Here is a 54,446-nt window from a genome sequence, read left to right on the forward strand (position 1 = left end):
GACATGGCGCCCACCAGGTCGGCCACCACGGGAACTTCGCGCCAGCCCAGGACAGTGAGGCCCTCCGACTCGGCCATGGCTTCCACGCCGGCGCGGGCGGTGTCCTGCTCCCGGCCCTCGGTGGGCAGGAACGCGGTGCCGACGGCGTAGGCGCCGGCCGCGGGAAGATCAAAGGAAGTCACGGCCCGGAAGAATTCATCCGGCACCTGGGTGAGCAGCCCGGCGCCGTCGCCGGTGCCTTCATCAGCACCCACGGCACCGCGGTGCTCAAGGTTGCGCAGGGCGGTCAGGGCGGCGTCGACGATGTCGTGCCCGGGCTCTCCGCGCAGGGTGGCAATAACGGCCAGCCCGCAGGCGTCCTTTTCATTCTCGGCCCGGTACAGCCCGGAATCCGCCGGGAAGTTGGCGAATCGGGTGAAGGGTGAGAGCACAGATGAAGCGTCTGCTTCGCCGGGCGGAAACGGTTCAGTCATGAGAGGTAAGTCCTTCCCCCTGATTGAGAGCTGGGAGGGGACAGCGCTGGCCCCACGGCGGCAGGCCTAAGCGCTCCGCGGTGTTTCGGTTCGCCGCGGAAGAGAGATGCGGGGTGGTTCCCCTGTTCCCTCCCGGGCGGCCACATCAACGTGGCAGAAGCACCCGCCGGGAGGGTAATCCGGGCCGGGTGCTACTTGGCAGTGCCCGGGTTTCCGGGCTTACGAGAATCGATGTCCTCGTTTTTTGTCTCTGCGAGATTAGCACGCGGCCGCTTGGTTGACGGGACGGATCCGGAATCCTGCAGTTCCGTTTCGGTGTCGTTATCTGCGCTGTCTTCGGCTTCCACGGTTGCCGGTTCCCTTCCGGGAAGGTAAAGGGAGTCGCTGCGCCCTTTACCTGCGCGGATTGTGAGGAAAATGAACATGCCCACGGAGAAGAGGAAGATCAGAATACTGGTCCAGACATTGAGCCGTTGTGTGACGCCGAGGAACGTAATCATTTCGGCGTCGTCGATGCGCAGGAGCTCGATCCAGAGCCGGCCCACGGTGTAGAACGCAGCATAAATCCAGAACAGGCGTCCGCCGCGCAGCCGGAACCGCTTGTCCAGGGCCAGCAGCAGGACGACGCCGGCCAGGTTCCACAGGGACTCGTAGAGGAAGGTGGGATGGAACAGCGTGCCCGGCGCCGTTCCTGCGGGGAAGTTGGCGTTGTTGGGGTCGATCTCCAGGCCCCACGGCACGTCGGTGGGACCACCGAAGAGCTCCTGGTTGAACCAGTTGCCCCAGCGGCCCACGGCCTGGGCCAGCAGCAGCCCGGGGGCGCCCGCGTCGGCAAAGGCGGAGAGCTTGATCCCGGCACGCCGGCAGCCGATCCAGGCGCCGAAGCCGCCCAGGGCGACGGCACCCCAGATGCCCAGCCCGCCGCGCCAGATCTGCGGGATCAGGGACAGGTCCCCGTCCGCGCCGAAGTAGGCGTCCGGAGAGGAGATGACGTGGTAGAGCCGCCCGCCGATGATGCCGAAGGGAATGGCCCAGATGGCGATGTCCCAGACGGCCTCTTCGGGCAGTCCGCGGCGCTTCCAGCGCACGGAGGTCATCCACAGGGCCAGGATGATGCCGGCCAGGATGCACAGCGCGTAGGCGTGGATGGTGAGCGGCCCCAGCGAAAAACTGCTGAAGTCCGCGGACGGGCTGGGGATGCTGGCCGGAGCCGTCACGGACATCAGGTTCATTAGCTGCTCTTTCGGGTTCCGGTGCTCAGTTCGCGGGTCAGGTCCGCCACGGCGGGAACGCCGCCGTCGCGCAGGGCGGCCACCAGGGCCGTGCCCACAATGACGCCGTCCGCGTAGGCTCCGATTTCCCTGACGTGGCCGGAGTTGGAGACTCCCAGGCCCACGCAGACCCGCTGCGCGCCCGCTGCACGGGCGGCGGACACTACGTCCTTGGCGGCGCTGCTCACCGAGGTGCGGGCGCCGGTGACGCCCATGATGGACACGGCGTAGACAAAACCGCGGCTGGCGGCCACGGTGCTCTTCATCCGCTCAGGAGTGGAGGAGGGAGCCACGAGGAACACCCGGTCCAGGCCGTACTTGTCCGAGGCAGCCATCCATTCGGAGGCTTCATCGGGGACGAGGTCCGGAGTAATCAGGCCCGCTCCCCCGGCTTCTGCCAGCCGCCGGGAGAATTCGTCCACGCCCATGCGGACCACGGGGTTCCAGTACGTCATGACCAGCACGGCGGCGTCGGTGGCGGCAGTAATGCCGGCAACGACGTCGAACACCTGGCTGACACGGAAACCGGATGCCAGCGCTTCGGTGGTGGCGGCCTGGATGACGTGGCCGTCCATCACCGGATCCGAGTACGGAATGCCGATCTCGATCAGGTCCGCACCGTTGCGTGCCAGCGCAATACCGGCGTCGATGGTTTCCTGCACCGTGGGGTAGCCGGCGGGCAGGTACCCGATCAGGGCGGCACGGCCGTCCGCGGCGGCACGGTCAATGGCTGCCGCTGACTTGCTGGCGGCGGTGGTGCCGGCTCCGGATGTGTTGTCCACTGCGGTGCTCACAGCTGTTCTCCCTCTTTGCCGATTTCTGCTTCGGCTGACTTGTCATCCAGCAGGTTGAACCATTCCGCAGCCGTTGCCACGTCCTTGTCCCCGCGGCCGGACAGGTTCACCAGCACGATCTTCTCGGACACGTCTGCGCCGCCGTCGGCCGCTTCAGCGGCAATCCGCTGGCCCACCTTGATGGCGCCGGCCAGTGCGTGCGCGGATTCGATGGCGGGGATGATGCCTTCGGTGCGGCAGAGCAGCTGGAAAGCGTCCATGGCCTCGCTGTCGGTGATGGGCTCGTAGGAGACCCGGCCGATGTCAGAAAGGTAGGAGTGCTCCGGGCCGACGCCCGGGTAGTCGAGTCCGGCGGAGATGGAGTGTGATTCCACGGTCTGTCCGTCTTCATCCTGCATCAGGTAGGAGCGGGCGCCGTGCAGCACACCGGGGCGGCCCAGGGTGATGGTGGCCGCATGCCGGCCGGTTTCCACGCCGTCGCCGCCGGCCTCGAAGCCGTAGATCTTCACTGACGCGTCATCCAGGAAGCCGTGGAAAATGCCGATGGCGTTGGAGCCGCCGCCGATGCAGGCGCACACGGCGTCGGGCAGCCGGCCGGTCTGTTCCAGGATCTGGGCGCGGGCCTCTTCGCCGATGACTTCGTGGAAGTAGCGGACCATGGCCGGGAACGGGTGCGCTCCGGCGGCGGTGCCCAAAAGGTAGTGGGTGTTGTCCACGTTGGCGACCCAGTCACGCAGCGCTTCGTTGATGGCGTCCTTCAGTGTGGCGGAGCCGTGCGTGACGGGGATGACGGTGGCGCCGAGCAGTTCCATCCGGGCCACGTTCAGGGCCTGCCGGCGGCAGTCCTCGGCCCCCATGTACACCACGCACTCCAGGCCCAGCAGGGCGGCCGCGGTGGCGCTGGCCACGCCGTGCTGGCCGGCACCGGTCTCGGCGATGATGCGGGTCTTACCCATCCGCTTGGCCAGCAGCGCCTGGCCCAGGACGTTGTTGATCTTGTGGGACCCGGTGTGGTTGAGGTCTTCGCGCTTGAGGAAGATCCGCACCCCGCCGGCATGCTGCGCAAAGCGCTTGGCCTCGGTCAGCAGTGACGGTCGGCCCGAGTAGTTCTTGTTCAGATCCGCAATCTGGGCGCGGAACTCGGGGTCGGCCTTGGCCTTCTCGAAGGTGTCTTCCAGCTCATCCAGGGCAGCGATCAGGGATTCGGGCATCCATCGCCCGCCGTACTCGCCAAAGTAGGGTCCGGCGGCATGGCGCAGCGAGCCGTGCACATTCAGGAAGGCCTCGGCCACCTCCTCCGTGACGGTTCCGGCCGCGGCGCGCTGGGCGTCATCCGCGGGCGCGGTGTCAGCGGCGGGTGCTGGTGCTGCGGCGTTGCTCTGTGCCGCGCCTGTCATATCCGGGTTCCCGGTCATGGGGCTGGTTCCTGTCCTGCTTTGGTCCGGGCGGCGGACCGCCCGGACAGGGAAGATATTGCTCTGTCTGTGCCTGCCGTCAGCTTCTGCCGGAACTGCTGCGGGCGGCAATCGCCTCTCGGCCGGTACGGGTGAACTCGGCGATGGTGGCAGCCGGATCGTTGTGGCGCACCAGTGCCTCGCCCACCAGGACGGCATTGGCGCCGTCCGCAGCGTACTGCTCGACGTCGGATGCGTCCCGGACGCCCGATTCAGCGATCACGAGCGCTGCGGCGGGGATGCTGCCGGCCAGCGGCGCGAAGACCGAACGGTCCACGTCCAGGGTTTTCAGGTTGCGCACGTTTACGCCGATGATGCGGGCGCGGGCGGCGACGGCTCGTTCAACTTCCTGCGCGGTGTGCGTTTCCACCAGGGCATTCATGCCCAGCTCATGGGTGAGCGCCAGGAAGTCCTTGAGCTGGGCATCGTCCAGGGCTGCAACAATCAGCAGCACCAGGTCCGCGCCGTGGGCACGGGCTTCCCAGATTTGGTATTCATCAACGGTGAAGTCCTTGCGCAGCAGCGGAATATCCACTGCTGCGCGGACGGCGTCGAAGTCCGCCAGGGAGCCGCCGAAGCGGCGCTGTTCGGTGAGCACGCTAATGACTGCCGCGCCGCCGGTCTCGTAGCTGGCGGCCAGTGACGCGGGGTCGGCAATTTCAGCCAGGGCGCCCTTGGACGGACTGCTGCGCTTGACCTCGGCAATGACGCGCAGTTCCCCGCGGGGGGAATCATTGCCGCCCAGGGCGGCAAATGCGTCCAGGGCGGGAGCGGCCGCACGGGCACGCTCCCGCATCTGCTCCAGCGGAACCGACCGCCGGCGTGCCTCGAGGTCCTCGGCGACGCCGGCGATGATGTCGTCCAGGACGCTCATTTAGTGTCCGCTGTTGGAAAGCTTCGAGCCGCCTACGCCGTAGCCGGCCTTCTTCATGACAAAACCGACAAGGAGGCCGACGATCATGACGCCCAGGCCCACGCAGAACCACAGGGTGCTGGCGGCGATGAAGGCGATGCAGGACACCGCGGCACCGACGATCATGATCAGGACGCAGGTCCAGGCTGCGGGGGTGTTGCCGTGACCGATGGTCTCATCGTGGATGCTGGCGTGACGCTCGGCTTCATTTTCCGGCTTGGTGTCAACGTTGCTGCTGGTGGCGTTTGAGCTCATGGTAAATCTCCTCTAGACGAATCAGTTTCCATTCTGCCATTGACTGGCGGAAACTCTTTCACATATTGCGGTGCTTCGGTGCGCCCGACGCTGTGCCGGAGCGGGTGACATGAAAATCAGCGGTAGTTGGTGGGGTCGTCCCCGCGGGTCAGCCGGTCCCAGCTGTCGATCTCGTCCACGGGTTCGGGGCCGGCGCCGCTGTCAGCGGAGTTGTCAGCAGAGTTGTCAGCAGCCGCCGCGGACGACGTCGTCGTGCCCTCCCCCGCCGTTGTCTCCTGACCTGCTGTTTCCAGGCCTGCTGTTGTCGAACCTGCCTGCACGTCGGCGGATTCGCCCGCCGCAGCGGGTGCAGGTGCGTAGCGGCGCGAGGACTTCCAGCTGCGGCTGGCCGCGGCCAGCCAGACGCCGGTGAGCGCAACCAGGATTCCGCATACCAAAGCGGCCCACGGCATGGCGGTCAGCGTGATGACCGTGTTGTCCGCTCCGCTGACGCCGATGGCCTGCCCAATGGCGCCGGACGCACCCTGTGCGGGGTCGTTAATAACCGTCCAGCTGGCCGCCGCAATGCCCGCGCCGGAGATGAGGAGAATGACGCTGACAATCCAGCGGGCCACCGGTCCGGCGATGGAGGCCGCCAGGCCGGCGGTAATGGCGACGACGGCGAAGGCGGTGACCGCCGTCGCTGCGTCGGACCCCGAAACGGCCAGGTCCGGGGTCTGGACGGCCGTGCGGGGCAGCTGGACATCCAGCCAGGTGCGCGTGGTGGTGGCAAAGGCTGCGATGCCGAAAAGCACCGCCGCCATAATGACGGTTCCCTTGCGCTGCCACCGTTTGGTGGGTGTGCTCACTGCGGTACTTCCTGCTCTGAGAGGTGGAACTTCTATGATTTGGAAAACTGCTCTGTGCTGGAGAACTGCTCGCTGCTGCTCAACTGCTCTGTGCTGCTGACGGTTTCCAGGCTTCCGGCGATCAGCGCCGCACGCAGCGGTGCCGCTGCCTTGTTGACGGTTTCCTGTGCCTCGGCTTCCAGGTCGGAGTCCGCAACAATTCCGCCGCCGGCCTGGACAAAGGCCTTGCCGCCCCGCAGCAGCGCGGATCGGATGGCGATGGCCATGTCCATGTCCCCGGCGAAGTCCAGATAGCCCACCACGCCGCCGTAGATGCCGCGGCGGTGCGGTTCCAGCTCGTCCAGCAGGCGCAGGGCGCGCGGCTTGGGGGCACCGGACAGGGTTCCCGCCGGGAAGGTTGCGGCGAGGACGTCGTAGGCGCTGCGCTGCGGGGCGAGTTCGCCGACGACCGTGGAGACCAGGTGCATGATGTGGCTGAAGCGCTCCACCTCCATGAACTGGGTGACGTCCACGCTGCCGGGAACGCACACTTTGGAAAGGTCATTGCGGGCCAGATCCACCAGCATCAGGTGTTCGGCGCGTTCCTTCTCATCCGCCAGCAATTCATCAGCCAGCCCCCGGTCCAGCTCCGTGGTCTTTCCGCGCGGCCGGGATCCGGCGATGGGATGGGTAATGACTTCGCTGCCCGTGACCGTCACCAGCGCTTCGGGTGAGGAGCCGACGACGGCGAACGGGTTGCCGCGCGAGTCCTCGAAGTTGAACAGGTACATGTACGGGCTCGGGTTGGTGTTGCGCAGGACGCGGTACACATCCAGCGCGTCCGAGGCGCACTCCAGTTCGAAGCGGCGGGAAATGACCACTTGGAACACTTCCCCGTCCACAATGGCTTCTTTGCCCCGCTGCACCGCCTTGGTGTATTCGGGCTTCGGCCAGGATTCTGTGACGCCGTCCGTGAGGGTGGAGGTGTCCACGGTGCCGCCGCGCAGGACGGAGACCGGCTGCGGGGTGGGTTCGGCCAGCCGCTGCAGCATCGATTCCACCCGGGCGACGGCGTCGTGCCAGGCTTCGTCCACGCGTTCGTCGGAGCCGTCCATGTTAATGGCGTTGGCCACCAGCATGACGGTGCCGTTCGAGTTGTCATGGATGGCCATGTCCGAGACCAGGTTCATGGCCAGCTCGGGCAGGTCCAGGTCATCGACGGGAGGGTTGGGCAGTTTCTCCCAGTGCCGGACGGTTTCCCAGCCGACAAATCCCACCAGTCCCGAGGTGAAGGGCGGCACGCCGTCCAGCCGTTCGGTTTTCAGCAGTTCGATGGTGCGGGCCACGGCCTCCACGGGGTTTCCGTCCACCGGCACCCCGGCCGGCGGCTCGCCGAGCCAGTGGGTTCCGCCGTCGTGCGTGGTGAGCGTGGCGCGGGAGGACGCACCGATAAAGGAGTAGCGGGACCAGACGCCGCCGGCGGCTGCCGATTCCATCAGGAAGGTTCCGGACGCGCCCGCAGTGAGCTTGCGGTAGATGCCGATGGGCGTGTGGGCGTCGGCCAGCACGCTCAGGTGGACCGGAACCACGCGGTGCTCAGCGGCGAGCGCCCGGAATTCCTCGAGGCCGGGGCGGATTACTCCAAGATCCTGCATGTGTGTTTTCTTTCCGTGTCAGCTGGAAGCGTCGGTCGCGGCCAGGACCGGCAGGTCCCGCCCGTCAAAGCAGGTGCGGGTTCCGGTGTGGCACGCGGCTCCCACCTGGTCCACGCGGACCAGCAGGGCATCGCCGTCGCAGTCCAGTGCCACCGACTTGACCCACTGGACATGTCCGGACGTGTCGCCCTTGCGCCAGTACTCTTCCCGCGAGCGGGACCAGAAGGTCACGCGGCCCGTGGTCAGGGTGCGGTGCAGCGCTTCGTCGTCCATCCAGCCGAGCATCAGCACCTCGCCGGTGTCATGCTGCTGGACGACGGCGGCCACCAGGCCGGCCGGGTCGCGCTTCAGGGCGGCGCTGATAGCAGGGTCCAGGCCGGGCGCCGGCGGGAATTCGGAAGAAGAAAGTGAAGGAGACATCGTATCGATTCTAGTGGGTGCGGCCGCTGCGCATTCGCCGTGACCCTCCCCGCTGTTCATGGAGCTTTCCACGCCGCTTTCGGGACGGGAGCTTATGGGGCGGAAACCGCGCCGCTACCGTGGAAGGAACGCCACCCGCGCCGGGACACCAGATCAGCCGGGAAGGACCCCGCCATGACCGCTTCACCATCAGCTGCCGGCCCCGTAGCCGTGATTACCGGGGCTTCGTCAGGCATCGGCGCAGCAACAGCCAGGGCGCTTCATGCCGCAGGATACCGGGTTGCACTGCTCGCCCGGCGGCTGGACCGCCTTGACGCCCTTGCTGCGGAACTCGGTGGAGGCGCCATAGCCGTCGAGGCGGACGTCACCAGCCGCGCCGCCCTTCAGGCGGCCGCCCAACGGGTGAAAAGCGAACTTGGCGGCACCGACGTCCTGGTCAACAACGCCGGCGTCATGCTCCTCGGCGCGTTTGGCCCGGACCGCGATGACGACTACCGGACCATGGTTGACGTAAACCTGCTGGGTGCCATCACAGCTACTGAAGTGTTTTTGGACCAGCTTCGTGACGGCGGCGGTGACCTCATCAATATGTCCTCCGTGGCCGGCCGCACGGCGCGGCCCGGAGCCGCCGTCTACGCGGCCACCAAGTGGGGGCTGATCGGATTCTCTGACTGCATGCGGCAGGAGCTGCTGCCCGATGTCCGGGTGACGGTAATTGAACCGGGGTATGTGGCCACTGATCTGCCCACGCACATCACGGACTCCGCGGCACGCGAATCCACCGAGGAACTGTATTCACACATCACCGTTACCCCCGAGGACATAGCCGGTGTCATCGTATTTGCCCTGGCGCAGCCGCGGCGGATGGGCGTCAACGAGATTGTTGTCAGGCCGAGCAACCAGCAGCACTGACCCGCCGCCGGAAAACCTTTGGCGCTGATGCCGGCGGCACAGCCCGCCACCCAAGCCAAACGGTTCTTAACGTGCTAGTTTCAGCAGTGATGCGATTTGTACAGCCCTCCCGTGAAGTCCTGGCCGAAACGTTGCTTGCGGCCGGCCCTCAAGCACCCACTTTGTGTGAAGGCTGGCTGACGAAAGACCTTGCCGCTCACCTGTATCTTCGGGAGCATAAACCCGCCGCCGCACTGGGATTCTTCCTGAAGCCCTTTGCCGCGAAGACGGACAGGGCCATGGAGGAGACCACGGCCCAGGCAAACACCGTGGAAGGTTATGCCAAGCTGGTCCGCGCCTTCCGCTCCGGACCTCCGCGCCTGTCCCCCATGCGCCTTGGCGCCGTGGACAACAGCGCCAACCTCACCGAGTACTTCATCCACACCGAAGACGTCCGCCGCGCCGGTGACCGCTGGGCACCGCGCGCCCTGGACGCCGAGTATTCGGACGCTCTGTGGGCCGACCTCATCAAGCGTGCCGCCCTCCTGTACCGGGGCGTGGACCTGGGCATTGTGCTGGTCCGTCCGGACGGACCGCGGCACGTGGCCAAGCGTGCCCCCGTGTCCGTGGCCATCGTCGGCGAGCCGGGCGAACTGCTGATGCATGCCCACGGCCGCACCAAGCAGGCGCTCGTGATGTTCGAGGGCCAGCCGGACGCCGTTGCGCTCCTGCAGAGCGCGGAAATAGGCCTTTAGGCTCTTTAGTGCGGCGGTTTGGCACCGCTGTTCCTTCCCCGCCGGCTGTGCTCTATTCGCCCAGCACGTCATCCTGTTCCCCTGACCGCCGGGCGGGCTGACGGGCTTAACCAGCCACCCGCGTCCAGCACCCCTATCCCTGCGGCGGGAACCGGACCGGATAGCCCGACGCCCGAATCCGACCTGTAAAAGGCGAGTCCCTGCGAGAGTGCCACAGCTGTGTCCACCACCAGGATGGCCGGGCCCGTGTCCCTGCGTCGTCCGACCTCCCGCGCCTGTTCCACATGCTGCACCGGCACTGAATGGCCGTGTACGGCCCGATTGCGGATGCCCACCTCTCCCCCAACCGGTGCAGGGCAGACAGCACCTCATCCACCTGCACCCACCCTTCAGCATCAAACACCAGCCCATATTCGCGCGGAGCATGACGAAGCGCACGGGACAACACCCTGCTGATTTCCACCCTGCCAGGACGATCGCTCATGGTTTCCGCCTTTCCCTGTGCCGCAACGTGACTTGACTCACTCTTTATATTCGGTCAGGATGTTCCCGACCGACCAGTTGGTCGGCTTTATGGACGAGACAGAAAATTGGGGGGATTGATGGCTAGTTCCATGCAAAGCCGACCGACCACTGTGCTGGATCACGGCGGCAAAGGATTGGCCTCCGGGAAGCTGGGGCTGCTGCCCTCGACGGTGATTGGGCTGGCATCCACCGCACCGCTCTATTCCCTTGCCGCCACTCTGGGTTTCATTGTGGTGGCTGCCGGCGCCCAGGCACCCGCAGCACTGATCGCAGCCTTCATCCCGATGTGCCTGACTGCATTCGCCTACCGCGAGCTGAACACTGCAATTCCGGACAGCGGCACGGCGTTCACCTGGGGAGCCAAGGCCTTTGGCCCCCGGACGGGCTGGATGGCCGGATGGGGCGTCATGGTGGCGGGTGTCATCGTGATGGCCAGCCAGACAGAGGTTGCGTCCAAGTACCTACTGCTCCTGATAGGTGACGGCTCGATCGCTCAGAACAAGGTTCTGGTCACATCTTTCGGTGCGGTCATCATCGTGGTGATGACCTGGATTTCCTACCGCGATGTTGAGACGGGCGCCTGGACGCAGTACCTGCTGATGGCCCTCCAATATGCGGCAATCATCGCCTTTTGCATTGGTCTTTACTTCGCCATTGCTGCTGCGCCAACACTGGGGCTGGAATTCTCCTGGGACTGGTTCAATCCCTTCGCGACCGACAATCCTGCGGGATTCATTCAGGGCGTGCTGATTGCCATTTTTATTTACTGGGGCTGGGACACCTGCCTGGCACTCGCTGAAGAGACAAAAAACCCCCGCACCACGCCGGGTTTCGCGGCACTGCTTTCCACCGTCATGCTGCTGGTCACTTATATCGGGATCACCGTCCTGGCCATGCTGTTTGCCGGGGTGGGAACCGAAGGCAAGGGATTGTCGAATCCCGACGGCGCCGAGGACGTCTTCTTTGCACTGCGCACCGACGCCCTGGGGTCCTGGGGCTGGCTGCTGGTCTTCGCCGTCGCGGTTTCAGCACTGGCCACCTGCCAGACGACAATCCTGCCCACCGCCCGCGGCACCCTGGCCATGGGCGTGTACGGAGCGCTGCCCAAGAGCTTTGCCGCCATTAGCAGCCTGTACAAAACCCCCAGTTATTCCACGGTGTTCACCGGGGCGGCCTCCCTGGTCTTTTATGTGGGAATGACGATCGTCTCCGGCGACATTCTGGCCGACACCATTGAAAGCACCTCGTTGGCGGTGGCCATGTATTACGCCATCACCTCATTCGCCTGCATCTGGTACTTCCGCTCCAGCCTGTTCTCTTCCGCACGGAACTTCACCCTGCGCTTCGCCATGCCGCTCATTGGCGGACTGATGATGACCACCGTCTTCCTCTTCTCCGCAGTCAGCATGCTGGATCCGGAATACGGGACCACCACCGTCCTGGGCGTGAGCGGCACATTTGTCATGGGCATCGGCTCTCTCGCTGCAGGCCTTGCCGTGATGGCCGTCTGGTCACGCAGGCCAGCGGCACGGGACTACTTTGAGGGCCGGTCGCTCAACGCAGACACCCCCGTTCTGGTCCCCGAACACTAGGCACCTTCCAACTTCCAATCCCCAACTCCATATCCCCATTCACCTAAGGAAAGTAAAGAATCATGCATATTCTCATCATCGGTGCCGGCGGCGTTGGATCCGCTGCAGCCCGCATCGCCTCCCGCCGTCCGTTCTTCGACCGGATGACCATCGCGGACTACGACGCGTCCCGCCCGGAAGCACTCGTCCAGACCATCGGAGATCCCCGGTACAGTGCCGCCCAGGTGGATGCCTCCAGCGAGGGCAGCCTGGTGGAACTGATTTCTTCCAGCAAGGCTACGCACGTGCTCAACGCCGTCGATCCCCGCTTTGTCATGCCGATCTTCAACGCCTGCAAAACCGCCGGGGTAACCTATCTGGACATGGCCATGAGCCTGTCGATCCGACACGCAGAAGAGCCGTTCACCAAGACCCACGTCATGCTGGGTGACGACCAGTTCGCCGTCGCCGACCAGTGGACGCAGGACGAGCAGCTGGCGCTGGTGGGCATTGGCGTGGAGCCGGGGCTCTCCGACGTGTTGGCGCGCTATGCCGCGGACGAACTGTTCGACGAAATCGAGGAAATCAGTGTGCGGGACGGGGCCAACCTCACCGTCGAGGGCTACGACTTCGCCCCCTCCTTCTCCATTTGGACCACCATTGAGGAATGCCTCAATCCCCCGGTGCTCTTTGACAAGGACAAGGGCGGCTGGTTTGCCGCGGAGCCGTTCTCGGATCCCATTACCTTCGAATTCCCCGAGGGAATCGGCGAAGTTGAATGCGTGAACGTGGAACACGAAGAAGTGTCCCTGATGCCGCGCTGGATCGACGCCAAGCGGGTGGACTTCAAGTACGGACTGGGAAACGAATTCATCGAGGTGCTGCGGACCCTGCACAAGCTGGGCCTGGACTCCACCGAACCGGTGACCGTGCGCGGCCAGCAGGTGTCCCCGCGCGACGTCGTCGCCGCCTGCCTTCCGGATCCCGCTTCCCTGGGACCGCTGATGAAGGGCAAGACCTGCGCCGGTGTCCTGGTGAGCGGTGTCCTGAAGGACGGCTCGAAGGGCGCACGCTACCTCTACCACGTGGCCGACAATGAAGAGACCATGAAACGCGACGATTCGCAGGCAGTGGTCTGGCAGACAGCCATCAACCCGGTGATCGCCCTGGAACTGCTGGCCAACGGCGTCTGGAAGGGCGCCGGCGTTTTGGGCCCCGAGGCCTTCGACGCGAAGCCTTTCCTTGAGCTTCTGGCTGCCGAGGAGCCCGCCGGCTACGGTTCGCCGTGGGGTATCGTCGAGAAGTAGACCAGACCAGCAGAACCTGAGCGTCGGCGGCGCATTCCCTCCGCAACCCGAGGGGTGCGCCGCCGCTTTTATTTCCGGAGAACCACTGTAAATGACCACAGGCAGCAAGCAGGACAACATCATCGATTCCTACGTCGCGTTGCTTTCCGAACAGGGACTCCATGACGCGACCATCGAGGCAACCGCCCGCCACTGCGGGCTGTCCAAGGCCGGGCTGCTACATCACTTTCCCTCACGGCAGGCCCTGGACGCCGGGCTCGTCAGCCGGCTGCGCACTCTGATTGATGACGACGTCGCAGCCATGGCCCAGGCGCCCGAACGCGCAGTGCACTACTACCTGGCATCGTCGCTGGACGAAGCGTCCCCGTTGGAACGCATGGTTGTGGCTGCAACGCGTTTGGCTCAGAGCGGGAATGAAGAAGCTGCCCAGGTCCTGCGCTCCGGCCGCGACCGCTGGTATGCCCTGCTGGTGGAAGCACTGGGAGATCCGGCACTGGCCAAGCTGGCGCTGCTGGCCGGTGACGGGCTGAGTTACCACCTGGACATTACCCGCGGTGCCCGCGACGGTTTCATGGGCGAGGGCACCCTGGACGAACTGGTTGCGCTGCTGGTGAACCGCCAACCGGCAGCCTGAACACGCTTCTGCCGGCGGCACGACGACGGCGGACGAACCGCCGTCGTCGTGCCGCCGAAGTGAGTGAAACGCAAAAGGCACCCCGCCAAACGGCGGGGTGCCTTTATTCTGCCGGCCGATTATCGCCGACTATTGGGTTAGATGGTCGACGCGTCGATGACGAAGCGGTAGCGCACATCGGACTTCAGCACGCGCGTGTAGGCGGTGTTGATTTCGGCGGCGTCGATCAGTTCAATCTCCGGCGCGATGTTGTGCTCGGCGCAGAAGTCCAGCATTTCCTGGGTTTCGCCGATGCTGCCGATGCCCGAGGAGGCGAACGAACGGCGGTTGCCCATGAGGCTGAACACGGAGATCGGCAGGGGCTCGGGCGGGGCGCCAACGTTAACGATGGTGCCGTCCAGGCGCAGCAGCGAGAGGTACTGCTGCATGTCCACCGGAGCGCTGACCGTGTTGATGATCAGGTCAAAAGTGTTGGCCAGCTTCTCGAAGGTGCCGGCGTCACTCGTCGCGTAGTAGTGCTCGGCACCGAAACGCAGACCGTCTTCCTGCTTGTTCAGCGACTGTGACAGCACGGTCACTTCGGCGCCCATGGCGGCGGCAATCTTGACGGCCATGTGGCCGAGTCCGCCCATGCCGACGACGGCGACCTTCTTGCCCGGGCCCGCGTTCCAGTGGGCCAGGGGCGAGTAGGTGGTGATGCCGGCGCACAGCAGCGGAGCAGCTGCCTCGTACGGGATGCTCTCGGGAACGCTGAGAACGAAGTCCTCAACCACCACGATGGACGTGGAGTACCCGCCCTGGGTGATGCTGCCGTCGCGGTCCACGCTGGTGTAGGTTCCGGTGTTGCCCTTGAGGCAGTAGTTCTCCATGCCGGCCTTGCAGTTCTCGCACTCGCGGCAGGAGTTGACCATGCAGCCAACGCCTACTCGGTCGCCAACCTTGTGGCGGGTTACCTCGGCGCCAACCTCGGCCACGGTGCCCACGATTTCGTGGCCCACCACCTGCGGGTACTTGATCTGGCCCCATTCGCCGCGGACGGTGTGGATGTCAGAGTGGCAGACGCCTGCGTAGGCGATGTCGATCAGGACGTCATGGGCGCCGACGTCGCGCCGTTCGATGGTGGTGGGAACCAGGTCATCGGTGGGCGAGGTGGCGGCATAAGCGCGTGCGGTAGACATATTTCTCCATGCTGTGGGGGAAAACAGTGCCGGAGGGCACTTAGTGCACAAGTCGGCACGGGCGCAATTTATTTCCCTGACCGCGGAAGGAGCCCCTGGCGGGGCTCCTTCCGTATCGGCCGGGTCAGCTAGCGGACCGGGAACCCGGCCTCACGGATGGCCTGCTTGACCTGGTGGATGGCGTCGTCGGGGCCGAAGTGGAACACCGATGCGGCCAGCACGGCGTCAGCCCCGGCGATCACGGCTGCCGGGAAGTGCTCGGGCTTGCCGGCTCCCCCGGAGGCGATCAGGGGAACCTTCACCGCGGCGCGCACGGCACGGATCATCTCAATGTCGAAGCCCTCGCGGGTGCCGTCGGCGTCGATGGAGTTCAGCAGGATCTCCCCCACGCCGCGGTCTGCCGCTTCCTTGGCCCAGGCGACGGCGTCGATCCCGGTCCCCCGGCGCCCGCCGTGGGTGGTGATTTCAAAGCCCGACGGCGTGGCGCCGTCGTGCGTGCGCCGTGCGTCCACGGAGAGCACCAGAACCTGCGAACCGAAGTGGCGGGTGATTTCATCGATGACGTCGGGGCGGGCGACGGCGGCGGAGTTGATGGAGGCCTTGTCCGCACCGGAGCGCAGCAGTTTGTCCACGTCCGCAATGCCGCGCACTCCGCCTCCCACGGTCAGCGGAATGAACACTTCCTCCGCGGTCCGGGAGACGACGTCGAACACGTTGTCCCGGTTGCCCGAGGACGCGGTGACGTCCAGGAAGGTCAGTTCATCGGCGCCGGCCTTGTCATACCGGTGCGCGAGTTCCACCGGATCCCCGGCGTCGCGCAGGCCCTCAAAGTTGATGCCCTTGACCACGCGGCCGGCGTCAACGTCCAGGCAGGGGATGACGCGGATGGCAACACTCATGGTGTTCTCCCCTAGATCCGGCAGGCGTGGATGGTGCTGACCAGGATGGCACGGGCGCCGATCTCGTACAGCTCGTCCATGATCCGGTTGGTGTCGGTGCGCTTGATCATGGAGCGCACGGCCACCCAGTCGGTGTCCCGCAGCGGGGAAACGGTGGGCGATTCCAGGCCCGGGGTGAGGGCGGCGGCGCGCTCCACCAGGTCGCGGCGCACGTCGTAATCCATCATCACGTACTGCCGGGCGACCAGCACGCCGCGCAGGCGGCGGATCAGCACGTCCAGGCCGGCCGGGTGTTCGGCGCCCTTGCGGCCGATCAGCACGGCCTCGGATTTCAGGATCGGGTCGCCGAAGATCTCCATGCCGGCGGCGCGCAGGGTTGTGCCGGTTTCGACGACGTCGGCAATCGCATCTGCGACGCCCAGGCGCACCGAGGATTCCACGGCGCCGTCGAGCCGGACCACGGAGGCGTTGATGCCGCGCTCGGTGAGGTAGTCGCGCAGCAGGCCGTCATAGCTGGTGGCCAGGCGCTTGCCCTCGAGCTGCTCGATGGAATCGAAGTCGCCCACCGGACCGGCGAAACGGAAGGTGGAGGCGCCGAAGCCCAAGCTCATCAGCTCTTCGGCGTCCACCTGGGCGTCCAGGAAGAGGTCGCGGCCGGTGATGCCGACGTCGAGCGTGCCGGCACCGACGTACACGGCGATGTCGCGGGGGCGGAGGAAGAAGAATTCAACGTCGTTGTCCGGGTCCACCATGACCAGTTCGCGGCTGTCGCGGCGCTGGCGGTAGCCCGCCTCGTTGAGCATGGCGGAGGCGGATTCGGACAGGGCACCCTTGTTGGGTACGGCTACACGGAGCATGGGTTGCATCTTTCGCTGGAAGTTTGTCACTGCTTTAGGGAGTAATTCGACCGGCGGGCCACACGCTGAAAAGTCAGCGCGCGGCTAGAGATGCTTGTAGACGTCCTGCAGGGTCAGGCCTTTGGCGAGCATCAGGACCTGGAGGTGGTAGAGCAGCTGGGAGATTTCTTCGGCGCATTCGGCATCGGATTCGTATTCGGCGGCCATCCATACTTCGGCGGCCTCCTCAACAACCTTCTTACCGATGCCATGCACGCCCGACTCGAATTCGGCCACGGTGCGTGACCCGGCGGGGCGGTCCTGAACTTTCTGGCTCAGCTCGGCAAAGAGGTCTTCAAAGGTTTTCACATGGTCAAGGGTACGCGTTGGCGCGGCAGGTGATGGAATCGGGGTCGCGGTGTGACCTTGCCCCGATCTGCCTACCCATCGAGCGTGACCAAATGGAGACATCCAGGCCTGACCACTGCGTCCCCATCGAATCCCCGTTACCGGCTTGGTCGGTGAGATTCTCTGCAAAGGCGGCCGCGCTGGTGCCGAACCTGGCGGAGCGCGAGCACCTCACGCTTCAGGCTGCACGCTTGAATGCTCGTCGCCGCCACAGCCCCGGATATGTGCCTGAAACCGCAGGTGGGTAGAATTTTTCGTACCCAGTCACGCCCCGCACCGAGAGTAAAACCCACCATGGATAGCCACGCAGCGCCCGAACGCACCGTCACCGTATGGGAGGACGGCGAGCAGCTGGATTTCACCTTTGCCGACTGCATGAGGTACCACGGCCCGGGCTTCCCCGGCGGCGTCGCGCATGCCTTCGCCGCACTCGGCCGGGCGCTGCCGGAATTGGCGGCGCGCGCCCCGGGCGGACGCGTGGAGCGCCGCAGTATCCGGATCCGCACCCCCTTCGGCGGCCCCGGCGGCCGCGACGCCTTCGAATTGGTGACCCGCGCGGTCACCGGGGACCGCTTCACCGTGCTGCCGGAACTCGCCCGGCCCGAGCGCGGCAACACCCTGGCCCGCTACGTATTCGAGATCAGCACCGGAGACGCGACTGTCACCTGCGTGCTCCGGGACGAGGGAATCGTTGCGGACGAGTTCATCGAGCTGACCGCGAAGCCGGACAAGACCGCCGCGGAGCTGGCCCATCTGGAGGTCCTCAAGCGCGAAATGCGCGACCGGATCCTCGAACGCGATCCCGACATGGTCTACGATCTGGAGGGCTGACTCACGACCCGTTGGAACCCTGGCCCTGCACCTTATCCGGTGATACGACGAGTAGATCAGGCTTGCTGACATCCCCGCCGCGAAGCCGAACCGCGCCCGCGCTGTCGGGGAGGCGGTCACGCTCCGATGCAGATGACCTGTTTGCCCCAGCCACCGCCGGATTCAACGGCTCGGTGCGGGTCCGCAATCTTCTCAAGCGGGTACATGTCCCGAATGACCACACTTCCTGACACTGTGTCGGTATGATGTTGTTCGTCGGACAGAACGGTCTGTCCTGAAACAGCTGGAGGGACACAAATGTACGTAGTGGTCAACACTCTGGAAGTCGGCCCCGAGACCGCCGAGGCCTTCGAAAAAGCCTTTGTCGACAGCATGGCCAACCTCGAAGGGGTGCCTGGGCTGAGCCGGAGCACGCTGATGCGCCCCGAAGGAAAGAGCAACACCTATCTGTCCACTATGGAGTTTGATTCCAAGGAGGATTTCTTCGCGTGGCTGAAATCGGATTCCTTCAAGGCCTCGCACTCCGATGACCAGGCCCCGGGGATGCAGGCTCCCAACGCGGTTGCGTCCTACACCGTCATAAAGGACACCGCGGCCTAACATCCAGGCACTGCGGCAGTTCAACGACAGTGGGGCCGCCCTTTCAGGCAGCCCCACGTTGAACCTGCTACCGAAGCCGGCTTCGCTAGCGGCGGCAAATGTCCTGGATGCGAACCGCTGACGCCATGGCCGCGTAGCCTGCGTCGTTGGGGTGCAGGTGGTCACCCGGATCGAACTGGGGGCGGAGGCGGCTGCGGTCGCGGGGGTCGCGGACCGCAGCGTCAAAGTCGATGACGGCATCGAATTCTCCCGATGTGCGGATCCAGGAGTTCACCGCCCGGCGGTCCTGCTCACCCGCGTCGCTGTAATACCCGGCACCGCGGTAGGGAGTGAGGGTGGCACCGACCACCCTGATGCCGTGGTCATGGGCCCGTTCGATGAACTGCCTGTAAACGGCGATCAGTGATGCAGAATCCAGGGCTCCCGCCGATTGGCCGATGTCGTTGATCCCCTCGAGGAGGACCACGCTGCGCACACCGGTCTGGTCGATAACATCGTCCTCGAAACGTGACAGTGCGGAGACCCCGGCTGTACCGGCATCCTCCAACACACGGTTACCGCTGATTCCGGAATTGATGACGCCGCACTGCCTGCCCTCGGGCCGACGGAGCAACCGGTCCGCAACCTGGTCCGGGTACCGGAGATTGGCATCGACGGTCGAGGCATATCCGTCAGTGATGGAGTCACCAAAGAAGACCACGGAGCCAAGTGCATTCGACGTCGTATCCACCCCTTCCAGAAAGTACCGTGAGGTGTCCAGCTTTTCATAGGACGCCGACGGGCTGGCGGTGGCGTCCCCTGCTGCGCGGTACGACGTCGCCATTCCCAGGCTGTGGACGGAGGCCGGTCCCGTTGGACCGGGCAGATACATGCTGACCGTCAGGTCGGAATCGCTGTTAACCGGCAGCTGCACCGGATCGGAGACCCACTCGGCGCCCGCGGGAATGGTCACTGATGCGGCGCCGTCGAACGTCACCTGGCGCAGCTGGCCCGGATCCGGATCCGCAGCGGCGGAGCCGGGATATGCCGTGGCCGCCCCGACCACCAGCGCGGTGGTTCCAAAATCGTTGCTGATGCGGATGCGGAAGCGGTCTCCGCCGACGGACAAATGGGCGGTTTGCCGGAGGGTGGTGTCGGTGAACCCTGCTCCGGAAATAGTGTCCTCGGCGCCGGCCGGCGTCATGGCAGCGGCCCAGCTGCCGATCCACCGCGGTGAGGAATGCGAGCCGCCGGAGGTGCCTTCAGGCTCCACGGTGCTGGAGCTGGCTTCATCGCCGGGAGTGGTGTCCGGATCGGTTTGAGCTGTCATTGCCGCACCGGTGGCTGGAAAACTCAGAGCGGCAGCTAAAAGGCCGGCCATAACTAAACCGGACCGAGTGGTTGGTGGTCTCACGGTGCACTCCTTTGTGCTGGTTTTCCGGGTGGCGGAGGCCAGCCGTGGAGTCACGCTAGCACCGGGGTTCGTGCCGGAAATCCTGACGGGACAAGGTCACCGCAACGTCACAGCGAAACGCGCCCTACGGTTGTTTTGATCCGGCCTGTCACTAAATGTGGGAGCCCGCGCTCATTCTCCGGTTCGCTGCACAACGCGGATTCCCCGCTGCGCAGTCGCGAGAAGCTGCCCGGGCGGCTGTCACCGGACGGCGGCGGGCCGCAACAGCAGCCACGTTCCGGCGGCCGAAAGCACAACCGCGCCAATGGCTGCGACCATGAGCCACCAGAGGTGGAAGGCGGCGGCAATTGCTGCCGCCTGGGGTACGAGAATGATGGCCGCCACCAGCAGGGCGAGGACCACGACGGCCGCAAGCAGTTGGGGGCCACGTGCACCGAAGCGCACCCAAGCCGCGGCAAAGACTCCCCCGATCGTCAGGGTCGCCAGCACTCCAAGGAAGACGATGGGCAGCAGGCGCAGTGGGTCACCGCCTCCGAGGACATGGATGTCGAAGATGTAGAAGCCGGCGAACCAGTGATCCGTGGCGATTTCGACGGCATTCAGTGCTGCCAGAATCAGGGCGACATAGGCGGCGGTGACTGCGTTCCAGATGAAGGTGCCGGCCACGAAAGCCCGCCGGGTTGCGCCGAGAGCCAAGGCGAACGGGAAGGTTGTTGCGACGCTCGCGACACCGAGATAGCCGAAGAACCCCACCAGGGCGTACACGATTCCCGGGTTGCTTTGAGATCCCTGGATCCACGCCTGTGTGCCCGGCTGGCTGCCGGAGCGCCAGAAGATCAGTGCGATGAGAACCGAGATAACGGCGACCGCGGCTGCGATGGCAAGTGGCACGACGAAGGTTTCCGTCCTCCGGTTGAGGTGGAATTTGACGGTTGAGACGACGGCGCTCATGCGCGGGCCCCTTTCTGAATCCGAACCGGTTCCGGTGCGCCCGCCCCGAACCCTGCAACGAGTTCCTGAAGGGTCGCCGGTGACGTTGTGGCTCCGAGCGTGCGTGCCTGAGCATGGAAATCTTCGTCGGCCGTTCCGCTGACAGTGGCTGATTTCAGGTTGCCGACCGTGTGGGACAGAAGAACAGTTCTGCCAGCTGAAAGCCGCCCGACCGCCTCCGTCGACCCGCTGACGGTGAGGGCAAGACCGGGTGTTTCTTCGCTGCCGCAGTCGACGCATATCCGGCCGCGGTCAACAATCACCACACGGTCAAAGAGGGCTTCGGATTCCTCGATGAGGTGGGTGGAGAGGATCACGGTGCGGGGATGTTCCGTGTAATCGCGGAGAAGTATGTTGTGAAACAGCGCCCTCGCCGTGACGTCAAGACCGAGGTACGGCTCATCAAGCAGGGTGAGGGGCGCGCGGGAGGCCAGGGCCAGAACGATGGCGACGGAGGACAGCTGCCCCCGGGAGAATTTCTTGATCGGGGTTTTGTCGGGAATACGGAATCCCTCCACCAGTTCGGCAGCAACGTCCGCGTTCCAATCCGGCGCAAATTCGGGGGCGATTCGCAGGACATGGCGCAGCAGATAACCGTCGGGATACCGCTGGTTGTCACGGATGAAGCTGACCCGGGACAGGACCGCTTCATTTTCAAAGGGATTTTCCCCGAACACCGCCACCGTGCCCGAGCTGGGCCGGTCCTGGCCCGCGAGGAGTGACATGATGGTGGTTTTGCCGGCACCGTTCCTGCCAAGGAGCCCGCAGATTGCACCCTCAGGCACGCTGAGGGTGACGTCCTCCAGCGCCGTGGAGCGCCCGAATATGCGGCTCACGGAGCGGATATCGATTGCGTTAGTCATACGGGATCCTGTTCCTGGTCGATCATCGAATGCAGTTCGGCGGGTGTGATATCCAGAACCGCGGCTTCTTGAAGAAGCGGCTGCAGAAATTGTTTGCGGAACTCCTCGCGCCGCTGGGTAAGGAGGATTTTGCGTGCTCCGGTTGCAACAAACATTCCGATGCCACGCTTCTTGTAGAGCACGCCCAGGTCCACGAGCATGTTCACGCCCTTGCTGGCGGTGGCGGGATTCATTTGGTGGAACAGGGCGAAGTCGGTGGCCGAGGGCACCGCGGTCTCCTCCGGATAGGTTCCGGCCACGATGTCGTCAGCAACCCGGGCAGCGAGCTGCTGGAAGATCGGCCCCTCACCTGTGAACATGGCCCTGACGCTAGTCCATTAGTGGACTAATGGACATAGGTAGTTGATAGAAACTTCGGGGGTGCCTTGAATCGACCCGTGGACGGCTGTCCAGCGACACAGTCAAGGAACAAGCAGATGCCGGGGAACGGACTTTCGGGCATGGTGCCTAGTCGTTGCCCAGCGTTGACGCCCGGGGCATTAAACGGGGTACCACCAGTTCGGTTCCACTGGCTGGGTTGCCGGCGATGGCGCCCAGCAGCAGTTCCGCTGCACGCCGGCCAAGGCGTTCAAGCTGCATGTCCACAGTGGTCAGCGGCGGACGGCTGGCCAGAGACATCACCTGCCAATCGTCGTAACCGGTCACCGCAATGTCCTCCGGCACGGAAATGCCCCTCTCCCGCAGCCGGTCACAGCCGCCCCGCGCCAGCTGGTCCGATCCGAAGACAATGGCGTCCACCGGAAGACCCTGCGGCGAGCTGTCAGCTCCCAAAACCAGGTCAACGCCCCGCCGCCCCCACCGCTCGCTCCACTCACCAAAGTGCGGCGGCCCTACGAGTTCCATGCCCATGGTGTTCAAGGCGCGGAGAAGGGCTTCACTGCGGACCTGGCTGATGTGCCGGTCCCCCGGCCCAGCGACGTGCGCGACCCGCCTTTTTCCGAGCAGGTGGAGGTGGCTCACCAGCTCCGCCACGCCGGCTCCGTCATCCGGAACCACGGATGCATCCGTTGGGTCGCTGGACGGGGCGAACGCATAAACAATGGGAACCGGCGCCTTGATCGGAGTACGGGGATCGGTGGTCCGCCCAGCAACGATGATCCCGTCCACCCTGCGCGCTATCAGGGTGCGGATGTGGTGCTGCTCGCGTGCCGGGTCATGCCGGGAGGTGGCAAGCAGCACGGAAATCTGGCCGTCAATGAGCGCATTTTCAGCGCCGAGGACCACGGGCAGCGAAAAGCGCCCGGCGTCGTCGGTGCTGAGCAACCCCACAGTGTAGCTTCGACCGGCCGAAAGGCCCCGTGCGCCCAGGTCCGGTATGAAGCCAAGCTCCTCGGCTGCCTGGCGCACCCGCATACGGGTGCTCTCCTTAAGGGATCCGGTGTTGTTCAACGCCTTGGAGACGGTGCTGGGCGTGACCCCGGCCAAGGCGGCAACATCGACAATGCGGGCTGGCTTGGTTCCTGTCATGCAGGCTCCTTCTTCTTCCGGAACTATTTTCCTGAGACGGCAGTAAGTGCTGTTCGAGGATGCTCCAGCACTCATGGTAATCGGCTTTTTCTAAAAGGATTGACGGCCTCCGTGATGGCCCCTAGTCTTTCGGACAACGTGTTCCTGATTTTCCCAAACTGTGTTCCTAAACGAAACATTCCTGCCATCTCAATGGAGAGAAAAATGACGGTCAGCACCACCTCAGAATCTGCCAACGGTCCCGCAGCCCCCACCGATTCCGCTGCAGTCTCACTGCGTCCCCTGGCCATCGGCGAAGTACGCATCACCGGCGGGCTGTGGCACCAGCGGGCCGAAGCGAACCGAGGCGCCGCCATACCCGAGGGCCTGGCGCGCCTGCACTCGGCAGGCAATATCAGAAACCTGGAAATTGCCGCCGGAACAGCAAAGGGCGAAGCTGTTGGGCCGGTATTTGCCGACTCGGACGTCTACAAATGGCTGGAGGCCGCAGCCTGGGAATACGCAAGGTCCGGCGATGAAGACCTCCTTCACGACCAGCTCGAACTCGCCCGAACCGTCGCCCGGGCACAGGCGCCGGACGGCTATATCGATTCCGTGGTGCAGATACGCGAGGGAGAACGCTATCGGGAGCTGCCCTGGAGCCATGAGCATTACTGCATGGGCCACCTGATCCAGGCCGGCGTCGCCCAGGTCCGGGCCACGGGCTCGCGCGAACTGCTGGACGTGGCGGTCAGGGCGGCCGACCACTTGGTGGACACGTTCGGCCCGGACAAACGGCACGATGTCGACGGGCACCCCGTCATCGAAACGGCGTTGGTGGAGTTGTACCGGGAAACCGGAACCCCGGAATACCTCACGCTGGCCAAGTACTTCGTGGATGCGCGCGGGCACGGGTTGATGGCCTCGTACGGCAAGGAGCCCACATATTTCTCCGATCGGGTCCCGGTGCGGGATGCCGACACTGTGGAAGGCCACGCCGTCCGTGCCGTCTATCTGGCCGCCGGTGCCGCGGACGTGGCCATGGAAACCGGCGACCAGGACCTGCTGCAGGCGCTGGAAATCCAGTACGCGTCCATGGAACGGTCCAAGCAGTACATCACCGGCGGACTCGGGTCCCGTTGGGAAGGAGAATCCTTCGGGGACCCATATGAACTTCCCACGGACCGCGGTTACGCGGAAACCTGTGCCGCGATCGGTGGGGTGCAGCTGGCGTGGCGCCTGCTGCTGGCCACCGGCGCCCCCGGGTACGCCGACCAGATTGAACGGATGCTCCTGAACGGATTCCTTGCCGGGATATCTCTGAGCGGCACCGAGTACTTTTACGTCAATCCGCTGCAGCTGCGCGGGGACGCCTCACCGGAGGAGAACCGCAGCCCCGCCCACGGACGCCGCGGCTGGTTTGACTGCGCCTGCTGTCCACCCAACATCATGCGCACCCTCTCCAGCCTTGACGCCTACATGGCAACTGTCGCCGCCGGGGAACCGGAGATCCCCACCGTACAGATCCACCAGTACGCTCCCTCCGCCATCCAGGCAGCCGGCCTCAACCTGACGGTGGAAACCGGCTATCCATGGGACGGGGACATACGGATACGGGTGGAATCTGCCCCGGCCACTGCCACGGCCATCGAATTCCGCGTGCCGTCGTGGGCACGGGGCGCAACGCTTGAGGGCCGTGCCGTTGACCCGGGGACGTATGCCCGCGTGGAGCGGACCTGGCACAGCGGCGACGAAGTGCTACTGCAGCTGCCGCTGGAACCGCGGCTGACCGCTGCAGACCCGCGTATCGATGCCGTCCGCGGCTGCGCGGCAATCGAATACGGACCCCTGGTCTACGCGCTGGAGCAGGAAGACCAGACGGCGCCCGTCGATTTCCTGTTTCTGTCACCGGAGGCACCGATCACGGCACAGCACCACCCTGATCTGCTGGGCGGCATTACGGTCCTGTCCGCCCGCGGCGCGGCGGGCACCCCACCGGCGGAGGCGCGCTCACCCTATGTACCTTTGGGCGGACCGCAGCCGCTGGTCAGCGGAAATCTCCAGCTCACTGCCATTCCGTACTATGCGTGGGCTAACCGCGGACCGCAGCCGATGCGCGTTTGGACACCGGTCCTTTAACCAGCCGAAGGGGAAAAGCAATGGCGCTTTCACGACGACACCTTCTGGCCCTAGCTGGAAGCGGATCCCTGGCCGCCATGCTGAGCGGCTGTGCAGGAAGGCTTGAACCAGCGGCCACATCAGCCGCGGGCTTTGGAGAAGGAGCTGAAGGCACCCTCTCCGTCTGGTGCCGCTCCGAGACACAAACCGGAATCAAAACCATGGTCGAAGCCTTCCACGCCGCCCAGGATCGCATCAGGGTGGAACTCACCCCGGTGCTGGGCGGCCAGTATGTGACCAAGCTGGCCACCGCCATCCGCGGCGGCCGGGTACCGGACCTGGTGGACATCGATGACATCAACTCGGCTCTATTCATCTACCGGGACGCGTTTACGGACCTCACACCGCTCATCGACGCAATCCCTGACAAGGAGCGGCTGAGTCCCGGCCACCTGGCACTCGCAGCCCGGGACGGAAAGTACTACGGTGCACCGTTTCTGGCGGATAACTCGGTGCTGTGGTGCAACAGTGAACTCTTTGACCGCGCGGGAATGGATCTGGACGAAACCACTTCCAGTTTCGAGGGTTATCTGGAGGCGGCCCGAGCCATTACCGCACTGGCGCCGGACACGTACGGTTGGACGTATCCGGGGAACTCCGCGGGAGCGCTAGGGTTCGTGGTGCAGCCGCACATCTGGGCGGCTCAGACGGATCTGATCGCTGAAGACATTGGAGGCCAGCGCGGCAACGTGGAGGGCAACGGGGCCGTCCGGTCCACGCTGGAGCTGCTGCGCACCATGTGGAACGAACAGCTGGTGCCACCGGCCAGTTTCTCCGACGACGCGTCACGCTGGGGCACGGACTTCCTGGCCGGCAAGGTCGGAATGATCCCCAGCGCCTACGGAACGGTGGTGCTGGGAAAGGACCCGGAATTCCTGAAGCGGGTGGAGGTGCGCGTCATGGCCGGGCCGGAGGGCGGGAGGGCCTTCTTCGACGGCGGCGACAACCTCTGCATTCCCAATGGCTCACGCAATCCGTCGGCGGCTTGGGAATTTGTCCGTTTCTGTCTGGATGTTCCGCAGCAGGCGACACTCCCGGCGGGCGGATTTACTCCCATCCGGGCCGATGTTGTGGACGACGCTTTCCGCGCCGCATATCCGCTGGCCACCGGACCGCTGGAGCAGCTGGACGCGGGCTACGCTCCACTGACGCTCTCTTATAACCGCATCTACAACCAAAGTGACGGCCCATGGCTGGAAATGTTCCGGCGCGCCGTGTTCGACGGACAGACGGAAGAAGCCATGGCAGTTGCCCAAAAGCATTATGACCAGATCCTGCAGCAGGGGGACGCATGACCACCACCTATCCCCCACGAACTGCCGATCCTGCGCCACCCGTCCAGCGGCGGAAGCGGGCAGGGTCACTGACACACCCCGCACGGGTCGGCCTCCTCCTGGTGGCACCGGCGGTGATGTTCGTCGTCGTCTTCGTCTTTGTTCCGCTTGTCGCCGCGGTGGGTATCTCCTTTACGAACTTCCCGCTGATCGGTCCCGTCAAATTCGTCGGGCTGGAGAACTTCCGGCTGGCGTTCAGCGATCCCGTGTTCTGGCGGGCCATCCTTTATACGCTCGTCTACACCGCGATTGTGACCCTGCCGATCCTGGTAGTGGGTTACGCCCTGGCCGTACTGGTCCGGGCGCGGCGGCGCGGCGCCACGCTGCTGCGGACCGTCTTTTTCCTTCCCTACGTGGTGGGCCTGACGACCGTCAGCTTCCTGATGCTTCTCGAAGCCCAGCCCAACAGCGGCGCGGTCAACGCGGTGCTGCGCTTCCTGGGCATCACTGACGGAACCACTGCATGGTTGGTAGACGGACCGCTGGCAACCGGGCTGATCATCGTGCTGGTGATCTGGAGTGTTTCCGGGCTGACCATGGTGCTGCTCATGTCCGGCATGCAAGGGATACCGCGGGAAGTTTACGAATCGGCTGAATTAGACGGGGCCTCCTGGTGGCAGGCCGAACGCCGAATCACTATGCCCATGATGCGCCGGACCATTGCCCTGACGGTCATCATCTCCATCATCGGTTCCTTTCTCGCCTTCACACAGTTCTACATCCTGACCCGGGGCGGGCCGGGGTCCGAAACAACAACCGTGGTCATGTCCGTATACCGCCGGGCATTCGTGGACCTTCAACTGGGCGCCGCCACGGCCATGTCACTCATTCTTGTTGCCATAACCGGCCTGGTGACGGCCGTCCAGTTTGCGCTCCTTCGAGAGAAACCGTGAGATCCCATGACAACGATCCAAGACACCGCGCCCCGGCAGCAGCACCAACGGAAAGCTCCGGCGCCGCGATCCCGGCGACCGTCCAGAAAATCGTCGGAAAACCGCGACAGCAGGACCAAACGCATCGGCTATGTGGTGGGCGGAGCCGGGGCGTTTCTGGTTTTCGCCGTGCCGCTGGTCTTTGCCCTGATCCGCTCCCTGCAGCCGAACGCCGTGGTGGTCAGCGCCCCTGATTCAGGAACGTTCTTCGACCTGACGCTGGAGAACTTCCGGGCACTGGCGAACCAGCCGCAGTTGGGCCGGTCCATCATCAACAGCCTTATCGTCTCCCTGTCGACGGCGGTTCTCACCGCAGTCCTGGCGGTATTCGCCGGCTACGGGTTCGCAAAGTTCCGGTTCCGGGGGGCGTCAGTGCTTTTCGCAGTCATCGTCCTGACCATGATGGTGCCCTTCCAAGCCATCCTGACGCCGCTGTACCTGCAGCTCAACACCATGGGCCTCACCGATTCACTCTTGGGACTGGTCCTCTTCTACACCACCGTTAGCCTGCCGTTCGGTGTCTTCGTGATGCGGAATTCCTTTGAAGCTGTTCCGGCGGAACTCGAGGACTCCGGCCACGTGGATGGGGCGGGCACCCTGCGTATCCTGGTCTCTGTAGTACGCCCGCTGATCATTCCCGGAGCAGCCACAGCAGCTCTGTATGCTTTCCTGGCTTCCTGGACCGAGTTCCTCGGTGCGCTCACATTTCTTACGGACGAGGACCTGTATACGCTCCCGGTCAGCCTGGTGAACCTGCAGCAGGGAACCTACGGACAGGTGAACTTCGGACTGCTGGCGGCCGGTGCCGTGATTGCCATGATTCCCTGCATCATTTTGTATGTGACGCTCCAGCGCTACTACGTTTCCGGTCTGGCCTCGGGTTCAGTCAAAGGCTAGTCGATGGCGAGAGACTTCTAAGTGTGCTGCCAGCTAAGTCTCTCGCCTTCACTCGGCTTAGGCGCCCGGTTCGACTTTGCCGCCGCATCGGCGCTGCGGTAGCGCAGAAGCAGCGTGTCGCCACCGCGGAGGACGTGCGCCAGCTCCAGACGGCGCGGGGGCACTGCCTCGGGCGCCCCGGACGTAATGCGGAGCGCGCTGCCCGCCGCCATCAACGGACTGACGGTCAGGCACAGATCGTCCACCAGCCCATCGGTTTGGAATGATCCGAAGAGCCGGGGGCCGCCCTCGCAGAGCACCCGGTGGAAGCCGTGCTGCGCGAGCACGGCTGCCGCCTGCTTCGGTTCCACCGTCCGCTCCCCCGCCGGAACGACGTCGGCAACCCGTTCCAGCGCTGCCCTGCGGTCCGCGGGTGCGGCCGCTGCCGTCAGGATCAGGGGCCGGACCGGAGCCTGTTCAAACAGCGGGGCATCCGGGTCCAGGTCCAGGGTTCCCGAAACAATAGCCAGCCCCGGATGGGCAGGCATCCCCCGTGACTCACGCCAGGCCTGGCTCTCCGCACCCAGGAGTTCCCCGGCGTAACCCTCGGCGCGCACCGTCCCCGCGCCCACCAGGATGACGTCGGCGGTCTGCCGGAGCAGTTCAAACACCCGGTGGTCTGCGCCGTCACCGAGGGCGCCGGAGCGGCCGTCGATTGCCGCGGCGCCGTCGGCTGAGGCTACGAAATTGAACCGGATATGCGGGCGCCCGGGCCGTGTCGGAGGAACATCCCAGGCGTAAGCTGCCATGAGTTCGTCGTCACTGAGCTCAGCCGCGGAGCCCGCGGCAGTGATGGCTGTGGTCATGCGAGCGCGGCCGGTTCGTTGAAGTCGCCCATGTTGTGGCGAAGATAGGCGGGCTCCCGCCATCCGAGGATGGCTTCGGTCATCCGAATGGCGGAAGCTGCGGCGGTGACATTGTGCATCCGCAGAATTCGCGCGCCGTTCAGGATGCTGGCGACTCCCGCCGCGAGGGACCCTTCCGTGCGGTCCGCCTTTGCTGCGTCCAGGGACTCCCCCACAAAGTCCTTATTGGAAACCGCTGCAAGCACCGGATATCCCAGTTCTGCCACCTCGGCGAGCCGGCGGGTGAGCTCAAGGGAATGGAGGGTGTTCTTATTCAGGTCGTGGCCGGGATCAATGATGATGCTTTCCGGAGGGACTCCCAGTTCCTGCGCATACCCGCTGCGCCGGCGCAGGAACTCCGCTACCTCGGCGACTACGTCTGCATACTGCGGACGCGGATAAGCGGTGCGGGGCGCCGCGAGGCTGTGGGTGATCACCAGATGCACCCCTGCAGCCGCCGCCACCCGGGCCAGGTCCGGGTTGGCCAGGCCGGTGGTGTCGTTGATGACGGTGGCTCCTGCCTCAATGGCCGCTTCTGCCACTGCGGGCAGGAACGTGTCCGCGGAAATAATTACGTCACTGCTTTCCCGGACGGCCCTGATGACCGGAACCACCCGGGCGGCCTCCTCTGCGGCATCCAGGGCAGGACCCGGCGCAAACGGTACGCCGCCAATGTCCACCCAGTCGGCGCCGTCGCGCACTGCCTGCAGCGCCGCTCCTACCGCAGCGTCCAGTGCAAACGTTCGGCCGCCGTCGTAAAAGGAATCCGGAGTGCGGTTGATGATGGCCATCAAGGCCACCTGGCGGCGGAAATCCAGGGTGCGTGCCCCGATCCGATGTACCGGGTGCAGCAGCGGTGGTTGATACAAACTCATGGTTGAATCCTACGGCGACTGAATCCTACGGCCCGGGAAAACCAGCTGTCCGTCAGCGAGCCACCGGCCGTAGCGGGTTTCCCAAGCGGCCACCTGCTCCGGAGTATGCAACGTGGAGAACGGCGGATGGACAGTTGCTTGACGATTGCCGTCATGCGATCCGCCCGTCCCCGTAGTTGATGGCGGCGTCGAAGCCGAGTTCCTCCACCAGATACCCGGCCTTCTCAATGCTGCCCGCGCTGCCGATGACCGTCTTCGCTCCGAGGGCCTTGGCGATTTGCCCGGCCAGCGAACCAACCCCTCCGGCGGCGCCGCTCACAAACGCCACGTCCCCCTCCTGAACCGCTGCCACATCCGCCACCACGTGATACGCGGTGACACCCTGGTTCAGGACGTATTCGATGCCGGGAAAAACTCCCGTCGGAACAGGCCGGAAAAGGGACGCGTCTCCCACGCTTTCCTCGCGCCAACCGCTCATATGCTGTACGGCTGTCCCAACTGGCACACCGGATGCAGACTCGACGACGGTTCCCACGGCGCCGCCCCACAGAGGAGCGCCCACCGGATAAGGCGGCATCGGCAGGAACTCGTTGCTGCAGCCAGACAAGATCAATGAAGTCATCGAGCTGGATAAACGCACTAACCCATAAAAAGCAGCACCACCCTATCCAAAGGAAGCTGATCACCATGGCAGGCGAAACCACCCTCACCGTTAGCGGAAACCTCACCACCGACCCCGAACTGCGCTTCACCCCCAACGGACGGCCTCAGAATCCCTTGATAATCAGCTAGGTACTATGTGAAGACCATTGGGCCGGGAAGACGTGGATTCCACGCCCGGCTGAAAGGGGGACAAGGGTTTGAGGGGGCCATGCAACCGACGATCCTTACATTGGGTATGAAACTCCGAAACAACTCAGCCTTCGTCCGATTTTGGCTTGCATCGACCGTTTCAGATTTCGGCACGTACATCACAACGGTGGCGCTATCGGTTCTGATCCTTGTGTCGTTGAATGGCACCGCTTTGGACCAAGGTCTGGTCAACGCTGCACGTTGGGCACCCTACCTACTCTTTGGGTTACTCGCCGGGATCTGGGTGGACCGCTTCCGGCGACGCACGGTCCTCATCACCGGCGACTTCGGGCGGGGTCTGATTCTGGCGACGCTGTGCCTGCTCGGTGCGCTGCAGCTCCTCAACGTTCCTACTCTGATGGTGTTGATGTTCGGTTTTGGGACACTGGCGTTGATGAGCGACGCCGCGTACCAATCCTTTCTGCCAAAACTCGTCCCTAGGCCTCTTCTCACAAGAGCCAATGCTCGACTGCAGCAAAGCGACACAGTCGCTCAAACTACGGGAAGTGCGGTAGCCGGCGGCTTGGTCGTCTTGGTAACGGCACCTTTCGCTCTCCTGCTAGGCGCAATAACTCACTTCGTTTCGGGGGCGGTACTGCTGTCCCTGAAACACGCCGCGGCTGACAAGTACCCCTTGCGCACGGCAGGGTCCGTGCCTCGCAAGGTAGGCGAGGGTCTGCGCTGGATCTACCGCCACCCTCGGCTCGGACCATTAGCTTGGTCCAGCCACGCCTGGTTTATGGGCTCCGCGATGATGGGGGCAGTCCTTCCGGCACTGGTATTGAATGACCTGAGAATCGGTGCGCTGGGACTCGGTCTGGTTCTCACTGGTGCAGGAATCGGTTCCGTCGTGGGAACCCTCATCTCAATACGTATAGGGCAGCGGTGGGGTACCGGTAGAACGATCGTCACTGCTCGACTCATCCAACCGGTAGCGCTTGCGCTGATCGCCTTTTCTCCGCTGGTTGCTGCCGCATACGGTCCACTGACTGATCAAGCCTATGGATCGCCTGCTGCCTGGCCGACACCGCTCTGGGCCGCTTTCGCCGTCGCCGTGGGAGGACAGTTCCTTTTCTGGATGTCGATGGGCTTTGAGGGCCCTCTGGAGATGGGTTACTGGCAGGCTGTAACGCCGGACAAACTCATCGCAAGAATGAGTGCCACCAGACGCTCTATGAACCGGGGAATGATCGTCCTTGGCGCACCCCTCGGAGGCTTCGTTGCCACCATCACAAGTTCCTCCATCGCCCTCTGGGCCGCCGCCGGAGTCATGTTGCTGTCAGCTTCGATGCTGCTGTTCTCCAAGTTCCGAAAGGCAAACGTCGAGCACGATCAACTAACCGATGAAGAAGCCCTCACCTGATCGCACGCTAAGGGGCCCCTTAACGCACGTCCTACCGCAAATCTGCTGACTTAGACTCCCTATAGGCATGCTCGATGGTGCTTGCGTAGGGGGGTGAGCGCCTTGCAGCTACCGAACGTTCTTTTCGAGTAATAATCATCTCGTTGATGCCGTAGGGCACGATCAACGCAAGCGGCAGGAGGATCGTGACGTACCACGGACCTAGGTTTAGCAGCATCGGAACGAAGGCCAGGACGAAGAGGACTTGGTGGATGATTCGGTAGGACTTCATGTCGACGACCCTACTGTGGTCAGCCTTTCGGCAACATAGCGGAAAGTGGGAACCCGTTCAGGCCGGCGCCCTGCGCCCGGGCAGACGGAAACTCGAAGAAGAGTAGCACCAACCGCAGACGTCAGCGGCCGCAACTCGGTGTGCGTAAGCCGGTCCTCCAGCGCGACGCGCGACCACCGCTTCCCCTCCGCGGACATAGCTATGTCGATGCTGGCGCCGCGGATTTGCGTATGCCTCGCCCGCAAGGATGCGCGGTGCGGTGGCCCGAGCGCTACAGCTGGGTGCATGCAACTACACGTCAGCGCTGATGCCCGGGCGGGCACGAATACGAGAGGTGCCCGCGGGAGAAGGTCCTGTACAAGTGCCACTGCGTATATGCGGACCAAAGCTGGCCGCCAGTGCTCCTACCGTGGTTGGTGTCCGGCAGATGCCGGGCAGTCGTCCAGACCAGAGGAATTTAGGTCGGACAGGACCAGGGCTGCGACGGCGGCGCAGACTACGAACGTTAGGGCGCCGGCAAGCGTCGGCAAGGCCATATGCCAAGACGCGAGGACACCGCCCACAGCAGACCCGAGCGCGAGTCCCAGCAACCCCAGGACCCGGGAGGACGCATTGACCCGGCCCCGAAGGTCATCCGGCACGAGATGCTGGCGAAGCGACGTTGCACAGATCCCCCACACCACCGCGTGGAAAATGTACGCCGCCAAAAGCAGTGCAGCCGCTAACCCGCTGCGGGCGGAAGCCAGCGCGCCGAGGGACCCGGCACCGATCAACAGGCTCGCCACGATTGTCCACCGGTATCCGAGCCGGCGGCGGATCCGCGGCGCAGCATAAGATCCGGCCAGTCCGCCGAGCGCCGAGACGGAGAGAATCATGCCGTAGCCCACGGTATCGACGTCGAGCTGCTGCTGGGCAAAGAGGACCAGAACGGAGAAGGGAAGCATGTAGCCGACGCTGGCCAGGGCGCCGGTAAGGGCCAGCCCGCCGATGACCCGGTGCCGGGCCAGCCATCGTATGCCCGCTGCGGCCTCTGTCCACAGCGGGGCCCGTCCGGTTCCCGCTGAAGCCGGCCCAGCGGTAACCGGTCCAGCGCTAACCGCCCCGGCGCGGGACGAAATCACGCCGCGCTTGGGCAGCGCCAGCGCCAGGAACCCGGCCGCCGCCCACAGCCCGCCCATCGCGTACACCGGTGCCGCAGCGGCAAAGGCAAAAAGAAATCCGGCCAACGGCGGGCCGGTGAACTCGTCCGCAATGAGCTGGGCAGCCGAAAGGCGGCTGTTCGCCCGGTCCAGGTTGCGGCTCCGGACGACGGCGGGCACCAGCGACACGGCTGCGTTGTCCGCCGCGCTTTCCAGGACGCCGATGAGTGCGAACGCCCCGTAGAGCAGGAGCAGTCCGCCGATCCCATAAGAGACGCATAAGGCGAGGGCCAGGACCGCGCCGCCGCGCAACAGGTTCGCTGCCGCCAGCAGGGACCGCCGGTCCGCGCGGTCCACCCACACGCCAAGCGGAAGTGCGGCGAGCAGGCGTACCAGCGCGTACACCGTGGCGAGCCCCGCAACCCACCGCGGATCATCAGTCAGGGACGCGGCCAGCAGCGGCATGGAAACGAAGGCCAGTCCGTCAGCCAGGTTGGACGCCGCGTTGGCGCCCCACAGGACATGGAAGGCGCGGCCAAGGGACATCAGCCGAGCGTACCTGCAGCGGCACCAAGCCGGGTAACATCCGGGTCCGGTTCAGTGTCGCCCCGCCTGTCCAAACCCGACACCGGATGCCAGCATGGAGGCACACTCCCCGGATCCGGAAGGACCCCCACGCAATGGCAGGTGCAGCCACCCGCGCATCGGGACGGGGAAGGCTGCTGGCAGTTGCGATCCTCGCCTCGTTCGTCGCCTTCCTGGACGGTTCCATCGTGACGGTGGCCCTGCCCGCCCTCAGCGCCGACCTCGGCGGCGGACTGGCCACCCAGCAGTGGACGGTGAACGCCTACACCCTGACCCTGGGCGCATTAATCCTGCTCGCCGGTTCCCTGTCCGACGCCTTCGGCCGGCTGCGGGTCCTCCGCCTTGGCCTGATCGGCTTCGGCGCCGCGTCCCTGGCCTGCGCTCTTGCGTGGGATCCGACGCTGCTGGTCATCGCCCGCGCCGTCCAGGGCATGACGGCGGCCCTGCTGGTCCCGGGCTCGCTGGCACTGATAACGACGGCGTATCAGGGCGCCGCGCGTGCCCGCGCCATTGGTCAGTGGACGGCCGGAACGGGAACGGCAGCCATCATCGGCCCGCTGCTGGGCGGAGTCCTGGTGGATCTGGCCAGCTGGCGGCTGATTTTCGCCGTGAACGTGCTGCCGGTGACAGTGACGCTGATGCTCACGGCCGGACTTCGGGAGAGTGCGCCACGGCGAAACACAGCACTCGACGTTCCGGGCGCACTGCTGGCCGTGGCGGGACTGGCGGGGCCGGTCTATGCCCTGATCGAGCAGGACCGGCTCGGGTGGCGGGCTCCCGCCGTCGTCGTGCCCCTGGTCCTGGGGCTTGCGGCGCTGGGGCTTTTCTTCCTCCGTGAGGCCCGCGCGCCCGCGCCGATGATGCCGCTGTCCCTGTTCCGGACCCGGAATTTCCGCTACGGAAACCTGGTGACGGCCGCGGCCTACGCAGCCATCTCACTGGGTTCCTTTTCGATCACCGTTTTTGTGCAGGAAGCAGCCGGATTCAGTGCCATCGAAGCCGGCTTCATCTCACTTCCGCTGCCGATCGCCCTGCTGCTGCTGTCCCCCTACATTGGCAGCCTGGCGGGAAAGTACGGGCCCCGGCTGTTCATGACGGCCGGACCTGCCATCTGCGGAACCGGATTCCTGCTGCTGCTGGCAGTGCAGCCGCCTGTGGACTTCCGAACCGAACTGCTGCCGGGGCTGGTGCTGTTCGGAGTCGGGCTCGGCATCATGGTGGCACCGCTGACCACCGCGGTCCTGGGCGAGCTGCGGGAAGACGACGCCGGGATAGGCTCCGCGGTCAACAACGCCGTGTCGCGGGTGGCCGGGCTGATCGCCGTGGCCCTGGTCGGCACCATTTCCGGCGGAGCCCTGGGCTACAGGGGTTTCCGGCAGACCGCCCTGGCCACAGCAGTGCTCTTCTTCGCTGCAGCGCTGACAGCTGTGCTGGGCATCCGGAATCCGCGGCCGCCGGACCGCCAAGCTGGATGACGGATCATGAGGATGAACGGTGCCGGCACCGGTTAGACATAGAAGCCCTGGCGCCGTATTGGACTGAGTGCAGTCACTATCAGTATGCTTATTATCAGTAGGCTTGCTATCGTAAAAATATACAGCTAATGTCTACAGTGTAGAGAAGTTGTCGACATGGTTCCCAAAGCGGAATCAGCGTCCACGTGGCCCAAGGCCGCTCTCACCCCACTACTTCCAGGAGATACAAAGCACATGGCTACGCAGACCCATAACAACACCAACACGGTTCACGCCAACGAGAACGACATCAAGGTTTCAGCTCGCACACTTGAGTTCGTCCTCTATGTCCTGGCCGTCATTGCCACGATCATCACGGCAGCTGTTGTCGGAGACAATGCCAGCGAAAACGGCGTTGACGCATTCGACGCCAGCCAGGCCATGCAGTACATCACCTGGCTGACGGTTGGCTTCATGGTCGCCCGCGGCCTGGCCAAGTCGGGTAACCGCGGCCGCATCAACAACAACGCCTAACAAGCGCTTCAGCTCAACGCGACGGCGCGCCATCCCACACCGGATGGCGCGTCGTCGTTTTTAATGTGCAAACCGCCGCGGCCGCAGCGCGCGCCCCGAACACGGTGCCGGCGGCCACGGGAAGTTCAAAGCTGCCGGGAACCCGAATCAGCTTCGGCAGCCGCCGGAGCCATCCCGGTTACCGATGGTCTGCTGCAGGGGGCCGCGTCATCCAAAGGCCGCCGGTACTCTGACCCTGGTCGGCCACAAAGCCGAAACGTGAATACAGCCGGGCGCTGGCCTCGGTGGTCGACTGCAGATGAACCGTATCGGTGCATCCAGCCAGCCGGTGCTCGAGCAAAGAGCTGCCGATTCCCTTTCCGCGGCCCTCTTCGGCAACGGCAATACCCTCCAGCAGCCACCCGCCGCGTGCCTTGCGCTGCCGTGGTGCAAACAACCGCTCAGTCCGTCCCATCAGGCCTCTCGGGCGCTGGCCCGGCGGATACCACAGTGCCACTCCCACGAGGCGGTCTCCGTCCCAAGCGCCATCCGCGTTGGACTCCGGAAGCAGTTGCCGAAGGCAGCGCCGGTAGTAACTCGTCAGCACCGGGCGGATCAGGCTCCGGATGCGGATGAGACGCTGAAAGCTCGGGTCGGCTGCAAAAACCGTCACGAGGATGTCCAGCGCTGCATCCTGTTCCCTGCCGGTCAGCGGCCGGACGTTGATTTCCGTCATCGTTCACACGCCCGCGCCGCGCAGAGCCGCCACGGTATTCACCGCGGCCGCCACCGCCTCGTAGCCCTTGTCCTCCGAGGAACCCGGCAGGCCCGCCCGGTCCAGGCCCTGCTGTTCGGTGTCACAGGTGAGCACGCCAAAACCGATGGGCGTTCCGGTGCGGACGCTGACCTCCGTCAGACCGGTGGTCGCGGCCGAGCAGACGTAGTCGAAGTGCGGAGTCCCTCCGCGGATGACGACGCCGAGGGCCACCACGGCGTCATAGTGCGGTGCCAGCCGGGCGGCGGCCACGGGAAGTTCAAAGCTGCCGGGAACCCGGATCAGCTTGGGCAGCAGCCCGGCATCCGCCACGGCTCGCAGGGCTCCGGCGATCAGGCCGTCCATGATTTCGGTGTGCCAGCTGGCGGCGACAATCGCCACGCGAAGATTCAGGCCCTCGGCCTTGATGCTGCTGACGTCGTTGTCCGGTGCGCCGTGTCCGCTCATGGGTTCTTCTCCTGATGTTCGATTCAATGGTGGTGAGGTGAGGGGCAGACCGTTAACCCTGCCGGACGGGCTGCGTGCGCAGCATCGTCAGCCGGTGGTCCATGCGGTCCCGCTTGGTCTGCAGGTAGCGTTCGTTTTCTGCCCGGACCGGAACCTCCGAGGGCACCATGGCCGCGACGGTGATTCCATAGTGCTGCAGCCGATCCCGTTTGGCCGGGTTATTGCTCAGCAGCCGAATCCGGTTCATTCCGAGGGCGTGCAGGATGTCCGCGGCGGCCTCATAATCGCGGGCATCCACGGGCAGGCCCAGCTGTTCGTTCGCGTCCACGGTGTCCGCTCCGGCCTCCTGCAGAGCATAGGCACGGAGTTTGTTGGCCAGACCGATCCCGCGTCCCTCGTGTCCACGCAGGTAGAGCACGCTGCCTCCGTGCAGGTGAATCAGTTCCAGTGCCTGCTCCAGCTGTTCGCCGCAGTCGCAGCGGTAGGAGCCAAAAACGTCACCGGTCAGGCATTCGGAGTGCAGCCGCACCAGCGGAGCGGCCGGACCGCCGCCGTCGGCCTCCGCCCCGGCGGCGTCCTGCTGGATTCCCGTTCCGGGGGCGGACACGCTCAGATGTTCAGCCCCGGTGCGCCGGTCCGTCCACGCCTGGGCGGTGAAGTTGCCATAGGGAGTAGGCAGGTGGACTTCGGGGCCGGGAACGACGCCGGCGGGCAGGTTCTGCGCCTCGCTCACGGCCGGTCCTCCCCGCCGGCACCGACAACGGGTCCGGAAGCACCGTCGACGGCCCGGGCCGGAGCAAGACCGTTCAAGTGCGTCACCAGATCGTCGATGGAGATCAGCGGTATTGCGTGGGTGTCAGCAAAGGCGCGCAGTGCCGGCAGCCGCATCATCGGCCCTTCATCGTGGACCAGTTCCGCGATGACGCCCACGGGGGTGCAGTTCGCCAGCCGGGCCAGCTCCACTGCCGCCTCGGTGTGTCCGCGGCGGCCGCGGACGCCGTCGTCGTGCGCGCGCAGCGGAAAGATGTGTCCGGGACGGTGCAGATCCGACGCCGTCGCGGCCGGATTCGCCAGCACCCGGGAGGTGAGCGCGCGGTCAGCTGCGCTGATGCCCGTGGTCACGCCCTCCGCGGCATCGCAGGACACCGTGTACGCCGTGCCCTTGGCGTCCTCATTCACGGCGGTCATCGGCGGCAGGTTCAGCCGGTCAGCGAAATCGCCGGGCAGCGGAACGCAGATCACGCCGGAGGTGTGGCGGACGGTCCAGCCCATCAGCTCGGGCGTTGCGTGCTGGGCGGCGAAGATGATGTCGCCTTCGTTTTCGCGGTCCTCATCGTCCACGACGACGACGGGACGGCCCGACGCGATGGCCTGGATTGCTGCGGGGATGCTGTCCAGCAGGATCAGTCCGCGCGTAACATCGGCGCGCGCGGCGGCCCGGCGGGTCCGGATGTTCATGCGTGTCCTCCTTCCGCGGCGGGTGCCGCAGCCGGTGACGCGGTGAAGGCGAGCAGCCGTTCAGCGTACTTGGCGAGCACATCCACTTCCAGGTTGACCGCTCCCCCGACGTCGAGTGCACCCAGGCCGGTCGCCGCCAGTGTTGTAGGAATCAAACCCACCTCAAACCACTGCTGCGGCTCTTGGGCGCCACTGACCGCGGTGACCGTCAGCGAGACGCCGTCCACCGCAATGGAACCCTTTTCCGCGATGTACCTGGCCAGCTGCAGCGGCACCGAGAAGCGCAGCCGGTCCCAGTTGCCCGCGTTTTCCCGTTCCAGCAGTTCCCCGACACCGTCCACGTGACCCTGGACCACATGGCCGTCCAGCCGTCCGCCGGCCGGCACGCAGCGTTCCAGATTGACCTTCATTCCCGGACGAAGCCTGCCCGTGGTGGTCCGGTCCAGGGTTTCGCCCATGACGTCCAGAGAGATCCGGTCTCCGTCCAGAGACGTCGCCGTGAGGCAGACACCGTTCACGGCGATCGATCCGCCCGGCTCCAGTCCCTCTCCCGTCGCGGGAGCACTGATGACGAGTACGGCTGACTGCTCGGCAGTGCTCGGATTCAGGGATACAACGCTGCCCTGTTCAGCGACAATTCCGGTAAACACATGTGCTCCTTACGGTAGTTCGGGAGAAAGGCCGGCCGATTCTGGCACCGGTTCAAGCCGCAGCCGCAGGTCGGCACCCAGAGGCCGGGCGGCACCGCCGCCGGTCTCATCCCAGCGCCACCGGGAGGCATCGGCGAGGGTGCTCACGCCAAGGTTCGCGAACGCTGGGGTGCCGGCGCCGAGCAGGAGGGGCGCCACATAGGCCACCAGCTCATCCGCCAGCCCGGCGCGCAGGAAGGCGCTGGTGACTGTCGCACCGCCTTCGACCATCAGGTGCCGGACGCCGCGGGCGTAGAGTTCCCGGCAGATTTTCACCGGGTCATGCTCCTCCAGCTGCAGGAATTGGCTGTCGGTCCCGCGGACGGCCGCGTCGGCAGGTACCGGCCGGCGGCCGACGACCACCCGCAGCGGCTGCCGGACAGCGTTGCGGCCTGCGGCGTCGCGCGCGGTCAGCTGCGGATCGTCGGCGAGCACTGTCGAGGTTCCGACGACGACGGCGTCCGCCCGAGAGCGGATGGCGTGAGCATCGGCGCGGGCCGGGGCGCCGGTGATCCATTGGCTGCTGCCGTCAACGGCTGCGGTCCGGCCGTCCAGGGTTTGGGCGGTCTTGAGTGTCACGAAGGGCCGTTTCTCCTGCGCGGCGCGGATCCAGCGGTGGTTCAACTCGGCGGATTCCTGCGCCAGCAGGCCGCTCTGAACCTGAACCCCGGCGGCGGCAAGGGCTGCCGCTCCCCCGGCGGCTTCGGCGGTGGAATCTGCTGCCGCATAAATCACCCGCGAGATGCCGGCATCGATGATGGCCTGCGAGCAGGGGCCGGTCCGTCCGGTGTGGTCGCACGGTTCCAGGGTGACCACCATAGTGGCCCCGGCGACGTTTGTTCCGCTGGCAGCAGCGTTGCCGAGGGCATCGGCTTCCGCGTGGGCGGTTCCGGCGCCGCGGTGGAAGCCGCTGCTCAGGACCGCCCCCGCGGGGTCGAGGATCACTGCACCCACCAGGGGGTTCGCACCGCGGACGCCCTTGCGAGCAAGGTCCAGCGCGAGCGCCATGGCATTGCGCTGACTGCGTTCGGCAGCGCCGCCGTCAGCCGGACTTTCGCCGTGCAGGCCGGTCACCGCACGATCCTGGGGTCCGGCATCACCGTCTCAATCTCGGGCTTTTCGTTCTTCTTGGCTTTGGCCCAGACAAAGAACCCGATCAGCGTGAAGATGCCGTAGAAGACGTACATGAACGCCGTGGCGTAGTAGCCGGCACTGAACAGGAGCGGAACGCCCACAATGTCCACGGCAACCCAGATCAGCCAAAACTCCACCCACCCCTTGGCCATGCCGTAGGTGGCGAGCAGGGAGCCCACGAAGGTCCAGGCATCCGCCCAGACCGGTTCATAGGACCCCAGCCGCGCAAAGACCGGGGTCAGTGCCACGGTTCCGATCAGCAGGGCGGCCACCAGGCCGATGCGTTCCCGGTTGGAGGCCCACTGCGGCGTAACGGCACTGCCGCCGTCGTTCCGGCTCTGCTGCCAGCGCCGCCAGCCGTAGATGGAAACGGCGATGAACATGATTTGCCGTCCGGCCTGGCCCAGGAGCGTTGCGGAGTCCGCGTCGCCGAACAGGGATCCGAGGAAGACGGTGAGGAGGAGGATGTTGCCGAGAATGCCTGCCGGCCAGGCCCAGACTTTACGGCGCATACCGCCGAGGGCGCTGAGGAGCCCAAAGATGTTGCCTACGACCTCGCGGACCAGCAGGGATGAAGACCCTACCTGTACCTGAGCGTCAAAGAGCCACCGCAAAAAATCCATGTCGTTCCTATCCCCTTAGCGGCGGCTCCGGGGGTACGACAGTGCGATGCATCGACGCTCAGACGTCCCCGCATGCGGAGACGTTAAACGTCGGTTCAACAAACTGCACGTGCTTCTCCCATCCAGACTTTAACTGTCGGTACTGGAATTTCACCAGTTCAACCGCACCGCTTTTCCCGGGGTTCGGGAGCTGCAGTGCGGGTCGCGGACTATAACCGCCGGTTCGGAATTACACCGACCCCGGAGCACGATTGTTAAGACCATTCTTACACAGACGCGGTGGTGAAGCGCCAAAATTTGGTGAAGGTTCAAGTAATAATGGTCACGCCACGACGGCGGCGGAACCGTTTAGCGCCGGGAGACAGCTTCCGCGGCGGCGCGCAGCTTGCTGATGGCGTCGTTGGGATCGCCGCTGCCGTAAACGGCGGATCCGGCCACAAACACGTTGGCCCCGGCCTCGGCGGCGCGCTCAATGGTGTCGGCCGAAATCCCGCCGTCCACCTGGATGGCCAGCGGCAGGTTCGAGCCGCGGACGGCCTCGGCGGCACGGCGGATTTTCGGCAGTGTCACGTCCAGGAACTTCTGCCCGCCGAAGCCCGGTTCCACGGTCATGATCAGCAGCATGTCCAGCTCGGAAAGCATGTCCAGGTACGGTTCCACCGGGGTGGCCGGCCGCAGCGCCATGCCGGCCTTCGCGCCGCGGTCCCGCAGGTCCCGAGCCAGCTTGATCGGCGCGGCGGAGGCTTCCACATGGAAAGTCACTGAGGCCAGTCCCAGCTCTGCGTACAGCGGCGCCCAGCGGTCGGCGTCGGAAATCATCAGGTGAGCATCCAGCGGCAGCGCCGACACCTGCTGGATCCGTTCCACCACTGGCAGTCCGATGGTCAGGTTCGGCACAAAATGGTTGTCCATGACGTCCACGTGGACGGCATCGGCAGTGCTGATCCGCTCAAGCTCCGCCTGCAGGTTAACGAAGTCGGCCGAGAGGATGCTCGGGTTGATACAGCACGTGCTCATGATTCTCCTTGTAGCTGCTTTGGGGCGGACCGGCGCGCGCCGGCCCGCCCCGCAGGGCAGATCGGGACTGGATTAGACCTTGCGGCGGATCAGGGACAGGAACATCGCATCCGTGGAGTGGATGTGCGGCCACAGCTGCGCGGTGAGCTCGTGTCCGGCTCCGAGGTTGCCGGTGAGGCTGACATTGTCCAGCGCCGCTCCGGCGTCGAGCAGTTCCAGGTCATTGCGCAGGCGCAGCACGTCGGCGACGACGGCGGTGGTCTCGGCCGGATGCGGGGAGCAGGTCACGTAGGCCACGACGCCGCCGGGCTTGACGGCATCCACGGCCGCGGTGAGCAGCTCGCGCTGCAGGGCACCGAGTTCCCCCACATCGGTGGGCTTGCGGCGCCAGCGTGATTCCGGCCGGCGGCGCAGGGCACCCAGGCCGGTGCACGGGGCGTCCACGAGGATGCGGTCGAAGGTGTCCGGGTACTGCTCGGCAATGCTGCGGCCGTCGCCGGTGCGGACGTCCCAGACGTCACCGGGAACTGCTTCCAGGGCCTGGCGGACCAACTTGGCACGGTGTTCTGCCGGTTCGTTGGCCAGCAGGACGGCACCCTTTTCGTTGGCCAGGGCGGCCAGCAGGGCCGCCTTGCCGCCGGGGCCGGCGCAGAGGTCCAGCCACTGTTCCCCGTCGCGGCTGCCGTCAGCAGTGCGGTCGCCAATGTCCACGCCGGCCAGGGCGCGGGCGACGAGCTGGGAACCGGCGTCCTGGACGCGGGTGGTGCCGGCGCGGACGGAGTCCAGTCGGCCGACGTCGCCGGCCGAGTACAGTGCCGAGTCGACAACGAGTTCGCCGTCCACGGCCCCTGCTGCGCGGGCTTCATCCAGGGTGCCCAGTCCGGGCAGGGCAACCAGGTTCACCACGGGGGCATCGTTGTCCGCCTGCAGCAGGTCGCTGATCTCGTCCACGCTGCGGCCGTGGGCCACCAGCGACTGGCGCAGGGCGCGGACGATCCATTCGGGGTGGCTGTGTTCAATGGCGGCACGCTTGGTCGCGTCGGTTTCGCCGCGGGTCAGCTCTTCGAGCCAGGTGGCCAGGTCCCGGGCTGCAACCTTGCGCAGCACCGCGTTGATGAGGGCTGACGGGCCGGCTCCAATGACGGCACGGGCCAGGCCGACGGTCTGGTCCAGGGCCGCGTGAGCCGGAACGCGCATGGCCAGCAGCTGGTGGGCGCCGATGCGCAGGGCATCCAGCACAGCGGGGTCCAGCTTATCCAGCGGGCGGTCCACGCACTTGGCGAGAATCGCGTCATACATTCCCTGGCCGCGCAGGGCGCCGTAGGCGAGCTCGGTGGCAAAACCGGCGTCGCGCTTGTCCAGGTGATGCTTGCGGATGCTCTTGGGCAGCACCAGGTTGGCGTACGCGTCGTCCTCGGAGACCGCACGAAGCACCTCGAAGGCCACCAGGCGTGCCGGGTCGGCCGCCCGGGTGCGCTGGCCCGGTGCCTGCTTGGTGTGGCTGCGCACGGAGGGACGGCTGCGCTCATGTCCCTTTTCGTTGCGCACCTTGCCCCGGGCTGAAGGGTTGGAGGGGTTGCTGTTCTGCGGTGTGCTGTTCTGGGGGGTCATTCGAAGACCACATCCTCACGGTTGGCCAGGCCGCGGGCCCAGTCGGCCCCCGGCATCATTTTCTTACCGGCGGGCTGCACCTGCGCCAGTTCCAGGCCGTACGAACCGGTGCCAACAACGGCTGCTGCCTGCGCCCCGCCCGTGAAGCGGACCTGGCCGGGAGCCAGATCGGCAACGTCGGGGCGCAGCACCGCGGCGCCGATCTTGAACCGGGCACCGTCCCAGGTGGTCCAGGCACCGGGCTCCGGCGTGACGCCGTTGATCCGGCGGCGGATCGCCAGGGCCGGCTGGTCCCAGTGCACGCGGGCATCGTCAATGGTCAGTTTGGGAGCCAGGGTGATCTCCCCGGACTGCGGCACGGCCTGCGCTGAGCCGGCGTCGACGGCGCTCAGCGTCTGCGCAAGCAGCACGGCGCCGCTGTGTGAGAGCCGTTCCAGCAGGGCACCGCTGGTGTCCTCCGGGTGCAGCGTCTCGGTCAGCTGGCCGTAGACGGGACCGGTGTCCAGTCCCTTTTCCAGCAGGAAGGTCGAAGCGCCGGTGACGTCGTCGCCGTTGATAACGGCGTGCTGCACGGGCGCGGCGCCGCGCCAGGCCGGCAGCAGGGAAAAGTGCAGGTTGATCCAACCGTGTTCGGGGATGCTCAGCGCCCGTTCGGGAATGAGTCCCCCGTAGGCAACAATCGCAGCCACGTCGGGGTTGGCAGCGCGGATGGCGGCAACGGCGTCGTCGTCAATCTTGGCCGCACGGATCACCGGCAGGCCCAGTTCCTCGGCACGGGCGGCGACGGGCGACGGCGTCAGGGTGCGCTTGCGGCCCAGCGGTGCGTCGGGGCGGGTGAGCACGGCGACGACGTCGAACCCGGCTTCAAGCAGGGCGTTGAGCGAGGGGACGGCAACGGACGGGGTGCCGGCGAAAAGTACACGCATAGCCACGGAGCGCTAGGCCTGTCCGGCGGTGCCGAATGAGCTGCCGGCACCGAATGACGCACCGGCACCGAACGCGGAACCGACAGTCTGGGCGCGCTCTGCCGTTGTGCGTCCGGCAATGGCGTCATAGTCCGCCTGGCGGATGGCGCGCAGCGCTTTCTTGCGGTCCTCGCCTTCCAGCCGGTCGATGTACAGCACGCCGTCCAGATGATCGGTTTCATGCTGGAAGGCGCGGGCAAGCATTCCTTCACCCTCGAGGGTTACGGGGTTGCCGTCCTTATCCACGCCGGTCACACGGGTCCAGCGGTAGCGCGGAACGGGAAAGCCCAGTCCGGGAATGGACAGGCAGCCCTCCACCTGGTTCTCCTGGCGGTCTTCGCTGAGTTCCAGGACCGGGTTCACCACGTGCCCGGCCTGACCGTCAATCCGGTAGGTGAACACCCGGAGGCTCACGCCCACCTGGGGTGCGGCAAGTCCGGCGCCGTCAACATCCACCATGGTTTCTTCCATGTCGGCGACGAGCTTGGCCAGTTCCGGCCCGAAGTCCGTGACCTCCTCGGCCCGGGTCCGCAGGACGGGGTCACCGATAATCCGGATGTTCAGGATTGCCATCTAGGTTTCGTTCCTTACTGTTACTGACTGTTTCTGCGCTGCTGCTGACGAATTGTTGCTCAGACCAGTCTAGTTGTGCCCGGCACGTTGCTGCGCCCCCGCACGAACAGGCGTGCCTGCCTAGGTCGCAGACGTCTGGGGTGCGCGGACCGCGTGGGCTCCCGCCGGCGGCGGCGCGATGGGCAGGAGCGCACGGCCCGCCCCCGCGACGTCGTACGAGGTCTGCCAGAGCCGGCGCAGTGCACAGAACTTGAACCAGTGCTGCGGCAGGACTGCGGGGTTGGCACGCATGGGCCGCACTTCGGTCTGCCCGATGGCGACGCCGAGCAGCAGCGGGTCCTCGCCGTAGGCCCACGGCTCCCAGCTGCCCGTGCCGGCGTCGACGAGTGATTCCTTCGCCTTCATGCCCGCCACCAGCTGCATGACAACCTTGTCATCCAGCGGCTTCACCTGGCCGTCGCGGTCCGTGTTCTTGGTCTTGTAGTCAATGAGGCAGAGGCGGCCGTTGATGCGCGCCACCAGGTCAAGTGTTCCGGCGTAACCCAGCTCGTCATTCCACACGGTGATTTCCGGTGCGAGCGGTTCCACCTGATAGAGGTCCCACCACTCATCAAACCGGTCGGCAAACTGGTGCTCTCCGTGTTCCAGCAGCGCCGTGCGTGCTGCTTCCAGCTCGTGCGGCAGATCCAATGCACGCAGGGAAACCTGTTCGCAGTAATAATGCACGCGGGTGCCCCGTTCCGCTGCCTGGTCCCGGTAACGCTCCGATGCGCGCGAGGCTTCCTTAACGAGGGAGCGCAGTGCACCCGGGTTGCCCAGGCTTGCCGGCAGCTTGGGATCCTTCACCACGGCGGTGGCCGCCATGTGGCTGTGCCAGCCGTCCAGAGAGGTGGATCCCTGTGCGATCACGGTGGTGATGGAGGGTACCGTGGGCGGTTCCGAGAGGGAACGGGAGTACATCCGCCCGAATTCTGTTGCATGTGCCAGAGCTGGTTCAGTCATATCTTCAGTTTGCCACTGTGCACTGACAGAAGTTGGCGGGGCCTTCCGGGACACGGCCGGCAACCCGCCCGCTGCGGGGTTTGGCTTTCCGGCAGGAATTAGGCGGCACCGCCACCGGAAACGGTTCCACACAGGGTCCTAACTGGCTCCAGATACAACAATGGAGGCCCCGGACGGGACCTCCATTGTTATTTGGTGGGCGATACTGGGTTCGAACCAGTGACCTCTTCGGTGTGAACGAAGCGCGCTACCACTGCGCCAATCGCCCCCATAGCTGCGTGTTGTTTTCACAACTGCAACATCTAAAGATGCTAGCCCAGATCGGGACAGGCTCCAAACCGGCGGTGCTTTCGCGTGTCAGCCCTTCACTAAAGCTGCTTTTACGACGCCGGTTTGACGAATCTTGCACGGGTCCGCGTGAGCGCGGCGGGTTCGGCCGTCGGCCAGGTACGACGACGACGGCGGCACCTCCCTGGCCGCCGTCGTCGTACCTTTGCCTTGGTACCAACGACTAAGCGGACCGTTCACGCTCCTCAAAAACGAACCACTGCGGCCGATTCCCGCACCCACCTGCGACGACGTGCCGCTGCCGATCAGCTGCCTGTTCAACCCGAAATTGGGCTCGATTGGACGAACCGCGAATAGTCCTATAGAGTTTTTCTTCGTTGGAAAGCGGGAGTTCGCCGCGAAAAGCGAAAGCGATTCGGGGTTAATTACCTTACTTCTTCAGCATGCGGACGTAGCTCAGCTGGCTAGAGCACCACCTTGCCAAGGTGGATGTCGCGGGTTCGAATCCCGTCGTCCGCTCGCAAGTCACTGTACAAACCGGTTGATTCTGACTGGTCGGCCTATGCTAACGCAGCGGTCACGGTGGGGTGGCCGAGAGGCGAGGCAGCGGCCTGCAAAGCCGTATACGCGGGTTCGAATCCCGTCCCCACCTCCACAGAGGACTTGCAAGCCCTTTTGGGCGCGATTGGCGCAGCGGTAGCGCGCTTCCCTGACACGGAAGAGGTCACTGGTTCGATCCCAGTATCGCGCACTACAGTTTGTGTTTTTGACGCACAACTGTGTTTTGCGGACGTAGCTCAGCTGGCTAGAGCACCACCTTGCCAAGGTGGATGTCGCGGGTTCGAATCCCGTCGTCCGCTCTCTTGACTGCACCGGTCCCCCGCCAGGGAGACTTGATGCATCAAGCGCGATTGGCGCAGCGGTAGCGCGCTTCCCTGACACGGAAGAGGTCACTGGTTCGATCCCAGTATCGCGCACGGACAACTTTGGTTGTCTTGTTTTGCGGACGTAGCTCAGCTGGCTAGAGCACCACCTTGCCAAGGTGGATGTCGCGGGTTCGAATCCCGTCGTCCGCTCGCAACGCTGCAGAGCAGCAACTGAAGGAGCAGGCTACTTAGCCTGCTCCTTCAGTGCTTTAAGCCTCCCTGCCAACTCGCAGGCACCCATGGTCCAAACATTTTTCAATGCACCAATGGATGGATCAGCATAGAGGCGGGTCTCCCCGGGCGCCGCACGCATTTCAAGCGAGGCGTATGTGTGTTCAATGTGAATTGTCACCGGAGTATTGGAATCCGTGCAGTGAAAATAAGTGCCGGCTTCGGCGTACGGACTGCTCTTTTTCGACGACTGCCGGACATTAGCACCCCCCAGGGTTGTATGAATACGAGATCTTTCGATCCATAAATGGGCCGCCTCCCGCTTACCTCCAGAAAAATCCACCAACCCGGCAACGGGCAGGACTATATGGGCCGGGGCTCATGACCCTCCCACTCGGTGGCCACAATTACAGCGGCTGCTTGCCAACATTCCCTTGCTTATATTTTTTCCGCCTTGATCATTCAATGTGGGGTAAGCAGACAAAGTACATCGATATTTCGCGTCAAGACCGCCGTGATAACGTGTCCCGCATGGATCGTCGAATAAGGTATGCAGCCATCCTGATCGCAGCGTTTTTCCTTTTGGATATTCTCGACCGAAATGGGGTGATCCCGCCCGAGGTGGCAATTCCGGCCGCCGTCGCACTCTTTGTCCTGGTGTTCATTGGTGTAGTCGCTGAGTCATTCACCCGGGCGGGCAAGGATCGCCGGATGCAGGAGCGTTGACCCCGTGAGCATCCCGGGCCATGGATCGGCTCCATCCCCCTTGTTTTTCAGTCCTTGGCCCAGCTACTCAGGTGGCTTACCATGGGTGGTGAACGGGAAACGTATGGTTTCCCCTGCGAAAGGAGGTGGTCCGTGTCTGTATTTGACGGGCTCAAGGGCAAGGCCGGAGAGCTGAAGGACAAGGCTACCGAGCTTGTGGGCGGAAATGCTGACAAGATCAAGGGCGGCATCGATCACGCAGGGAAATTTGTCGATCAGAGGACCGGCGGAAAGTACTCCGACAAGATCGATGGCTTCCAGAGCAAGGCCTCTGAGGCGGTAGACAAGGTCGACCGCAATCAGGGTCCCGGAACCGAATCCGGACCGACTCCTCCGGCCGTATAAGCTTTCAGAGCACGACAAAGGGTCCTGGTCCCGCCGAGAGGCGGCACCAGGACCCTTTGTCGTTAATGCCGGTCTGCAGTTCTGAAGCACGGCGCCGACTTGACCAGCTAACGACCCGACAGGCTAGGCAACTTCCCCGGTCTGGCCTTCGCGCGCCAGGGCGGTAAGGCGGGAAACCGCGCGGAAGTACTTTTTCATGTATCCGCCGTTCATCATTTCTTCAGTGAAAAGCTGATCAAACGGAACGCCGCTGGCGAGGATGGGAACATCCTTGTCATAGAGCCGGTCAGCCAGGACGACAAACCGCAGGGCAACGGACTGCTCCGTGATCGTGCTCACGTTGTGCCAGGCAACCGCGTCAATGCCCTCGATGAGCTGGCGGTAACGGCTTGGGTGGACGCTGGAAAGGTGATTGATGAGCGTGCTGAAGTCATCTTCGGCAACAACCTTGCCGCTGAACTCTGCAGCAACCCGGCTTTCCAGTTCTTCCTCGCTGACAGGATCCGGAGACTGCGGCAGCCCGCGGTGCCGGTAGTCGTCACCGTCAATGCGCACGACGTCGAACTGATCCGCCAGAACCTGAATTTCACGCTGGAAGTCAACGGCAGCAAAGCGGCCTTCGCCCAGCGAACCCGGAAGCGTATTGGAAGTGGCGGCAAGCTTGACGCCGGCATCGGCCAGTTCCCGCATCAGGCGGGACATGAGCACCGTGTCCCCCGGATCATCGAGTTCAAATTCGTCGATGCACACCAGTTTGTAGGCGCTCAGGGCATCGACGGTCTTGCGGAAGGAGAGTGCGCCCACAAGGTTCGTATACTCCACAAACGTGCCAAAGGCCTTCGGACCCTCCACCGCGTGCCAGAGTGAGGCCAGCAGGTGGGTCTTGCCGACGCCGAAACCGCCGTCGAGGTAGAACCCGGCCTTGGAATCAGGCTTCTTGGCACCGAAAAGCTTGCGCAAGCCTGTGGGCTCGGGGACGTCGACGGCGACGGCAAAGTTCCGCATGGCGCTCACGGCCTGCGCCTGCGAAGGCTGCGAGGGATCAGGACGGTAACTGTCGAAGGAAACCTGACCGAAACGGGGCGAAGGGTAGAAACCCTTTAGCAGTTCGTCCGTCGAGACCCGGGGAGTCCGCTCTACAAGGTGCTCCGCTTGTGCCACTGTGCGCAATCCGTCCATCCGATGTTGAAAGCCGTCAAAAAGGTCCCCGGTTGATGCGGCCAGTGGTACCAAGCTGCCGCCGGCAAAATGCCGCCGTTGCAACGATACGCCAACAGTGCGCCGCCGCCCGTCTGCGGTCCCTCCGTTTTGGCCGGATCGGCACCGGGGCGGGTCACCGAAACCGTTCAGCAAACTCCGCAGATAAGTTCTCTGCTCTTCCCTGGAATGCCGGCCCTAGCCGCTGAGGAAGTTTTCACCGGCTCACATCGTTAGGCTAGAGGTAAGCCCGTGCCGCCGCTTTTGCGTTCGGCAGCAGACAATCCGACACCGAAAGAGGCGCCCGTACATGTCGATTGCCCCTGACACCGCATCCAAGTTCTCCGAATACGCCCACCCCGAACGGCTCGTTTCCACTGCGTGGCTGGCCGAAAACCTCGGCTCCGAGGGCCTGGTGGTATTGGAATCCAATGAAGACATCCTGCTGTACGACACGGGCCACATTCCGGGCGCACGGAAAATCGACTGGCACACGGACCTTAACGACGCCGATACCCGCGACTTCGTGGACGGTGCCGCTTTCGCTGATCTGATGTCCCGCAAGGGTATTTCGCGTGATTCCACCGTGGTCATCTACGGAGACAAGAGCAACTGGTGGGCCGCCTATGCCCTCTGGGTCTTCACGCTGTTTGGCCATGAGGACGTCCGTCTGCTCGACGGCGGCCGGGACAAGTGGATCGCCGAAGGCCGCGAACTGACCGAGGACAAGCCCGAGGTGTCGCGCACCGACTACCCCGTCGTCGAACGCAACGACGCACCCATCCGCGCCTACCTGCCGGACGTCCTGGCGCACTTGGGCAAGGGGCCGCTGATCGACGTCCGCTCCCCCGCGGAGTACACCGGCGACCGTACCCACATGCCCGATTACATGGACGAGGGTGCCATGAAGGGCGGACACATTCCCACCGCAGCCTCAGTGCCGTGGGGCAAGGCCGCCGCAGAGGACGGAACCTTCCGCACCCGCGCCGAGCTGGAGGCCCTGTACCAGGACCAGGCAGGCCTTCGGGAGGGCGACGACGTCGTTGCCTACTGTCGGATCGGTGAACGTTCCAGCCATACTTGGTTTGTCCTCAAGCACCTGCTCGGCTTTGATTCCGTGCGCAACTACGACGGATCCTGGACCGAATGGGGCAACGCAGTCCGCGTTCCCATCGTCAAGGGTGAAGCTCCCGGCGAAGCACCGGCTGCACGCTAACCCGCGCAGCACATCCACCCAACCAAACAGCAGACCAGCGCCACAGCAGAAAGCCGAAGCACATGAGCACCACAACACCCACCACCGTCCCCGCGCAGCTCGCGGAAATCATCGAGGACTTCCAGGCCTTGGAAGAAGCTGAGCGGCTCGAGCTGCTTCTGGAGTTCTCGCGGACCCTTCCGGCCCTTCCCGAGCACCTTGCCGACCGGCCCGAGCTGCTCGAACAGGTCGTGGAATGCCAGTCACCGCTGTTCCTGACCATCGAGGTGGATGACTCCCCCGAGCGCCGCGTCCAGCTGTACTTCTCGGCACCGCGGGAAGCACCGACAACGCGCGGGTTCGCCAGCGTCCTGCACGAAGGACTCAACGGCCTCCCCGCCGCGGAGATCCTCGCGGTTCCGGCGGACGTTCCCGACCGGCTCGGCCTGACGCGCGCCATCACCCCGCTGCGGATGCGCGGAATGTCCGCCATGCTTGGCCGGATCAAGCGACGCCTCGCGGACAGTGAGAAGCCGGCACAGGCATAAGCACCGCTACTAACCCAGGAGGGCCGCAGTCATGGCAGGGAATCGGGACAAGCATTCGGGCAAGGGCGCCACGCCGGCCACGCAGCTGCTGGACGACCAGAAGATTCCGTACACGGTCCGCCACTACGAGCATGACGCCGGTGCCCCCTCCTATGGGCTGGAAGCAGCCGAAAAGCTGGGCCTGCCGCCCGAAACCGTCTACAAAACGCTGATGGTGGACCTGGGTGGCCGCCTGGCGGTAGCGATGGTGCCTGTGGCGCTGAACCTGGACCTGAAGAAGTTCGCTTCCCTCATGGGTGCGCGCAAGGCCGTGATGGCGGACCGGCACGAAGCGGAGAAACGCACCGGGTACGTGGTCGGAGGTATTTCCCCGCTGGGGCAGAAGCGCTCTTCCCCCGCCGGGATCGACAGCCGGGTGGAACTGCTGGACACCGTGTACGTGTCCGGGGGCAGGCGCGGATTGCAGATAGGCCTGTCCCCCTTTGACCTGATCCGGCTCACGCAGGCCCTGACGGCCCCGATCGCCGCGCAGCCGTCCTAACCGGAGCGGCCGCCGCTAAAGACCCGGGGACGGCGTTTCGGCGTCCAGCCGGCGCACCGCAGGATGCCGGGTGCGCCCCAGGATGTTGTTGAGCCACACCAGCACCGTAGTCTCCCAGCGCTCGGGATCCACGTTGTACTCCTTGGTGTGGCCGGCCTTGGAGAACCGCTCGAAGGTCACCACGCCGGGATTCTTTTCCGCCAGCTCGGCAGAGGGACCGGACGGCACAAACTCGTCATCCTCGCTGTGCAGGATCAGGGTGGGAATCCGGATCTCCTCGGCCCTTGAAACCCAGTCCATGCTCTTGAGGTCCAGCGGCGCGGCCAGACCGGTGAGGGCACGGCCGGCGGGATTCGAGATCAGCCACTGGCCCAGCCGTCCGGACTGCACCGGAATGCGGTTGAGGCGGGCGTGGTGGCTGAGCACATCGAGCCAGTTGATGACGGGACCGTCCAGCACCAGCGCCCGGATGTGCCGGCGCAGCGGAGAACGGTCGGCAGCCTGGAGGCTGACAGCGCCGCCCATGGACCAGCCGAAGAGGACAACGTCCTTGGCACCGTGGTTCAGGGCGTATCGGATGGCAGCTTCGACGTCGTGCCATTCAGTCAGCCCCAAACCGTACCGTCCGTCCGGCGTGTAGGGAGCTTCGCCGTCATTCCGGTAGGAAATGAGCAGACTGGTCAGCCCGGCCTCACGGGCAGTGCGCACCGCGCGCAGGCACTCGGTCCGCTGGGCACCGCGGCCGTGGACCATGATGGCCCAGGTGGCGGCGTCGGGATCCGCGCGCACCAGCCAGGCAGGTGCCAGGCCGCCGTCCACGGGAACGTGAACTTCCTCCTCTGCGAGGCCGACGGCGGACGGGGACGGGTAGATGGCACCGCTCCACCAGCCGCGCAGGGCTTTGGCGAGGTCGCCGCTGTAGATTTCCTCGACGTCGCGCTGCACCGTTCCCTCGCGGGGAACGTAGGAGCGGATGGCACCGATCCGCGCATGGCCCTTGCCGCCGTCGAAATACAGGCTGTAGGTGCCGTCCACAGTGGTGTCTTCATTGGCCGGAAGAATGATCTGCTTCCCGTGCTCCGAATCGAATACGGCAAGGATCTCCAAATTGGCATCACGGGTGCGGCGCGGAGTGACTACCTGCCGGGCAAAGTAGACACCCAGCCCGGACGTCGCAGCGAAAAGCGCTGCTGTTGCCGCCGCGCCCACCCCCGCACCGAAAGCCGTCCATTTAATCCACGGAGCGGAAAGCCCGGACGCGGGCTCGGGTGCGGGAACATCGGTAACAGCCGGGAACGGAAGCGAGGGGATGGAGAGAGGCATACCTCCATTCTTACCGATGGATTAACGCAGCGCAGCGCGCCCGTGCCGCCTGACACCCAACTGTCGCCTGAGACACACCTTTCGGCCGGCGCACGGCCGTCATTTGCCTCGTCAACGAATCAGGCAAGCGCCCCCATCGGGTCCCAGGCCGGCAAGACCAGCGGCTCTTCCGACAACGCGGCCTTCAACGGACCGGTCAGCCGGGATTTATGCACGACGACTTCAAAGACGTACTCCTCGAACCAGGAATCATCCATGGTGCAGAAGCCCTTGTCGAACTTCTCGGTGCCCCAGGAGTTCTCGACCCGCCAGCGGCGCGGCTTTCCG

Annotated in this window: 57 protein-coding genes, 7 tRNA genes, 1 pseudogene and 1 riboswitch (2 of these 66 running past the window's edge); of the genes and pseudogenes, 25 read left to right on the forward strand and 40 right to left on the reverse strand. The window is 64.9% G+C overall.

From position 1 onward, the window contains the following. From gltB to hisI, 9 genes are all read right to left on the reverse strand, one after another. On the reverse strand, window positions 1-473 hold the beginning of the coding sequence (gene gltB, locus AC4D2Q_RS14185; RefSeq protein ID WP_490947175.1) for a glutamate synthase large subunit. 4,126 nt of this gene lie to the left of the window's left edge; the window shows 473 of its 4,599 coding nt (coding positions 1-473); it begins with the start codon at window positions 471-473; its stop codon lies off the left edge, out of view. Between the two features lie 191 nt (window positions 474-664). Further along, window positions 665-1,705 (reverse strand): prolipoprotein diacylglyceryl transferase, encoded by a 1,041-nt coding sequence (gene lgt, locus AC4D2Q_RS14190; RefSeq protein WP_490947176.1) that lies wholly within the window; start codon window positions 1,703-1,705, stop codon window positions 665-667. After that, on the reverse strand, window positions 1,705-2,538 hold the full coding sequence (gene trpA, locus AC4D2Q_RS14195) for a tryptophan synthase subunit alpha (RefSeq protein ID WP_490947177.1): 834 nt from the start codon (window positions 2,536-2,538) through the stop codon (window positions 1,705-1,707). The genes lgt and trpA overlap by 1 nt, the downstream gene beginning before the upstream one ends. Continuing rightward, complete coding sequence (gene trpB / locus AC4D2Q_RS14200; RefSeq protein WP_490947178.1) at window positions 2,535-3,953, reverse strand: tryptophan synthase subunit beta; 1,419 nt, start codon at window positions 3,951-3,953, stop codon at window positions 2,535-2,537. The genes trpA and trpB overlap by 4 nt, the downstream gene beginning before the upstream one ends. A gap of 79 nt (window positions 3,954-4,032) precedes the next feature. Beyond that, window positions 4,033-4,866, reverse strand: coding sequence for an indole-3-glycerol phosphate synthase TrpC (gene trpC / locus AC4D2Q_RS14205; RefSeq protein ID WP_490947179.1), 834 nt, complete (start codon window positions 4,864-4,866; stop codon window positions 4,033-4,035). Beyond that, entirely contained in the window at window positions 4,867-5,160 is a 294-nt protein-coding gene (locus AC4D2Q_RS14210; protein WP_490947180.1) for an HGxxPAAW family protein, read from the reverse strand. Window positions 5,161-5,276: 116 nt separating this feature from the next. After that, window positions 5,277-6,008, reverse strand: coding sequence for a Trp biosynthesis-associated membrane protein (locus tag AC4D2Q_RS14215; protein ID WP_490947181.1), 732 nt, complete (start codon window positions 6,006-6,008; stop codon window positions 5,277-5,279). A gap of 32 nt (window positions 6,009-6,040) precedes the next feature. Beyond that, window positions 6,041-7,642, reverse strand: a complete 1,602-nt coding sequence (locus tag AC4D2Q_RS14220) for an anthranilate synthase component I (RefSeq protein ID WP_490947182.1) — start codon at window positions 7,640-7,642, stop codon at window positions 6,041-6,043. A gap of 18 nt (window positions 7,643-7,660) precedes the next feature. Then, window positions 7,661-8,062, reverse strand: a complete 402-nt coding sequence (gene hisI / locus AC4D2Q_RS14225) for a phosphoribosyl-AMP cyclohydrolase (protein WP_490925127.1) — start codon at window positions 8,060-8,062, stop codon at window positions 7,661-7,663. A 174-nt stretch (window positions 8,063-8,236) separates the two neighbouring features. Between hisI and AC4D2Q_RS14230 the strand changes: the two genes are divergently transcribed. Both AC4D2Q_RS14230 and AC4D2Q_RS14235 read left to right on the forward strand, forming a co-directional pair. After that, window positions 8,237-8,974, forward strand: coding sequence for an SDR family oxidoreductase (locus AC4D2Q_RS14230; protein ID WP_490947183.1), 738 nt, complete (start codon window positions 8,237-8,239; stop codon window positions 8,972-8,974). Window positions 8,975-9,063: 89 nt separating this feature from the next. Beyond that, window positions 9,064-9,708 (forward strand): TIGR03085 family metal-binding protein, encoded by a 645-nt coding sequence (locus tag AC4D2Q_RS14235; RefSeq protein WP_400931992.1) that lies wholly within the window; start codon window positions 9,064-9,066, stop codon window positions 9,706-9,708. A gap of 133 nt (window positions 9,709-9,841) precedes the next feature. On the opposite strand, the gene AC4D2Q_RS14240 is transcribed toward AC4D2Q_RS14235, so the two are convergent. After that, window positions 9,842-10,192, reverse strand: coding sequence for an RNA 2'-phosphotransferase (locus AC4D2Q_RS14240; RefSeq protein WP_490947184.1), 351 nt, complete (start codon window positions 10,190-10,192; stop codon window positions 9,842-9,844). Window positions 10,193-10,322: 130 nt separating this feature from the next. Here AC4D2Q_RS14240 and AC4D2Q_RS14245 point away from each other — a divergent pair, with 130 nt between their 5' ends. The 3 genes from AC4D2Q_RS14245 to AC4D2Q_RS14255 all read left to right on the forward strand — a co-directional run bounded on the left by AC4D2Q_RS14245 (window position 10,323) and on the right by AC4D2Q_RS14255 (window position 13,745). Further along, window positions 10,323-11,825, forward strand: coding sequence for an APC family permease (locus tag AC4D2Q_RS14245; RefSeq protein WP_490947185.1), 1,503 nt, complete (start codon window positions 10,323-10,325; stop codon window positions 11,823-11,825). Window positions 11,826-11,887: 62 nt separating this feature from the next. After that, a complete protein-coding gene (locus AC4D2Q_RS14250) occupies window positions 11,888-13,111 on the forward strand; it encodes a saccharopine dehydrogenase family protein (RefSeq protein ID WP_490947186.1) in 1,224 nt (407 codons plus the stop codon). 91 nt (window positions 13,112-13,202) lie between these two features. Further along, the gene (locus AC4D2Q_RS14255; protein ID WP_400931981.1) at window positions 13,203-13,745 is read left to right on the forward strand and encodes a TetR/AcrR family transcriptional regulator; all 543 of its coding nucleotides are present in this window, start codon (window positions 13,203-13,205) and stop codon (window positions 13,743-13,745) included. Window positions 13,746-13,882: 137 nt separating this feature from the next. Here the strand turns inward: AC4D2Q_RS14255 and AC4D2Q_RS14260 are convergent, their stop codons facing one another. From AC4D2Q_RS14260 to AC4D2Q_RS14275, 4 genes are all read right to left on the reverse strand, one after another. Next, entirely contained in the window at window positions 13,883-14,923 is a 1,041-nt protein-coding gene (locus AC4D2Q_RS14260; RefSeq protein ID WP_490947187.1) for an NAD(P)-dependent alcohol dehydrogenase, read from the reverse strand. A 128-nt stretch (window positions 14,924-15,051) separates the two neighbouring features. Continuing rightward, on the reverse strand, window positions 15,052-15,822 hold the full coding sequence (gene hisF / locus AC4D2Q_RS14265; RefSeq protein ID WP_490947188.1) for an imidazole glycerol phosphate synthase subunit HisF: 771 nt from the start codon (window positions 15,820-15,822) through the stop codon (window positions 15,052-15,054). An 11-nt stretch (window positions 15,823-15,833) separates the two neighbouring features. Next, window positions 15,834-16,679, reverse strand: coding sequence for an ATP phosphoribosyltransferase (gene hisG, locus AC4D2Q_RS14270; protein WP_490947189.1), 846 nt, complete (start codon window positions 16,677-16,679; stop codon window positions 15,834-15,836). Between the two features lie 84 nt (window positions 16,680-16,763). Then, window positions 16,764-17,027: a phosphoribosyl-ATP diphosphatase gene (locus tag AC4D2Q_RS14275; protein WP_152218540.1), complete on the reverse strand. Its 264-nt coding sequence runs from the start codon at window positions 17,025-17,027 to the stop codon at window positions 16,764-16,766. 333 nt (window positions 17,028-17,360) lie between these two features. Here AC4D2Q_RS14275 and AC4D2Q_RS14280 point away from each other — a divergent pair, with 333 nt between their 5' ends. Continuing rightward, window positions 17,361-17,897 carry a hypothetical protein gene (locus AC4D2Q_RS14280; protein WP_490947190.1) on the forward strand — a complete coding sequence of 179 codons (537 nt, stop codon included), beginning with the start codon at window positions 17,361-17,363 and terminating at the stop codon, window positions 17,895-17,897. A 297-nt stretch (window positions 17,898-18,194) separates the two neighbouring features. Further along, entirely contained in the window at window positions 18,195-18,497 is a 303-nt protein-coding gene (locus AC4D2Q_RS14285; protein ID WP_400931970.1) for an antibiotic biosynthesis monooxygenase family protein, read from the forward strand. An 85-nt stretch (window positions 18,498-18,582) separates the two neighbouring features. Here the strand turns inward: AC4D2Q_RS14285 and AC4D2Q_RS14290 are convergent, their stop codons facing one another. The 5 genes from AC4D2Q_RS14290 to AC4D2Q_RS14310 all read right to left on the reverse strand — a co-directional run bounded on the left by AC4D2Q_RS14290 (window position 18,583) and on the right by AC4D2Q_RS14310 (window position 23,270). Beyond that, window positions 18,583-19,806 (reverse strand): SGNH/GDSL hydrolase family protein, encoded by a 1,224-nt coding sequence (locus AC4D2Q_RS14290; protein ID WP_490947191.1) that lies wholly within the window; start codon window positions 19,804-19,806, stop codon window positions 18,583-18,585. A gap of 324 nt (window positions 19,807-20,130) precedes the next feature. Beyond that, entirely contained in the window at window positions 20,131-20,841 is a 711-nt protein-coding gene (locus AC4D2Q_RS14295) for a hypothetical protein (RefSeq protein ID WP_490947192.1), read from the reverse strand. Beyond that, window positions 20,838-21,743 (reverse strand): ABC transporter ATP-binding protein, encoded by a 906-nt coding sequence (locus AC4D2Q_RS14300; protein ID WP_490947193.1) that lies wholly within the window; start codon window positions 21,741-21,743, stop codon window positions 20,838-20,840. Before AC4D2Q_RS14300 ends, AC4D2Q_RS14295 begins: the two co-directional genes overlap by 4 nt. Further along, window positions 21,740-22,102: a GntR family transcriptional regulator gene (locus AC4D2Q_RS14305; protein ID WP_490947194.1), complete on the reverse strand. Its 363-nt coding sequence runs from the start codon at window positions 22,100-22,102 to the stop codon at window positions 21,740-21,742. Before AC4D2Q_RS14305 ends, AC4D2Q_RS14300 begins: the two co-directional genes overlap by 4 nt. Window positions 22,103-22,250: 148 nt before the next feature. Next, a complete protein-coding gene (locus AC4D2Q_RS14310; protein ID WP_490947195.1) occupies window positions 22,251-23,270 on the reverse strand; it encodes a LacI family DNA-binding transcriptional regulator in 1,020 nt (339 codons plus the stop codon). A gap of 204 nt (window positions 23,271-23,474) precedes the next feature. Between AC4D2Q_RS14310 and AC4D2Q_RS14315 the strand changes: the two genes are divergently transcribed. Genes AC4D2Q_RS14315 through AC4D2Q_RS14330 form a run of 4 tightly spaced genes read left to right on the forward strand, consistent with a single transcriptional unit; the run spans window position 23,475 to window position 28,590 of the window. Continuing rightward, complete coding sequence (locus AC4D2Q_RS14315; RefSeq protein WP_490947196.1) at window positions 23,475-25,388, forward strand: glycoside hydrolase family 127 protein; 1,914 nt, start codon at window positions 23,475-23,477, stop codon at window positions 25,386-25,388. A 20-nt stretch (window positions 25,389-25,408) separates the two neighbouring features. Beyond that, the gene (locus AC4D2Q_RS14320) at window positions 25,409-26,722 is read left to right on the forward strand and encodes an ABC transporter substrate-binding protein (RefSeq protein ID WP_490947197.1); all 1,314 of its coding nucleotides are present in this window, start codon (window positions 25,409-25,411) and stop codon (window positions 26,720-26,722) included. Continuing rightward, window positions 26,719-27,654 carry a carbohydrate ABC transporter permease gene (locus AC4D2Q_RS14325; protein WP_490947198.1) on the forward strand — a complete coding sequence of 312 codons (936 nt, stop codon included), beginning with the start codon at window positions 26,719-26,721 and terminating at the stop codon, window positions 27,652-27,654. Before AC4D2Q_RS14320 ends, AC4D2Q_RS14325 begins: the two co-directional genes overlap by 4 nt. 6 nt (window positions 27,655-27,660) lie before the next feature. After that, window positions 27,661-28,590, forward strand: a complete 930-nt coding sequence (locus AC4D2Q_RS14330; RefSeq protein WP_490947199.1) for a carbohydrate ABC transporter permease — start codon at window positions 27,661-27,663, stop codon at window positions 28,588-28,590. Window positions 28,591-28,607: 17 nt separating this feature from the next. Here the strand turns inward: AC4D2Q_RS14330 and AC4D2Q_RS14335 are convergent, their stop codons facing one another. The 4 genes and pseudogenes from AC4D2Q_RS14335 to AC4D2Q_RS14350 all read right to left on the reverse strand — a co-directional run. Next, window positions 28,608-29,435, reverse strand: coding sequence for a pyrimidine reductase family protein (locus AC4D2Q_RS14335; protein ID WP_490947200.1), 828 nt, complete (start codon window positions 29,433-29,435; stop codon window positions 28,608-28,610). Next, window positions 29,432-30,349, reverse strand: a complete 918-nt coding sequence (gene folP / locus AC4D2Q_RS14340) for a dihydropteroate synthase (RefSeq protein ID WP_490947201.1) — start codon at window positions 30,347-30,349, stop codon at window positions 29,432-29,434. The genes AC4D2Q_RS14335 and folP overlap by 4 nt, the downstream gene beginning before the upstream one ends. A 151-nt stretch (window positions 30,350-30,500) precedes the next feature. Continuing rightward, window positions 30,501-30,827: a zinc-binding dehydrogenase gene (locus AC4D2Q_RS14345; protein ID WP_490947373.1), complete on the reverse strand. Its 327-nt coding sequence runs from the start codon at window positions 30,825-30,827 to the stop codon at window positions 30,501-30,503. Window positions 30,828-30,842: 15 nt separating this feature from the next. Beyond that, window positions 30,843-30,971: pseudogene (locus tag AC4D2Q_RS14350) on the reverse strand (hypothetical protein); the annotation flags it as partial. Window positions 30,972-31,247: 276 nt separating this feature from the next. Here AC4D2Q_RS14350 and AC4D2Q_RS14355 point away from each other — a divergent pair. Continuing rightward, window positions 31,248-32,564: an MFS transporter gene (locus tag AC4D2Q_RS14355; RefSeq protein WP_490947202.1), complete on the forward strand. Its 1,317-nt coding sequence runs from the start codon at window positions 31,248-31,250 to the stop codon at window positions 32,562-32,564. Window positions 32,565-33,239: 675 nt separating this feature from the next. Here AC4D2Q_RS14355 and AC4D2Q_RS14360 read toward each other — a convergent pair. Further along, a complete protein-coding gene (locus AC4D2Q_RS14360) occupies window positions 33,240-34,520 on the reverse strand; it encodes an MFS transporter (RefSeq protein ID WP_490947203.1) in 1,281 nt (426 codons plus the stop codon). Window positions 34,521-34,654: 134 nt separating this feature from the next. On the opposite strand from AC4D2Q_RS14360, the gene AC4D2Q_RS14365 reads away from it, so the two are divergent. Together AC4D2Q_RS14365 and AC4D2Q_RS14370 are read left to right on the forward strand one after the other, a co-directional pair. Further along, window positions 34,655-36,034, forward strand: a complete 1,380-nt coding sequence (locus AC4D2Q_RS14365; RefSeq protein WP_490947204.1) for an MFS transporter — start codon at window positions 34,655-34,657, stop codon at window positions 36,032-36,034. A gap of 234 nt (window positions 36,035-36,268) precedes the next feature. Then, window positions 36,269-36,547, forward strand: a complete 279-nt coding sequence (locus AC4D2Q_RS14370; RefSeq protein ID WP_490925095.1) for a hypothetical protein — start codon at window positions 36,269-36,271, stop codon at window positions 36,545-36,547. A 178-nt stretch (window positions 36,548-36,725) separates the two neighbouring features. Here the strand turns inward: AC4D2Q_RS14370 and AC4D2Q_RS14375 are convergent, their stop codons facing one another. The 13 genes from AC4D2Q_RS14375 to AC4D2Q_RS14435 form a co-directional block, all read right to left on the reverse strand. Then, window positions 36,726-37,262 carry a GNAT family N-acetyltransferase gene (locus AC4D2Q_RS14375; protein WP_490947205.1) on the reverse strand — a complete coding sequence of 179 codons (537 nt, stop codon included), beginning with the start codon at window positions 37,260-37,262 and terminating at the stop codon, window positions 36,726-36,728. A 3-nt stretch (window positions 37,263-37,265) separates the two neighbouring features. Next, window positions 37,266-37,748 (reverse strand): 6,7-dimethyl-8-ribityllumazine synthase, encoded by a 483-nt coding sequence (gene ribH, locus AC4D2Q_RS14380; protein WP_490947206.1) that lies wholly within the window; start codon window positions 37,746-37,748, stop codon window positions 37,266-37,268. A 52-nt stretch (window positions 37,749-37,800) separates the two neighbouring features. Beyond that, window positions 37,801-38,481 (reverse strand): GTP cyclohydrolase II, encoded by a 681-nt coding sequence (gene ribA / locus AC4D2Q_RS14385; protein ID WP_490947207.1) that lies wholly within the window; start codon window positions 38,479-38,481, stop codon window positions 37,801-37,803. Continuing rightward, on the reverse strand, window positions 38,478-39,206 hold the full coding sequence (ribB, locus tag AC4D2Q_RS14390; protein ID WP_490947208.1) for a 3,4-dihydroxy-2-butanone-4-phosphate synthase: 729 nt from the start codon (window positions 39,204-39,206) through the stop codon (window positions 38,478-38,480). Before ribB ends, ribA begins: the two co-directional genes overlap by 4 nt. After that, entirely contained in the window at window positions 39,203-39,856 is a 654-nt protein-coding gene (locus AC4D2Q_RS14395) for a riboflavin synthase (RefSeq protein WP_490947209.1), read from the reverse strand. Before AC4D2Q_RS14395 ends, ribB begins: the two co-directional genes overlap by 4 nt. A 9-nt stretch (window positions 39,857-39,865) precedes the next feature. After that, on the reverse strand, window positions 39,866-40,969 hold the full coding sequence (gene ribD / locus AC4D2Q_RS14400) for a bifunctional diaminohydroxyphosphoribosylaminopyrimidine deaminase/5-amino-6-(5-phosphoribosylamino)uracil reductase RibD (RefSeq protein WP_490947210.1): 1,104 nt from the start codon (window positions 40,967-40,969) through the stop codon (window positions 39,866-39,868). Further along, window positions 40,966-41,652 (reverse strand): nicotinamide riboside transporter PnuC, encoded by a 687-nt coding sequence (gene pnuC / locus AC4D2Q_RS14405; RefSeq protein WP_490925088.1) that lies wholly within the window; start codon window positions 41,650-41,652, stop codon window positions 40,966-40,968. Before pnuC ends, ribD begins: the two co-directional genes overlap by 4 nt. Window positions 41,653-41,758: 106 nt before the next feature. Next, a riboswitch (FMN riboswitch) is annotated at window positions 41,759-41,904 on the reverse strand. 96 nt (window positions 41,905-42,000) lie between these two features. Continuing rightward, window positions 42,001-42,669, reverse strand: coding sequence for a ribulose-phosphate 3-epimerase (gene rpe / locus AC4D2Q_RS14410; RefSeq protein ID WP_490925087.1), 669 nt, complete (start codon window positions 42,667-42,669; stop codon window positions 42,001-42,003). A gap of 72 nt (window positions 42,670-42,741) precedes the next feature. Further along, the gene (locus tag AC4D2Q_RS14415; RefSeq protein WP_490947211.1) at window positions 42,742-44,280 is read right to left on the reverse strand and encodes an RsmB/NOP family class I SAM-dependent RNA methyltransferase; all 1,539 of its coding nucleotides are present in this window, start codon (window positions 44,278-44,280) and stop codon (window positions 42,742-42,744) included. Beyond that, window positions 44,277-45,206, reverse strand: a complete 930-nt coding sequence (fmt, locus tag AC4D2Q_RS14420) for a methionyl-tRNA formyltransferase (protein ID WP_490947374.1) — start codon at window positions 45,204-45,206, stop codon at window positions 44,277-44,279. The genes AC4D2Q_RS14415 and fmt overlap by 4 nt, the downstream gene beginning before the upstream one ends. A gap of 12 nt (window positions 45,207-45,218) precedes the next feature. After that, window positions 45,219-45,818 (reverse strand): peptide deformylase, encoded by a 600-nt coding sequence (def, locus tag AC4D2Q_RS14425; RefSeq protein WP_490925085.1) that lies wholly within the window; start codon window positions 45,816-45,818, stop codon window positions 45,219-45,221. A 120-nt stretch (window positions 45,819-45,938) separates the two neighbouring features. After that, a complete protein-coding gene (locus AC4D2Q_RS14430) occupies window positions 45,939-46,820 on the reverse strand; it encodes a cytochrome (RefSeq protein WP_490947212.1) in 882 nt (293 codons plus the stop codon). A gap of 193 nt (window positions 46,821-47,013) precedes the next feature. Continuing rightward, a tRNA-Val gene (locus AC4D2Q_RS14435) sits at window positions 47,014-47,088 on the reverse strand. 465 nt (window positions 47,089-47,553) lie between these two features. On the opposite strand from AC4D2Q_RS14435, the gene AC4D2Q_RS14440 reads away from it, so the two are divergent. The 8 genes from AC4D2Q_RS14440 (at window position 47,554) to AC4D2Q_RS14475 (ending at window position 49,315) form a co-directional block, all read left to right on the forward strand. After that, a tRNA-Gly gene (locus tag AC4D2Q_RS14440) sits at window positions 47,554-47,627 on the forward strand. A gap of 62 nt (window positions 47,628-47,689) precedes the next feature. After that, window positions 47,690-47,763 (forward strand) — tRNA-Cys (locus tag AC4D2Q_RS14445). Window positions 47,764-47,787: 24 nt separating this feature from the next. Continuing rightward, window positions 47,788-47,859: transfer RNA gene (locus AC4D2Q_RS14450), tRNA-Val, on the forward strand. A 35-nt stretch (window positions 47,860-47,894) separates the two neighbouring features. Then, a tRNA-Gly gene (locus AC4D2Q_RS14455) sits at window positions 47,895-47,968 on the forward strand. Between the two features lie 45 nt (window positions 47,969-48,013). Continuing rightward, window positions 48,014-48,085: transfer RNA gene (locus AC4D2Q_RS14460), tRNA-Val, on the forward strand. 25 nt (window positions 48,086-48,110) lie between these two features. Next, a tRNA-Gly gene (locus AC4D2Q_RS14465) sits at window positions 48,111-48,184 on the forward strand. 402 nt (window positions 48,185-48,586) lie between these two features. Beyond that, window positions 48,587-48,931 carry a hypothetical protein gene (locus AC4D2Q_RS14470; protein WP_490947213.1) on the forward strand — a complete coding sequence of 115 codons (345 nt, stop codon included), beginning with the start codon at window positions 48,587-48,589 and terminating at the stop codon, window positions 48,929-48,931. Between the two features lie 132 nt (window positions 48,932-49,063). Beyond that, window positions 49,064-49,315, forward strand: coding sequence for an antitoxin (locus tag AC4D2Q_RS14475; RefSeq protein ID WP_490925080.1), 252 nt, complete (start codon window positions 49,064-49,066; stop codon window positions 49,313-49,315). Between the two features lie 123 nt (window positions 49,316-49,438). On the opposite strand, the gene zapE is transcribed toward AC4D2Q_RS14475, so the two are convergent. Beyond that, window positions 49,439-50,476, reverse strand: coding sequence for a cell division protein ZapE (gene zapE, locus AC4D2Q_RS14480; RefSeq protein WP_490947214.1), 1,038 nt, complete (start codon window positions 50,474-50,476; stop codon window positions 49,439-49,441). A 346-nt stretch (window positions 50,477-50,822) separates the two neighbouring features. Between zapE and AC4D2Q_RS14485 the strand changes: the two genes are divergently transcribed. The 3 genes from AC4D2Q_RS14485 to ybaK all read left to right on the forward strand — a co-directional run bounded on the left by AC4D2Q_RS14485 (window position 50,823) and on the right by ybaK (window position 52,796). After that, window positions 50,823-51,728: a sulfurtransferase gene (locus AC4D2Q_RS14485; RefSeq protein ID WP_490925078.1), complete on the forward strand. Its 906-nt coding sequence runs from the start codon at window positions 50,823-50,825 to the stop codon at window positions 51,726-51,728. A 62-nt stretch (window positions 51,729-51,790) separates the two neighbouring features. Then, window positions 51,791-52,255, forward strand: coding sequence for a SufE family protein (locus AC4D2Q_RS14490; protein WP_490947215.1), 465 nt, complete (start codon window positions 51,791-51,793; stop codon window positions 52,253-52,255). Window positions 52,256-52,286: 31 nt separating this feature from the next. After that, window positions 52,287-52,796, forward strand: coding sequence for a Cys-tRNA(Pro) deacylase (ybaK, locus tag AC4D2Q_RS14495; protein ID WP_490947216.1), 510 nt, complete (start codon window positions 52,287-52,289; stop codon window positions 52,794-52,796). Between the two features lie 15 nt (window positions 52,797-52,811). Here ybaK and AC4D2Q_RS14500 read toward each other — a convergent pair whose 3' ends face one another. Both AC4D2Q_RS14500 and AC4D2Q_RS14505 read right to left on the reverse strand, forming a co-directional pair. Beyond that, window positions 52,812-54,119 carry an alpha/beta hydrolase family protein gene (locus tag AC4D2Q_RS14500; RefSeq protein WP_490947217.1) on the reverse strand — a complete coding sequence of 436 codons (1,308 nt, stop codon included), beginning with the start codon at window positions 54,117-54,119 and terminating at the stop codon, window positions 52,812-52,814. A gap of 119 nt (window positions 54,120-54,238) precedes the next feature. Beyond that, on the reverse strand, window positions 54,239-54,446 hold the 3' portion of the coding sequence (locus AC4D2Q_RS14505) for a C1 family peptidase (RefSeq protein WP_490947218.1). Its footprint extends 1,136 nt past the window's final position; the window shows 208 of its 1,344 coding nt (coding positions 1,137-1,344); the start codon falls outside the window, past its right edge — the gene reads right to left on this strand; the stop codon is at window positions 54,239-54,241.

This window comes from Arthrobacter sp. TJ-178, from assembly GCF_058269275.1.

Coding starts and splice junctions, on each gene's coding strand:
- lgt (WP_490947176.1), bottom strand. CDS start 1,705: ATGAACCTGATGTCCGTGACGGCTCCGGCCAGCATCCCCAGCCCGTCC.
- trpB (WP_490947178.1), bottom strand. CDS start 3,953: ATGACCGGGAACCCGGATATGACAGGCGCGGCACAGAGCAACGCCGCA.
- trpC (WP_490947179.1), bottom strand. CDS start 4,866: ATGAGCGTCCTGGACGACATCATCGCCGGCGTCGCCGAGGACCTCGAG.
- AC4D2Q_RS14210 (WP_490947180.1), bottom strand. CDS start 5,160: ATGAGCTCAAACGCCACCAGCAGCAACGTTGACACCAAGCCGGAAAAT.
- AC4D2Q_RS14220 (WP_490947182.1), bottom strand. CDS start 7,642: ATGCAGGATCTTGGAGTAATCCGCCCCGGCCTCGAGGAATTCCGGGCG.
- hisI (WP_490925127.1), bottom strand. CDS start 8,062: ATGTCTCCTTCACTTTCTTCTTCCGAATTCCCGCCGGCGCCCGGCCTG.
- AC4D2Q_RS14230 (WP_490947183.1), top strand. CDS start 8,237: ATGACCGCTTCACCATCAGCTGCCGGCCCCGTAGCCGTGATTACCGGG.
- AC4D2Q_RS14235 (WP_400931992.1), top strand. CDS start 9,064: ATGCGATTTGTACAGCCCTCCCGTGAAGTCCTGGCCGAAACGTTGCTT.
- AC4D2Q_RS14240 (WP_490947184.1), bottom strand. CDS start 10,192: ATGAGCGATCGTCCTGGCAGGGTGGAAATCAGCAGGGTGTTGTCCCGT.
- AC4D2Q_RS14245 (WP_490947185.1), top strand. CDS start 10,323: ATGCAAAGCCGACCGACCACTGTGCTGGATCACGGCGGCAAAGGATTG.
- AC4D2Q_RS14250 (WP_490947186.1), top strand. CDS start 11,888: ATGCATATTCTCATCATCGGTGCCGGCGGCGTTGGATCCGCTGCAGCC.
- AC4D2Q_RS14255 (WP_400931981.1), top strand. CDS start 13,203: ATGACCACAGGCAGCAAGCAGGACAACATCATCGATTCCTACGTCGCG.
- AC4D2Q_RS14260 (WP_490947187.1), bottom strand. CDS start 14,923: ATGTCTACCGCACGCGCTTATGCCGCCACCTCGCCCACCGATGACCTG.
- hisF (WP_490947188.1), bottom strand. CDS start 15,822: ATGAGTGTTGCCATCCGCGTCATCCCCTGCCTGGACGTTGACGCCGGC.
- hisG (WP_490947189.1), bottom strand. CDS start 16,679: ATGCTCCGTGTAGCCGTACCCAACAAGGGTGCCCTGTCCGAATCCGCC.
- AC4D2Q_RS14280 (WP_490947190.1), top strand. CDS start 17,361: ATGGATAGCCACGCAGCGCCCGAACGCACCGTCACCGTATGGGAGGAC.
- AC4D2Q_RS14285 (WP_400931970.1), top strand. CDS start 18,195: ATGTACGTAGTGGTCAACACTCTGGAAGTCGGCCCCGAGACCGCCGAG.
- AC4D2Q_RS14290 (WP_490947191.1), bottom strand. CDS start 19,806: ATGACAGCTCAAACCGATCCGGACACCACTCCCGGCGATGAAGCCAGC.
- AC4D2Q_RS14295 (WP_490947192.1), bottom strand. CDS start 20,841: ATGAGCGCCGTCGTCTCAACCGTCAAATTCCACCTCAACCGGAGGACG.
- AC4D2Q_RS14300 (WP_490947193.1), bottom strand. CDS start 21,743: ATGACTAACGCAATCGATATCCGCTCCGTGAGCCGCATATTCGGGCGC.
- AC4D2Q_RS14305 (WP_490947194.1), bottom strand. CDS start 22,102: ATGTTCACAGGTGAGGGGCCGATCTTCCAGCAGCTCGCTGCCCGGGTT.
- AC4D2Q_RS14310 (WP_490947195.1), bottom strand. CDS start 23,270: ATGACAGGAACCAAGCCAGCCCGCATTGTCGATGTTGCCGCCTTGGCC.
- AC4D2Q_RS14315 (WP_490947196.1), top strand. CDS start 23,475: ATGACGGTCAGCACCACCTCAGAATCTGCCAACGGTCCCGCAGCCCCC.
- AC4D2Q_RS14320 (WP_490947197.1), top strand. CDS start 25,409: ATGGCGCTTTCACGACGACACCTTCTGGCCCTAGCTGGAAGCGGATCC.
- AC4D2Q_RS14325 (WP_490947198.1), top strand. CDS start 26,719: ATGACCACCACCTATCCCCCACGAACTGCCGATCCTGCGCCACCCGTC.
- AC4D2Q_RS14330 (WP_490947199.1), top strand. CDS start 27,661: ATGACAACGATCCAAGACACCGCGCCCCGGCAGCAGCACCAACGGAAA.
- AC4D2Q_RS14335 (WP_490947200.1), bottom strand. CDS start 29,435: ATGACCACAGCCATCACTGCCGCGGGCTCCGCGGCTGAGCTCAGTGAC.
- folP (WP_490947201.1), bottom strand. CDS start 30,349: ATGAGTTTGTATCAACCACCGCTGCTGCACCCGGTACATCGGATCGGG.
- AC4D2Q_RS14345 (WP_490947373.1), bottom strand. CDS start 30,827: ATGAGCGGTTGGCGCGAGGAAAGCGTGGGAGACGCGTCCCTTTTCCGG.
- AC4D2Q_RS14355 (WP_490947202.1), top strand. CDS start 31,248: ATGAAACTCCGAAACAACTCAGCCTTCGTCCGATTTTGGCTTGCATCG.
- AC4D2Q_RS14360 (WP_490947203.1), bottom strand. CDS start 34,520: ATGTCCCTTGGCCGCGCCTTCCATGTCCTGTGGGGCGCCAACGCGGCG.
- AC4D2Q_RS14365 (WP_490947204.1), top strand. CDS start 34,655: ATGGCAGGTGCAGCCACCCGCGCATCGGGACGGGGAAGGCTGCTGGCA.
- AC4D2Q_RS14370 (WP_490925095.1), top strand. CDS start 36,269: ATGGCTACGCAGACCCATAACAACACCAACACGGTTCACGCCAACGAG.
- AC4D2Q_RS14375 (WP_490947205.1), bottom strand. CDS start 37,262: ATGACGGAAATCAACGTCCGGCCGCTGACCGGCAGGGAACAGGATGCA.
- ribH (WP_490947206.1), bottom strand. CDS start 37,748: ATGAGCGGACACGGCGCACCGGACAACGACGTCAGCAGCATCAAGGCC.
- ribB (WP_490947208.1), bottom strand. CDS start 39,206: ATGAACATCCGGACCCGCCGGGCCGCCGCGCGCGCCGATGTTACGCGC.
- pnuC (WP_490925088.1), bottom strand. CDS start 41,652: ATGGATTTTTTGCGGTGGCTCTTTGACGCTCAGGTACAGGTAGGGTCT.
- rpe (WP_490925087.1), bottom strand. CDS start 42,669: ATGAGCACGTGCTGTATCAACCCGAGCATCCTCTCGGCCGACTTCGTT.
- AC4D2Q_RS14415 (WP_490947211.1), bottom strand. CDS start 44,280: ATGACCCCCCAGAACAGCACACCGCAGAACAGCAACCCCTCCAACCCT.
- fmt (WP_490947374.1), bottom strand. CDS start 45,206: ATGCGTGTACTTTTCGCCGGCACCCCGTCCGTTGCCGTCCCCTCGCTC.
- def (WP_490925085.1), bottom strand. CDS start 45,818: ATGGCAATCCTGAACATCCGGATTATCGGTGACCCCGTCCTGCGGACC.
- AC4D2Q_RS14430 (WP_490947212.1), bottom strand. CDS start 46,820: ATGACTGAACCAGCTCTGGCACATGCAACAGAATTCGGGCGGATGTAC.
- AC4D2Q_RS14470 (WP_490947213.1), top strand. CDS start 48,587: ATGACCCTCCCACTCGGTGGCCACAATTACAGCGGCTGCTTGCCAACA.
- AC4D2Q_RS14485 (WP_490925078.1), top strand. CDS start 50,823: ATGTCGATTGCCCCTGACACCGCATCCAAGTTCTCCGAATACGCCCAC.
- AC4D2Q_RS14490 (WP_490947215.1), top strand. CDS start 51,791: ATGAGCACCACAACACCCACCACCGTCCCCGCGCAGCTCGCGGAAATC.
- ybaK (WP_490947216.1), top strand. CDS start 52,287: ATGGCAGGGAATCGGGACAAGCATTCGGGCAAGGGCGCCACGCCGGCC.
- AC4D2Q_RS14500 (WP_490947217.1), bottom strand. CDS start 54,119: ATGCCTCTCTCCATCCCCTCGCTTCCGTTCCCGGCTGTTACCGATGTT.